General features: G+C 73.5%; 51 protein-coding genes, 1 tRNA gene and 1 pseudogene (1 of these 53 running past the window's edge). 25 read left to right on the top strand and 28 right to left on the bottom strand.

Annotation, left to right across the window (positions count from 1 at the left end):
* The 7 genes from ACFYP3_RS25765 to ACFYP3_RS25735 form a co-directional block, all read right to left on the bottom strand.
* On the bottom strand, positions 1-205 hold the beginning of the coding sequence (locus ACFYP3_RS25765; RefSeq protein ID WP_388836901.1) for an HpcH/HpaI aldolase/citrate lyase family protein. The gene continues 611 nt to the left of window position 1, outside the view; the window shows 205 of its 816 coding nt (coding positions 1-205); it begins with the start codon at positions 203-205; its stop codon lies off the left edge, out of view.
* Complete coding sequence (locus tag ACFYP3_RS25760; RefSeq protein WP_388837003.1) at positions 202-1,377, bottom strand: CaiB/BaiF CoA transferase family protein; 1,176 nt, start codon at positions 1,375-1,377, stop codon at positions 202-204. Before ACFYP3_RS25760 ends, ACFYP3_RS25765 begins: the two co-directional genes overlap by 4 nt.
* Before the next feature lie 248 nt (positions 1,378-1,625).
* Positions 1,626-2,588, bottom strand: a complete 963-nt coding sequence (rbsK, locus tag ACFYP3_RS25755; RefSeq protein ID WP_388836898.1) for a ribokinase — start codon at positions 2,586-2,588, stop codon at positions 1,626-1,628.
* Positions 2,585-4,075, bottom strand: a complete 1,491-nt coding sequence (locus tag ACFYP3_RS25750; protein ID WP_388836895.1) for an ADP-ribosylglycohydrolase family protein — start codon at positions 4,073-4,075, stop codon at positions 2,585-2,587. Before ACFYP3_RS25750 ends, rbsK begins: the two co-directional genes overlap by 4 nt.
* Positions 4,072-5,217 carry an ADP-ribosylglycohydrolase family protein gene (locus ACFYP3_RS25745; protein ID WP_388836892.1) on the bottom strand — a complete coding sequence of 382 codons (1,146 nt, stop codon included), beginning with the start codon at positions 5,215-5,217 and terminating at the stop codon, positions 4,072-4,074. The genes ACFYP3_RS25750 and ACFYP3_RS25745 overlap by 4 nt, the downstream gene beginning before the upstream one ends.
* Positions 5,214-6,728: an ADP-ribosylglycohydrolase family protein gene (locus ACFYP3_RS25740; protein ID WP_388837000.1), complete on the bottom strand. Its 1,515-nt coding sequence runs from the start codon at positions 6,726-6,728 to the stop codon at positions 5,214-5,216. Before ACFYP3_RS25740 ends, ACFYP3_RS25745 begins: the two co-directional genes overlap by 4 nt.
* A 614-nt stretch (positions 6,729-7,342) precedes the next feature.
* Complete coding sequence (locus ACFYP3_RS25735; protein ID WP_388836889.1) at positions 7,343-8,329, bottom strand: ADP-ribosylglycohydrolase family protein; 987 nt, start codon at positions 8,327-8,329, stop codon at positions 7,343-7,345.
* Positions 8,330-8,589: 260 nt separating this feature from the next.
* On the opposite strand from ACFYP3_RS25735, the gene ACFYP3_RS25730 reads away from it, so the two are divergent.
* The 6 genes and pseudogenes from ACFYP3_RS25730 (at position 8,590) to ACFYP3_RS25705 (ending at position 18,456) form a co-directional block, all read left to right on the top strand.
* Positions 8,590-9,321, top strand: a complete 732-nt coding sequence (locus ACFYP3_RS25730; protein ID WP_388836886.1) for a VIT1/CCC1 transporter family protein — start codon at positions 8,590-8,592, stop codon at positions 9,319-9,321.
* 384 nt (positions 9,322-9,705) lie between these two features.
* Positions 9,706-14,244, top strand: coding sequence for a glutamate synthase large subunit (gene gltB / locus ACFYP3_RS25725; RefSeq protein ID WP_388836997.1), 4,539 nt, complete (start codon positions 9,706-9,708; stop codon positions 14,242-14,244).
* A complete protein-coding gene (locus ACFYP3_RS25720) occupies positions 14,237-15,697 on the top strand; it encodes a glutamate synthase subunit beta (protein ID WP_388836883.1) in 1,461 nt (486 codons plus the stop codon). The genes gltB and ACFYP3_RS25720 overlap by 8 nt, the downstream gene beginning before the upstream one ends.
* A gap of 232 nt (positions 15,698-15,929) precedes the next feature.
* Positions 15,930-16,846 (top strand): annotated as a pseudogene (locus tag ACFYP3_RS25715) (Scr1 family TA system antitoxin-like transcriptional regulator).
* Positions 16,833-17,000 carry a DUF397 domain-containing protein gene (locus ACFYP3_RS25710; RefSeq protein ID WP_388836880.1) on the top strand — a complete coding sequence of 56 codons (168 nt, stop codon included), beginning with the start codon at positions 16,833-16,835 and terminating at the stop codon, positions 16,998-17,000. Before ACFYP3_RS25715 ends, ACFYP3_RS25710 begins: the two are co-directional and overlap by 14 nt.
* Positions 17,001-17,166: 166 nt before the next feature.
* A complete protein-coding gene (locus ACFYP3_RS25705) occupies positions 17,167-18,456 on the top strand; it encodes a DUF1906 domain-containing protein (protein WP_388836878.1) in 1,290 nt (429 codons plus the stop codon).
* Between the two features lie 25 nt (positions 18,457-18,481).
* Here ACFYP3_RS25705 and ACFYP3_RS25700 read toward each other — a convergent pair whose 3' ends face one another.
* The 3 genes from ACFYP3_RS25700 to ACFYP3_RS25690 all read right to left on the bottom strand — a co-directional run bounded on the left by ACFYP3_RS25700 (position 18,482) and on the right by ACFYP3_RS25690 (position 20,531).
* Positions 18,482-19,036 carry a pyridoxamine 5'-phosphate oxidase family protein gene (locus tag ACFYP3_RS25700; protein WP_388836875.1) on the bottom strand — a complete coding sequence of 185 codons (555 nt, stop codon included), beginning with the start codon at positions 19,034-19,036 and terminating at the stop codon, positions 18,482-18,484.
* Between the two features lie 36 nt (positions 19,037-19,072).
* On the bottom strand, positions 19,073-19,801 hold the full coding sequence (locus ACFYP3_RS25695) for a VWA domain-containing protein (protein ID WP_388836872.1): 729 nt from the start codon (positions 19,799-19,801) through the stop codon (positions 19,073-19,075).
* Positions 19,802-19,937: 136 nt separating this feature from the next.
* A complete protein-coding gene (locus ACFYP3_RS25690; RefSeq protein WP_388836869.1) occupies positions 19,938-20,531 on the bottom strand; it encodes a helix-turn-helix transcriptional regulator in 594 nt (197 codons plus the stop codon).
* A gap of 107 nt (positions 20,532-20,638) precedes the next feature.
* On the opposite strand from ACFYP3_RS25690, the gene ACFYP3_RS25685 reads away from it, so the two are divergent.
* From ACFYP3_RS25685 to ACFYP3_RS25675, 3 genes are read left to right on the top strand one after another with little or no spacing between them, the layout of a single operon-like run.
* Positions 20,639-21,760: an LLM class flavin-dependent oxidoreductase gene (locus ACFYP3_RS25685; RefSeq protein WP_388836866.1), complete on the top strand. Its 1,122-nt coding sequence runs from the start codon at positions 20,639-20,641 to the stop codon at positions 21,758-21,760.
* A gap of 3 nt (positions 21,761-21,763) precedes the next feature.
* Positions 21,764-22,495 (top strand): glucose 1-dehydrogenase, encoded by a 732-nt coding sequence (locus tag ACFYP3_RS25680; protein ID WP_388836864.1) that lies wholly within the window; start codon positions 21,764-21,766, stop codon positions 22,493-22,495.
* Positions 22,492-23,415 (top strand): alpha/beta hydrolase, encoded by a 924-nt coding sequence (locus tag ACFYP3_RS25675; RefSeq protein WP_388836861.1) that lies wholly within the window; start codon positions 22,492-22,494, stop codon positions 23,413-23,415. The genes ACFYP3_RS25680 and ACFYP3_RS25675 overlap by 4 nt, the downstream gene beginning before the upstream one ends.
* Positions 23,416-23,420: 5 nt before the next feature.
* On the opposite strand, the gene ACFYP3_RS25670 is transcribed toward ACFYP3_RS25675, so the two are convergent.
* A tRNA-Ala gene (locus ACFYP3_RS25670) sits at positions 23,421-23,491 on the bottom strand.
* Positions 23,492-23,562: 71 nt separating this feature from the next.
* Between ACFYP3_RS25670 and ACFYP3_RS25665 the strand changes: the two genes are divergently transcribed.
* A complete protein-coding gene (locus ACFYP3_RS25665; protein ID WP_388836858.1) occupies positions 23,563-24,114 on the top strand; it encodes a hypothetical protein in 552 nt (183 codons plus the stop codon).
* A gap of 29 nt (positions 24,115-24,143) precedes the next feature.
* A complete protein-coding gene (locus ACFYP3_RS25660) occupies positions 24,144-24,875 on the top strand; it encodes a class I SAM-dependent methyltransferase (RefSeq protein ID WP_388836855.1) in 732 nt (243 codons plus the stop codon).
* Positions 24,876-25,415: 540 nt separating this feature from the next.
* Here ACFYP3_RS25660 and ACFYP3_RS25655 read toward each other — a convergent pair.
* The 3 genes from ACFYP3_RS25655 to ACFYP3_RS25645 all read right to left on the bottom strand — a co-directional run bounded on the left by ACFYP3_RS25655 (position 25,416) and on the right by ACFYP3_RS25645 (position 28,197).
* Positions 25,416-26,762: a carboxyl transferase domain-containing protein gene (locus ACFYP3_RS25655; RefSeq protein ID WP_388836852.1), complete on the bottom strand. Its 1,347-nt coding sequence runs from the start codon at positions 26,760-26,762 to the stop codon at positions 25,416-25,418.
* A 9-nt stretch (positions 26,763-26,771) separates the two neighbouring features.
* Positions 26,772-27,413: a hypothetical protein gene (locus ACFYP3_RS25650; protein ID WP_388836849.1), complete on the bottom strand. Its 642-nt coding sequence runs from the start codon at positions 27,411-27,413 to the stop codon at positions 26,772-26,774.
* 88 nt (positions 27,414-27,501) lie between these two features.
* Positions 27,502-28,197 carry a LysE family transporter gene (locus ACFYP3_RS25645; RefSeq protein ID WP_388836846.1) on the bottom strand — a complete coding sequence of 232 codons (696 nt, stop codon included), beginning with the start codon at positions 28,195-28,197 and terminating at the stop codon, positions 27,502-27,504.
* Between the two features lie 69 nt (positions 28,198-28,266).
* On the opposite strand from ACFYP3_RS25645, the gene ACFYP3_RS25640 reads away from it, so the two are divergent.
* The gene (locus tag ACFYP3_RS25640; RefSeq protein WP_388836843.1) at positions 28,267-28,701 is read left to right on the top strand and encodes an Lrp/AsnC family transcriptional regulator; all 435 of its coding nucleotides are present in this window, start codon (positions 28,267-28,269) and stop codon (positions 28,699-28,701) included.
* 82 nt (positions 28,702-28,783) lie between these two features.
* Here the strand turns inward: ACFYP3_RS25640 and ACFYP3_RS25635 are convergent, their stop codons facing one another.
* Positions 28,784-30,358, bottom strand: coding sequence for a GAF domain-containing protein (locus ACFYP3_RS25635; RefSeq protein WP_388836841.1), 1,575 nt, complete (start codon positions 30,356-30,358; stop codon positions 28,784-28,786).
* A complete protein-coding gene (locus tag ACFYP3_RS25630; RefSeq protein ID WP_214935983.1) occupies positions 30,355-31,392 on the bottom strand; it encodes a rod shape-determining protein in 1,038 nt (345 codons plus the stop codon). The genes ACFYP3_RS25635 and ACFYP3_RS25630 overlap by 4 nt, the downstream gene beginning before the upstream one ends.
* 211 nt (positions 31,393-31,603) lie before the next feature.
* Between ACFYP3_RS25630 and ACFYP3_RS25625 the strand changes: the two genes are divergently transcribed.
* Positions 31,604-32,314 carry an esterase/lipase family protein gene (locus ACFYP3_RS25625; RefSeq protein ID WP_388836837.1) on the top strand — a complete coding sequence of 237 codons (711 nt, stop codon included), beginning with the start codon at positions 31,604-31,606 and terminating at the stop codon, positions 32,312-32,314.
* Between the two features lie 4 nt (positions 32,315-32,318).
* Here ACFYP3_RS25625 and ACFYP3_RS25620 read toward each other — a convergent pair whose 3' ends face one another.
* Positions 32,319-32,912: a hypothetical protein gene (locus ACFYP3_RS25620; RefSeq protein ID WP_388836834.1), complete on the bottom strand. Its 594-nt coding sequence runs from the start codon at positions 32,910-32,912 to the stop codon at positions 32,319-32,321.
* Positions 32,913-32,990: 78 nt separating this feature from the next.
* Here ACFYP3_RS25620 and ACFYP3_RS25615 point away from each other — a divergent pair, with 78 nt between their 5' ends.
* The gene (locus tag ACFYP3_RS25615) at positions 32,991-33,710 is read left to right on the top strand and encodes a hypothetical protein (RefSeq protein WP_388836831.1); all 720 of its coding nucleotides are present in this window, start codon (positions 32,991-32,993) and stop codon (positions 33,708-33,710) included.
* Between the two features lie 90 nt (positions 33,711-33,800).
* Here the strand turns inward: ACFYP3_RS25615 and ACFYP3_RS25610 are convergent, their stop codons facing one another.
* A complete protein-coding gene (locus tag ACFYP3_RS25610) occupies positions 33,801-34,226 on the bottom strand; it encodes a MarR family winged helix-turn-helix transcriptional regulator (RefSeq protein WP_388836828.1) in 426 nt (141 codons plus the stop codon).
* A gap of 94 nt (positions 34,227-34,320) precedes the next feature.
* On the opposite strand from ACFYP3_RS25610, the gene ACFYP3_RS25605 reads away from it, so the two are divergent.
* From ACFYP3_RS25605 to ACFYP3_RS25595, 3 genes are all read left to right on the top strand, one after another.
* Entirely contained in the window at positions 34,321-35,343 is a 1,023-nt protein-coding gene (locus tag ACFYP3_RS25605) for an NADP-dependent oxidoreductase (protein ID WP_388836825.1), read from the top strand.
* Positions 35,344-35,407: 64 nt separating this feature from the next.
* Positions 35,408-35,830 carry an organic hydroperoxide resistance protein gene (locus ACFYP3_RS25600; protein ID WP_388836822.1) on the top strand — a complete coding sequence of 141 codons (423 nt, stop codon included), beginning with the start codon at positions 35,408-35,410 and terminating at the stop codon, positions 35,828-35,830.
* 110 nt (positions 35,831-35,940) lie between these two features.
* On the top strand, positions 35,941-36,744 hold the full coding sequence (locus ACFYP3_RS25595) for an EI24 domain-containing protein (RefSeq protein WP_388836994.1): 804 nt from the start codon (positions 35,941-35,943) through the stop codon (positions 36,742-36,744).
* 37 nt (positions 36,745-36,781) lie between these two features.
* Here ACFYP3_RS25595 and ACFYP3_RS25590 read toward each other — a convergent pair whose 3' ends face one another.
* Complete coding sequence (locus ACFYP3_RS25590) at positions 36,782-37,669, bottom strand: NAD(P)-dependent oxidoreductase (protein ID WP_388836819.1); 888 nt, start codon at positions 37,667-37,669, stop codon at positions 36,782-36,784.
* Between the two features lie 97 nt (positions 37,670-37,766).
* Between ACFYP3_RS25590 and ACFYP3_RS25585 the strand changes: the two genes are divergently transcribed.
* The 3 genes from ACFYP3_RS25585 to ACFYP3_RS25575 all read left to right on the top strand — a co-directional run bounded on the left by ACFYP3_RS25585 (position 37,767) and on the right by ACFYP3_RS25575 (position 41,572).
* Positions 37,767-38,105: a winged helix-turn-helix transcriptional regulator gene (locus ACFYP3_RS25585; protein ID WP_388836816.1), complete on the top strand. Its 339-nt coding sequence runs from the start codon at positions 37,767-37,769 to the stop codon at positions 38,103-38,105.
* A gap of 202 nt (positions 38,106-38,307) precedes the next feature.
* A complete protein-coding gene (locus ACFYP3_RS25580; RefSeq protein WP_388836813.1) occupies positions 38,308-39,972 on the top strand; it encodes a hypothetical protein in 1,665 nt (554 codons plus the stop codon).
* Positions 39,973-39,985: 13 nt separating this feature from the next.
* Positions 39,986-41,572 (top strand): DUF2142 domain-containing protein, encoded by a 1,587-nt coding sequence (locus tag ACFYP3_RS25575; RefSeq protein ID WP_388836811.1) that lies wholly within the window; start codon positions 39,986-39,988, stop codon positions 41,570-41,572.
* Positions 41,573-41,595: 23 nt separating this feature from the next.
* On the opposite strand, the gene ACFYP3_RS25570 is transcribed toward ACFYP3_RS25575, so the two are convergent.
* Both ACFYP3_RS25570 and ACFYP3_RS25565 read right to left on the bottom strand, forming a co-directional pair.
* On the bottom strand, positions 41,596-42,312 hold the full coding sequence (locus ACFYP3_RS25570) for a carbon-nitrogen hydrolase family protein (protein ID WP_388836809.1): 717 nt from the start codon (positions 42,310-42,312) through the stop codon (positions 41,596-41,598).
* Positions 42,313-42,441: 129 nt separating this feature from the next.
* Complete coding sequence (locus ACFYP3_RS25565; RefSeq protein WP_388836806.1) at positions 42,442-43,020, bottom strand: TetR/AcrR family transcriptional regulator; 579 nt, start codon at positions 43,018-43,020, stop codon at positions 42,442-42,444.
* Between the two features lie 150 nt (positions 43,021-43,170).
* On the opposite strand from ACFYP3_RS25565, the gene ACFYP3_RS25560 reads away from it, so the two are divergent.
* On the top strand, positions 43,171-45,630 hold the full coding sequence (locus ACFYP3_RS25560; protein ID WP_388836803.1) for a glycoside hydrolase family 3 protein: 2,460 nt from the start codon (positions 43,171-43,173) through the stop codon (positions 45,628-45,630).
* Between the two features lie 109 nt (positions 45,631-45,739).
* On the opposite strand, the gene ACFYP3_RS25555 is transcribed toward ACFYP3_RS25560, so the two are convergent.
* Complete coding sequence (locus ACFYP3_RS25555; protein ID WP_388836800.1) at positions 45,740-46,636, bottom strand: SGNH/GDSL hydrolase family protein; 897 nt, start codon at positions 46,634-46,636, stop codon at positions 45,740-45,742.
* A 248-nt stretch (positions 46,637-46,884) separates the two neighbouring features.
* Here ACFYP3_RS25555 and ACFYP3_RS25550 point away from each other — a divergent pair, with 248 nt between their 5' ends.
* Positions 46,885-47,379: a DUF3145 domain-containing protein gene (locus ACFYP3_RS25550; RefSeq protein WP_030711304.1), complete on the top strand. Its 495-nt coding sequence runs from the start codon at positions 46,885-46,887 to the stop codon at positions 47,377-47,379.
* Between the two features lie 69 nt (positions 47,380-47,448).
* On the opposite strand, the gene fabF is transcribed toward ACFYP3_RS25550, so the two are convergent.
* The 5 genes from fabF to ACFYP3_RS25525 all read right to left on the bottom strand — a co-directional run bounded on the left by fabF (position 47,449) and on the right by ACFYP3_RS25525 (position 52,347).
* The gene (gene fabF, locus ACFYP3_RS25545; RefSeq protein WP_388836797.1) at positions 47,449-48,714 is read right to left on the bottom strand and encodes a beta-ketoacyl-ACP synthase II; all 1,266 of its coding nucleotides are present in this window, start codon (positions 48,712-48,714) and stop codon (positions 47,449-47,451) included.
* Positions 48,715-48,793: 79 nt separating this feature from the next.
* Entirely contained in the window at positions 48,794-49,042 is a 249-nt protein-coding gene (locus tag ACFYP3_RS25540) for an acyl carrier protein (RefSeq protein ID WP_388836794.1), read from the bottom strand.
* Positions 49,043-49,098: 56 nt separating this feature from the next.
* Entirely contained in the window at positions 49,099-50,103 is a 1,005-nt protein-coding gene (locus ACFYP3_RS25535) for a ketoacyl-ACP synthase III (protein WP_388836792.1), read from the bottom strand.
* Between the two features lie 19 nt (positions 50,104-50,122).
* Positions 50,123-51,040: an ACP S-malonyltransferase gene (locus tag ACFYP3_RS25530; protein WP_388836789.1), complete on the bottom strand. Its 918-nt coding sequence runs from the start codon at positions 51,038-51,040 to the stop codon at positions 50,123-50,125.
* Between the two features lie 89 nt (positions 51,041-51,129).
* Positions 51,130-52,347 carry a helix-turn-helix domain-containing protein gene (locus ACFYP3_RS25525; protein ID WP_319721479.1) on the bottom strand — a complete coding sequence of 406 codons (1,218 nt, stop codon included), beginning with the start codon at positions 52,345-52,347 and terminating at the stop codon, positions 51,130-51,132.
* A 92-nt stretch (positions 52,348-52,439) separates the two neighbouring features.
* Between ACFYP3_RS25525 and ACFYP3_RS25520 the strand changes: the two genes are divergently transcribed.
* Complete coding sequence (locus ACFYP3_RS25520) at positions 52,440-53,093, top strand: pirin family protein (protein ID WP_388836786.1); 654 nt, start codon at positions 52,440-52,442, stop codon at positions 53,091-53,093.
* Here the strand turns inward: ACFYP3_RS25520 and ACFYP3_RS25515 are convergent.
* A complete protein-coding gene (locus ACFYP3_RS25515; protein WP_388836991.1) occupies positions 53,090-53,908 on the bottom strand; it encodes a serine hydrolase domain-containing protein in 819 nt (272 codons plus the stop codon). The two genes, ACFYP3_RS25520 and ACFYP3_RS25515, sit on opposite strands and share 4 nt — an antisense overlap.
* A 78-nt stretch (positions 53,909-53,986) precedes the next feature.
* On the opposite strand from ACFYP3_RS25515, the gene ACFYP3_RS25510 reads away from it, so the two are divergent.
* Both ACFYP3_RS25510 and ACFYP3_RS25505 read left to right on the top strand, forming a co-directional pair.
* Positions 53,987-54,370: a MerR family transcriptional regulator gene (locus tag ACFYP3_RS25510; RefSeq protein WP_388836783.1), complete on the top strand. Its 384-nt coding sequence runs from the start codon at positions 53,987-53,989 to the stop codon at positions 54,368-54,370.
* On the top strand, positions 54,367-55,386 hold the full coding sequence (locus ACFYP3_RS25505) for an aldo/keto reductase (protein WP_388836781.1): 1,020 nt from the start codon (positions 54,367-54,369) through the stop codon (positions 55,384-55,386). Before ACFYP3_RS25510 ends, ACFYP3_RS25505 begins: the two co-directional genes overlap by 4 nt.
* The last annotated feature ends 305 nt before the right edge of the window (positions 55,387-55,691 follow it).

Genomic DNA, 55,691 nt, shown 5'->3' with positions numbered 1-55,691 from the left:
GGGAGTCCAGGGCGTTGACCCGGACGTGGACCGGGACCGCGGGCTGCTCGCCGAGCAGTTCGGCGGTGGCGGCGCGGGCGTACTCCTTGCGGGAGGCCGGTACCGCGTCCTCCAGGTCGACGATCACGGCGTCCGCCCCGCAGCGCAGGGCCTTGGCGACCACCTCGGGGCGGTCGCCGGGTGCGTACAGCCAGGTCAGGATCACAGGGCCCCCTCGGTCCGCAGCGCGGAGATCTCCGCCCGGGTCAGCCCGAGCTCGGTCAGGACCTCGTCGGTGTCCGCGCCGTGCGGGCGGCCGGCCCAGCGGATCCCGCCGGGGGTCTCGGACAACCGGAAGAGGATGTTCTGCATCCGTAGCGGGCCCAGCTCCGGGTCCTCGATCTCGGTGACCGTGTCGAGCGCCGCGAACTGCGGGTCGGCCATCACGTCCCGGATGTCGTAGACGAGCGCCACGGCCGCCTCCGCGTCCTCGAAGGCGGCGACGACCTCCTCGGCCTTGTGCCGGGCGATCCAGCCGCCGACGGCGTCGTCCAGGACGTCCGCGTGCCGGGCCCGCCCCGCGCCCGTCGCGAACCAGGGCTCCGTGATCAGCTCCGGCCGGCCGACCAGCCGTACGACCCGCTCGGCGATGGACTGGGCGGAGGTGGACACCGCCAGCCAGCGGCCGTCGGCGCTGCGGTAGGTGTTGCGGGGGGCGTTGTTCGCGGAGCGGTTGCCGGTGCGGGGCTGGACGTAGCCGAGCTGGTCGTACCAGAGCGGGTGCGGGCCGAGCACGGTGAGGATCGGCTCGATGATGGCCAGGTCCACGACCTGGCCGTGCCCGGTGCGGTCGCGCCCGGCCAGGGCCGTCATGACCGCGTACGCGGTGGTCAGCGCCGCGATCGAGTCGGCGAGCCCGAAGGGGGGCAGGGTCGGCGGCCCGTCCTGTTCCCCGGTGATCGCGGCGAAACCGCTCATGGCCTCGGCCAGGGTGCCGAAGCCGGGGCGGTTGGCGTACGGGCCCTGCTGGCCGAAGGCCGTCACGCGGGCCAGGACGAGGCGCGGGTTGGCGGCGGACAGCTCGGGCCAGCCCAGACCCCACTTCTCCAGCGTGCCGGGGCGGAAGTTCTCGATGACCACGTCGGCGGTGGCGGCCAGGCGCAGCAGGGTGTCCCGGCCGCCCGGGGCGGACAGGTCCAGGGTCATCGTCCGCTTGTTCCGGCCGAGGAGCTTCCACCACAGGCCGATGCCGTCCTTGGCGGGGCCGTGGCCGCGGGAGGGGTCGGGGATGGCGGGGTGCTCGACCTTGACCACCTCGGCGCCGAAGTCGCCGAGCAGGGTGGCGGCGAGCGGCCCGGCGAAGAGGGTGGCCAGGTCGAGCACGCGCAGCCCCGCCAGGGGCCCGTGCCCGGGCCGGGCATCGGCGGGGCCCGCTCCGGTGGGGCCCGGCCCGGTGGGGCCGGGCGCGCGCCGGGGCGTCTGCTCGGGCGCCGCACGGGGCTCGGGGCCGCAGGGTGCGGCGGCGGTGCGTTCGGCGCCCCGAGGGGATCGCCCCGAGCCGCCCCCGCCCCCGGCGGCGTACGCCCGCGGGCCGCCGGGGTCCGACGGAGCGGCCCCGTCCGCCGGGGGCCGCGGTCCGTCGGGGGTCACGAGGCGGCTCCGTTCCCGGCGTCGCCGCAGCCGCCGGCGGCGAAGCCGGCGGGTCGCTGCTCCGCCTCCCGCCCGGCCAGGGCATCGGTCTCGGGGCGGGTCGGCATCGAGTCCTGCGCGCCGGGTCGCTGCACGGACAGCGCGGCCGCCGCCGAGGCCCAGCGCAGCGCCTCCGGCATCGGCCGGCCCTCGCCGAGGGCCACGGCGAGCGCGCCGACGAAGGTGTCCCCGGCGGCGGTGGTGTCCACGGCCCGGACCCGGGGCGCGGGCACGGAGAGGGGCTCCCGGCCGCGGGCGGCGTACAGGACTCCGGCCGCGCCGAGGGTGATCACCACCTCGGGCACGTCGTGGAGCAGGGCCTCCGCGGCCCGGCCGGGGTCGGTGAGGCCGGTGAGGGCGGACGCCTCGTGCTCGTTGGGCACGAGGAGGTCGGTGGCGGCGAGGAGTTCGGCGGGCAGCGGCTGGGCCGGGGCCGGGGTGAGGACCGTACGGACACCGTGCGCGCGGGCGGCGAGGGCGCCGGCGAGGACGGCCGTGAGGGGGAGTTCGAGCTGGAGGAGGAGGGCGCCGGCGGCGGCGATGCGGGCCTCGTCCCCGGCCTCCAGGCCGGTGACGCGGGCGTTGGCCCCGGGGATCACGATGATGCTGTTGCCGCCCTCGTCGTCGACGGTGATGTGGGCGGTGCCGCTCGCGCCCTCGACGGTCCGCAGGCCCGCGGTGTCGATCCCGTCGGCGGTGAGCGCGGAGCGCAGCCGTACCCCGAACTCGTCCGTCCCGACCGCGCCGATCATCACCACCTCCCCGCCGGAACGGGCGGCGGCGACGGCCTGGTTGGCGCCCTTGCCGCCGGGGACCGTGCGGAAGGCCCGGCCGGTGAGGGTCTCCCCGAGACGGGGGGTCTTCGGGACGTAGGCGACGAGGTCCATGTTCGTACTGCCGAGCACGGCGATTGCCGTCATGAGCGTGCTGCCTCCTGTGCGGTGAGGTGGGCGAGGAAGTCGAAGCCGATGCCGTCGAAGCCGGGGACGGTCGTGGCGAGACGGTTCTTGAGCGGGGCGGTCCAGCGGTCCGGGAGGGCCCTCGGGGAACCGGCGAGCAGTGCGGCGAGGGCGCCGGCGGTGGCCCCGTTGGAGTCGGTGTCCCAGCCGCCGGACACGGCGCGGCAGACGGAACGGGTGAAGTCCCCGTCCGCGTGGGTGAGGGCGGCGGCGATCAGGGCGGTGTTGGGGACGGCGTGCACCCAGTGGTAGTGCCCGTAGCGCGCGTGCAGCCGGTCCACGACGAGGTCGAAGTCCGGTTCGTCGGCGGCCGCCCGGATCCCGAGGCGGACGGCCTCGGCGAGGCGGGAGCGGGGCGGTACGACGGCCAGCCCGGCCCGCAGCGCGGTGTGGACGTCGGCCCGGCCGGTGGCGGCCTCGGCGGTGGCGGCCGCGATGAAGAGGGCGGCGTAGACGCCGTTGCCGGTGTGCGTCAGGGCGGCGTCCCGGTAGGCCTGGGCCGCGGCGGCGGCCGGGTCGCCCGGGTTGGTCCAGCCGTGGACGTCGGCGCGGATGAGGGCGCCGATCCATTCGCGGAAGGGGTTGTGGTGGGTGGCGGTGGCGGGCGGTTCCAGCCCGAGCAGGAGGTTGCGGTACGCGACGCGCTCGGCGGTGAAGGTCCGCCCGGCGGGCAGTTCGTCGAGCCAGAGGCGGGCGACGTCGGCGGTGGTGAAGCCCTTGCCGTGGCGCTGGAGGAGGACCAGGCCGAGCAGGGGGTAGTTGAGGTCGTCGTCCTCGGGCATGCCGTCGATGTTCTCGGCGAGCGAGGTGGGGGCGGAGCGGCGGTTCCAGGGGTGCGCGGCCAGTACCTCCGCCGGTACGCCGCGTTCGCTGAACCAGTCGTTCAGCGGCCAGTTGCCGGTGGCGCGGGCCAGCGCCCGGATCCCCTCCAGGGGGAGCTTCTCGACGGGCTTGCCGAGCAGGCAGCCGACGGCCCGCCCCAACCAGGCGGCTTCCAGCCGGGTCCGCAGCTCCACGTCCGGGTCCTGCCCGGCCGGGTCGGGGTCCCGGTCCCGGTCCGGAGCCGGGGAGGCGGCGGGGCCGGGGTCCGGGGTGGGGGCGCCGGCGGGTCCGCGGGCGCGTCTGCGGGCGGGGCGGGGCCAGTCCGGGCAGGCGGCGACGATCGCCCGCCAGGGCTGCGGTTCGGCGGCGGACAGCGGGGACTTCTGCGCGGCGAGTTCGTCCAACAGGCCGACCGCGAGGGCGCGGAGCTCCGGCGGGGCCGGGGTCGGGGAGGCGCCGGCGCGGTCCGGGGCCGGGCTGCCGCCCGCCGCCAGCCAGGCGCGCCGGGCCGGCTCCGGGTTCCGGCCGTCCTCGGCCGCCTGGCGCAGCTCGTGCCCGATCAGGTCCTCGGGCTGGGCCCACGTGAGCCGGACGGAGTCCGGGGCGCAGGCCGCGGGCGCCGTCACCGCGGGGCCGAGATCGCGGTGAAGGCCGACTCGTGGGCCCGGCGGCGGTCCCGGTCGAGGGCGAAGACCTCCCGGGCCACGGCGGCCATGGCCAGCGCCGGGGCGTGCAGGTCGAGGCGGCTGGCCTCGGCGACCTGCTTGGCCCAGACGGCCGGCACGACGGCCTCGCCGCCCAGGGCCCCGGCGATCGCCCCCGCCATGGTGGCGATGGAGTCGCAGTCGCGGCCGTAGTTGACCGCGCCGAGCACCGAGGCCTCGTACGCGCCGTCCGCGACCAGCAGCATGCCCAGCGCGATCGGGAGTTCCTCGATGGAGTGCAGCCGGGAGGGGCGGCGGGCGTCGAGCGAGGGGGCGCGGTAGTCCGGGCCGACCGAGTCGTACGGGGCCACCGCCGCCCGCAGCGGGGCCAGCGCCGACTCGAAGTCCCGGTGGCCGGCGGCCACGTCGCGGACGGCGGCGATCGCGGCGCGCGTGCCGTCCTTGGCCAGGGACAGGGCCGTGTCCACCACCGAGGCGGCCGTCGCGCCGGGCACGCACGCGGCCGCCACCGCCGCCGCGAACACGCCCGCCGCCTCCCGCCCGTACGAGGACTGGTGCGCGCCGGCGATGTCGAGCGCCTCCGTGTACGCGCCCGCCGGGTTGCCCGCGTTGGCGAGGCCCACCGGCGCCATGTACATCGCCGCCCCGCAGTTGACGATGTTCCCGCTGCCGGCCTCGCGCGGGTCGACGTGGGCGTAGTGCAGGCGGGTGACGATCCACTTCTCGGCGAGGAAGATCCGCTGCAACGGCAGCGCCTCGGCCTCCAGTTCGGGGATCCACCGCGGGTTGTTCATGAGGTCGGGGACCAGGTGCTCGGCGATCGCGTGCGCGTCGAGGTGGTCGCGTACGGCCTCGTACACGCGGACCAGCGCGTGCGTCATCAACGTGTCGTCCGTGACGTGCCCGTCGCCCTTGTGGTACGGGGCGATGGGGCGGGCCGTGCGCCAGTTCTCGTGCCACGGGCCGACGATGCCGTGCACGCGGCCGCCGTGCCGTTCCACGATCTGGTCCGGGGTCCAGCCCTCCACCGGGCCGCCGAGCGCGTCACCGACGGCGGCTCCGACGAGGGCGCCGCAGGCCCGGTCCTCCAACGTGAGCGTCATGTCCGAATCATCCCCTGAGGTTTGGGTGAGGTGAGTTCCGTACGCGCGAGGAGCGCGGCGAGTTCCACGAGGTCGGTGCCGGCGAGGCGGGGGAGGGCGCAACCGGACAGGGTGCGGCAGGCCTCGCGCCAGGCGGCGGGGATCGAATCGCCGCCGCCGAGCACGCCGGTGAGGGCGCCGGCGAGGGCGGGGGCGGAGTCCGCGACGCGGGACAGGCACGCGGCCGCCGGGACGGCCTCGGTCACCCTGCCGCGGGCGGCGGTCGCGAGGGCGAGGGCCACGGGGACGGTCTCGGCGGCGGCGATCCCGTAGCTGTAGACGTGGTCCACGATCTCGTGTTCGAGGAGGGGGACGATGGCGAAGGCGCCGCCGTCGCGGGTGCGCGTACGGGTGCGGGCGAGGGCCACGGCGTGGCGGGCGTTGCGGCCGATCTCGGTGGCCTCGGGCAGCTGGGCGAGGGCGGCCTCCACGGCGGCGTCGACGTCCGCGGTGGTGAGGGCGGTGGCGATGGCGGCGGCCATGGCGCGGGCGCCGTGGACGCCGTCGCCGTCCTGGGTGTAGCGGGCGTCGAACTCGGCGAGGTCGGCGGCGGCCGCGGCGTCGCCCGGGTGGACGACGGCGAGCACGCAGGCGCGGATGCAGGCTGCGTCGTCGAAGTAGTGCGGGTTGTCGTGGCCGGTGGCGGGCGGGCGCAGGCCGGTGGCGAGGTTGCCGAGGCCGGCGCGTACGGAGATCCGGGCGCGCAGGGGGAGGACGGCGGACTCGACCTCGGGCGCGCGTTCCGCGGCTGCGGCGACCTCGGAGGCCAGGGCGTTCCAGGCGAGGTCGATCGCGGCGCGCATGCGGCGGGACCGGGAGAGGTCGCTGAGCAGTACGCCGGCGGCGGTGAGCACGGACTCGGCGACGAAGGCGGCCCACTCGGCGTCGTCGGACGGGCCGAGGCGCAGGGGTTCGGGGGGCTGGTTGAGGGCGATGGGGACGGGGAGGGTGGTGGTGGCGTTCTGCTCGGCGAAGGTGTCGAGCTCGCGGGTGAGACGGCGGGTCCACTCGGGCATCCGGCTGGCGCGGTGACGGGCGGCGGGCCACCCGGCCGCGTCGCCTGCGGCGAGGCCGAGGAGAAGCCCCTCGATCCGCCGGGCCCCTGCGGGGGGCTGGGCGGGTACGGGGTCGGGCCCTGCGGCGGGCGCGTGGGGTGCGGGTGCGGGGGCCGGCTCGACGGTCCGAGATGCCCATGCGGCGGGCCTGGCGGGTGCGGGGGGCGGTGCGACGGCCCGCGGTGCCCCTGCGGGGAGCTCGGCGGCGGGGGCAGGCGGTGCGGCGGGCGATGCGACGGTCCGCGATGCCCCTGCGGGGGGCCTGGTGGGTGCGGGGGGCGGTGCGAGGGCCCGCGGTGCCCCTGCGGGGGGCTCGAAGGCGGGGGCAGGCGGTGCGGCGGGCTTGGCGGGTGCGAGGGCGGGGGCGGGGGCGGGCTCGACGGTCCTCGGCGCGCTCGCCGGGGCCCGCTCGACGATGCGGTCGATGGCCCGGACCCCGGCGATCCGGAGGCCTGGCCCTCCGCCGAGCACCCCGAAACCCACACCCCCACCCCACGCGACCGTGACCGCAACGCCCACCAGTGGCCCGCCCTGGGCGAGGGCCGGACCTCCGGCTCCGCCCGAGGCCCGGGCCAGCGCTTCGGCCGCGCTCCCGCCCCCGGCCACGGTGGTGGGTACGGCCGCGGCCCCGGCGAGGGCTCCGCCTCCGGCCCCGCCCACGGTTGCGGGTACGGCTTCGGCCACGGCGAGGGCTCCGCCTCCGGCCCCGCCCACGGTTGCGGGTACGGCTTCGGCCACGGCGAGGGCTCGGCCTCCGGCTTCGCCGCCAGCCCCGCCGCCGGTGGTGGGTACGGCCCCGACCCCGGTGAGGGCTCCGCCCTCGGCCACGGCTTCGGCTCCGGCGAGGGCCCGGCCTCCGGCTCCCGCCCCGGCCGCCCCGGCTCCGGGGAGGGCTCGGCCCCCGGCCACGCCATGGGCTCCGGGTTCGGCTTTGTTGGGGGGCGGGGGTGGGGTTCCGGGGTCCTGGTTTGTGCTGGGGTCGGGGAGGGCTGGGCGGGGGTCCGGGGCCGGAGGGGAGGGGGGCGGGGGCGTCATCGGGAGGCCTCGTATTCGGGGGTGAGGAGGTCCGCGATGTCGAGGACGTGGTAGCCCCGCATCGAGGGGAGGCAGCTGCCGCGGACCGGCCCGATGGCCGAGGACCAGGCGTCGGGGATCGCGGCGGCGCCCGACATCGCGCCGGCGAGGGCCCCCGCCACCGCCGCCGTGGTGTCCGCGTCGCGGCCCATGTTCACCGCGGTCAGGACCGAGGAGGGGAAGTCGCCCCGGCAGGCGGCGAAGGCGCCGAAGGCGAGGCCGACGGCTTCGGGTGCCAGGTCCGTCCACGGGTAGCCGCCGATGACGACCGCCGAGCGCACGGCTCGCTCCCCGCGCGGGGCGGCGGTGGCCGCCCGGCGCAGGGAACGGGCCGTCCAGGAGTCGGACGGGATCACGGACAGGGCCGCGGAGACCACGGACGCCGGGCTGCCGCCGGCCATGGCCGCCGCCACGCCCGCCGCCACCGCCTGGCCGCCGTAGATGCCCTCGCCGTCGTGGCTGACCGAGCCGTCGATGGCGACGAGCCGGGCCGCTTCCGCGGGCCGGCCCGCCGCGAAGACGCCGAACGGCGCCGCCCGCATCGCGAGACCGTCCGACCACGCGTGCCGGTGCTGGGCGGAGATGGGGGCGGCGAGCCCCCGGCGCAGGTTCTCCAGCGTGCCGCGCTCCGAGAAGCCGGCGCCCCGGAACGGGCCTTCGTCGAGGTCCGCGATCCAGTGGTGCCAGGCCCGCTCGACGTGGGAGACCGTGAGCGCCGAGCCGTGGCGGGCCAGCAGCAGCCCGGAGAAGATCGCGTACTCGGTGTCGTCCGTGCCCGCCGGGTCGTCCGACACGAAGCCTTCGATGCGGCCCCACTTCGCCCGGATCTCGGACGGCTTCATGTTCTCCGCCGGGGCGCCCAGCGCGTCGCCCACCGCGAGCCCGAGAAGAGCGCCCCTGGCCCGTTCGAGGAGGACCTGCGGATTGCATGCAATCAGCTTCACCGGCTCCATGGCGCGCCTCTCCCACATTGGATGGGGCTCATCATGAGCCCTTGGGGGATTTGTGCCATGGCATGTGGTTTGTCGCTCGTCGCAAAACACCCCGCGAACCCTGTCGTCACCCGGTCGCCGACCCGCAAAAGCGCAGGTAAGTACGGCCTTCCTTGCTGGCGGGCGACCGAAATCGTGCGTAGTTTCGAGGTGTTCAGGGGGAGCGGGGTGTCTCGCGGCACCCGTTGGCGCAAATGGGGAGATATCTCATCATGTCCATCATCGACATCGAAGCACCGCTGCACAGCGCGCACCGGGACAACCACACCCACCGCGACGTCAACGGCGGATGGCTGCGGCCGGCCGTCTTCGGTGCCATGGACGGGCTCGTCTCCAACCTCGCCCTCATGACCGGCGTGGCCGGCGGCGCCGTCGCCCCGCAGACCGTGGTCATCACCGGACTGGCGGGGCTCGCGGCCGGCGCCTTCTCGATGGCGGCCGGCGAGTACACCTCCGTCGCCTCGCAGCGCGAACTGGTCCTTGCCGAACTGGACGTGGAGCGGCAGCAGTTGCGCAAGCACCCGGTGAGCGAGATGGAGGAGCTGGCCGAGCTCTACGTCTCCCGGGGCGTCGAGCCCGCGCTGGCCCGCGAGGTCGCCGTGCAGCTGTCCCGCGACCCCGAGCAGGCGCTGGAGATCCACGCCCGCGAGGAGCTCGGCATCGACCCCGACGACCTGCCCTCGCCGCTCGTCGCCGCGGTCTCGTCCTTCGGCTCCTTCGCGCTGGGCGCGCTGCTCCCCGTACTGCCGTACCTGCTCGGCGCCACGACCCTGTGGCCGGCGGTGCTGCTCGCGCTGGCCGGGCTCTTCGCCTGCGGCGCCGTCGTCTCCCGGGTCACGGCCCGGTCCTGGTGGTACAGCGGCGTGCGCCAGCTCGCCCTCGGCGGCGCGGCCGCCGGTGTGACGTACGTCCTGGGAACCTGGATCGGCGGAGCCGTAGGCTGACCGGCCTCGGAGTGAGACACTATGCAGCGGACCACATAAGTAGTCCATTACCCGGCGGTTTCGATCCCGTGTCCGCAGGGAATCAGACCAGGGCTCCGGGCAACGATGCCCGCCCTGCACCCGGGACCTTCGCCTCGTGTCGCGTCGGTCTGCGTTCGTGGAACGCCGCGGAAGTCCCCTCTTTCTGCTTCGCGCAGTGTCCGCATGCTGGAATGACGTATCCGCTTCTCGGGATTGTCGTCATCATGTAATCTGCACGAAATTTCGCAGAGGGCCAACGTCGTCCCTCGGCTATGCACATATGCCACGACGACGACGGGAGAGCCGATGCGTTCCGCATCCACGCACTCCGCGACCGGCCTCAGCACCACCGCCTGGTCGCCCATGGACGGTCGCCCCGCCCAGCAGGGCATGTACGACCCGCGCAACGAGAAGGACGCCTGTGGCGTCGGATTCGTGGCGAACCTCACCGGCGAGGCCACCCACACCCTCGTTGAGCAGGCCCTGACCGTATTGCGGAACCTCGAGCACCGCGGCGCCACCGGCTCCGAGCCGGACTCCGGCGACGGCGCCGGAATCCTCTCCCAGGTGCCGGACGCGTTCCTGCGCGAGGTGGCCGGCTTCGAGCTCCCCGAGGCCGGCGCGTACGCCGTCGGCATCGCCTTCCTCCCCGCCGACGGCCCCGCACAGGCCGTCGCCGTGGAGCAGATCGAGGCCATCGCCGCTCAGGAGAACCTCACGGTCCTCGGCTGGCGCGAGGTCCCGGTCACCCCGGACCTGCTCGGCAACGGCGCCCGCGCCACCATGCCCGCCTTCAGCCAGCTGTTCGTCTCCAACGGTTCGACGGGCATCGAGCTGGACCGCAAGGCGTTCGTCCTGCGCAAGCGCGCCGAGCGCGAGGCCGGGGTCTACTTCCCGTCGCTCTCCGCCCGCACCATCGTCTACAAGGGCATGCTGACCACCGGCCAGCTGGAGCCCTTCTTCCCCGACCTCTCCGACCGTCGCTTCGCCTCGACGCTCGCCCTGGTCCACTCGCGGTTCTCCACGAACACCTTCCCGTCCTGGCCGCTCGCCCACCCGTACCGCTTCGTCGCCCACAACGGTGAGATCAACACGGTCAAGGGCAACCGGAACTGGATGAAGGCCCGCGAGTCCCAGCTGGCCTCCGAGGCCTTCGGCGACGGCGTGCTGGACCGGATCTTCCCGATCTGCACCCCGGACGCCTCCGACTCGGCCTCCTTCGACGAGGTCCTGGAGCTGCTCCACCTCGGCGGCCGCTCCCTCCCGCACAGCGTGCTGATGATGATCCCGGAGGCGTGGGAGAACCACACCTCCATGGACCCGGCCCGCCGCGCGTTCTACAAGTACCACTCCACGCAGATGGAGCCCTGGGACGGCCCGGCCTGCGTCACCTTCACCGACGGCACCCAGGTCGGCGCGGTCCTCGACCGCAACGGTCTGCGCCCCGGCCGCTACTGGGTCACCGACGACGGCCTCGTCGTCCTCGGCTCCGAGGTCGGCGTCCTCGACATCGACCCGGCCAAGGTCGTCCGCAAGGGCCGCCTGCAGCCCGGCAAGATGTTCCTCGTCGACACCGCCCAGAAGCGGATCATCGAGGACGACGAGATCAAGAACGAGCTGGCCGCCGCCGCCCCCTACGCGGAGTGGCTGGAGACCGGCGAGATCGAGCTGTCGGACCTGCCCGAGCGCGAGCACATCGTGCACACCCACGCCTCGGTCACCCGCCGCCAGCAGACCTTCGGCTACACCGAGGAAGAGCTGCGCGTCATCCTCGCGCCGATGGCCCGTACCGCCGGCGAGCCGCTGGGCTCCATGGGCACGGACTCCCCGATCGCGGCCCTGTCCGAGCGCCCCCGGCTGCTCTTCGACTACTTCACGCAGCTCTTCGCGCAGGTCACCAACCCGCCGCTGGACGCCATCCGCGAGGAGCTCGTCACCTCGCTGCTGTCCTCGCTCGGCCCGCAGGGCAACCTGCTGGAGTCGACCGCCGCGTCCTGCCGCAGCGTCACCCTGCCCTTCCCGGTGATCGACAACGACGAGCTGGCCAAGCTCATCCACATCAACGCCGACGGCGACATGCCGGGCATGAAGGCCGCCACGCTCTCCGGCCTCTACCGGGTCTCCGGCGGCGGCGAGGCGCTGGCCGCGCGGATCGAGGAGATCCGGGGCGAGGTCGACGCGGCCATCGCGAACGGCGCGCACCTCATCGTCCTCTCGGACCGCCACTCGGACGCCGAGCACGCGCCGATCCCGTCGCTGCTGCTCACCTCCGCCGTGCACCACCACCTCATCGCCACCAAGCAGCGCACCCAGGTGGGCCTGCTGGTCGAGGCCGGTGACGTCCGCGAGGTCCACCACGTCGCGCTGCTGATCGGCTACGGCGCCGCCGCGGTCAACCCGTACCTGGCCATGGAGTCCGTCGAGGACCTCCTGCGCGCCGGTACCTTCCTGTCCGGCCTGGAGCCGGAGCAGGCCATCAAGAACCTGATCTACGCGCTCGGCAAGGGCGTCCTGAAGGTCATGTCCAAGATGGGCATCTCCACCGTCGCCTCCTACCGCGGCGCCCAGGTCTTCGAGGCCGTCGGCCTCAACGAGGACTTCGTCGGCACCTACTTCGCGGGCACCGCCACGAAGATCGGCGGCGCCGGCCTGGACGTCATCGCCAAGGAGGTGGCCGCCCGCCACGCCAAGGCGTACCCCGTCTCCGGCATCGCGGCCACGCACCGCGCGCTGGAGATCGGCGGCGAGTACCAGTGGCGCCGCGAGGGCGAGCCGCACCTGTTCGACCCGGAGACGGTCTTCCGCCTCCAGCACGCCACCCGCAACCGCCGGTACGACATCTTCCGGCAGTACACGGACCGCGTGAACGAGCAGTCCGAGCGCCTCATGACGCTCCGCGGCCTCTTCGGCTTCAAGAGCGACCGCCCGTCGATCTCCATCGACGAGGTCGAGCCGGTCTCCGAGATCGTCAAGCGCTTCTCCACCGGCGCCATGTCGTACGGCTCCATCTCCAAGGAGGCGCACGAGACCCTCGCCATCGCCATGAACCAGCTGGGCGCCAAGTCCAACACCGGTGAGGGCGGCGAGGACCCGGACCGCCTGTACGACCCGGCGCGGCGTTCGTCGATCAAGCAGGTCGCCTCCGGCCGCTTCGGCGTCACCTCCGAGTACCTGGTCAACGCGGACGACATCCAGATCAAGATGGCGCAGGGTGCCAAGCCCGGCGAGGGCGGCCAGCTGCCCGGCCACAAGGTCTACCCGTGGGTCGCCAAGACGCGTCACTCGACGCCCGGCGTCGGCCTGATCTCCCCGCCGCCGCACCACGACATCTACTCCATCGAGGACCTGGCCCAGCTGATCCACGACCTCAAGAACGCCAACCCGGTCGCCCGCATCCACGTGAAGCTGGTCTCCGAGGTCGGCGTGGGCACGGTCGCCGCGGGTGTCTCCAAGGCGCACGCGGACGTCGTCCTCATCTCCGGCCACGACGGCGGTACGGGCGCCTCCCCGCTCACCTCGCTCAAGCACGCGGGCGGCCCCTGGGAGCTCGGCCTCGCCGAGACCCAGCAGACCCTGCTGCTCAACGGGCTGCGCGACCGCATCGTCGTCCAGACGGACGGTCAGCTCAAGACCGGCCGCGACGTGGTCATCGCCGCGCTGCTCGGCGCCGAGGAGTTCGGTTTCGCGACCGCGCCGCTCGTCGTCTCCGGCTGCGTCATGATGCGCGTCTGCCACCTGGACACCTGCCCCGTCGGCATCGCCACGCAGAACCCGGTCCTGCGCGAGCGCTTCTCCGGCAAGCCCGAGTTCGTCGTCAACTTCTTCGAGTTCATCGCGGAGGAGGTGCGCGAGCTCCTCGCCGAGCTGGGCTTCCGCACCATCGAGGAGGCCGTCGGCCACGCCGAGCTGCTCGACACGACGAAGGCCGTCACGCACTGGAAGGCGCAGGGTCTCGACCTGGAGCCCCTCTTCTACGTGCCGGAGCTGCCCGAGGGCGCGGTCCGCCACGCCCTGATCGAGCAGGACCACGGTCTGGAGAAGGCCCTCGACAACGAGCTCGTCGAGCTCGCCGCCGACGCGCTGAACGCCGACTCCGCCGAGAGCGCCCAGCCGGTCCGCGCCCAGGTCGCGATCCGCAACATCAACCGGACCGTCGGCACCATGCTCGGCCACCACGTCACCAAGAAGTTCGGTGGCGCGGGTCTGCCCGACAACACGATCGACCTGACCTTCACCGGTTCCGCCGGCCAGTCCTTCGGCGCCTTCGTGCCGAAGGGCATCACCCTCCGCCTGGAGGGCGACGCCAACGACTACGTCGGCAAGGGCCTCTCCGGCGGCCGGATCGTGGTCCGCCCGGACCGCGGCGCCGACCACCTCGCCGAGTACTCCACCATCGCCGGCAACACCATCGGCTACGGAGCCACCGGCGGCGAGATGTTCCTGCGCGGCCGTACCGGCGAGCGCTTCTGCGTCCGCAACTCCGGCGCCCTGGTCGTCTCGGAGGGCGTGGGCGACCACGGCTGCGAGTACATGACCGGCGGCACCGCGGTCGTCCTCGGCGAGACCGGCCGCAACTTCGCGGCCGGCATGTCGGGCGGCGTCGCGTACGTCGTCGACCTCGACCCGAACAACGTCAACGTCGGCAACGCGGACGCGGTGGAGGCCCTGTCCGACACCGACAAGCAGTGGCTGCACGATGTGGTGCGCCGCCACGAGGAGGAGACCGGCTCTACCGTGGCCGCGAAGCTCCTGGCCGACTGGTCCGTCTCGGCGGACCGCTTCAGCAAGATCATCCCCACCACGTACAAGGCAGTGCTCGCCGCCAAGGACGCCGCTGAGCTCGCCGGACTCTCGGAATCCGAGACCACGGAGAAGATGATGGAGGCGGCGACCCATGGCTGACCCGAAGGGCTTCCTCACCACCCAGCGCGAGACCGCCTGCACCCGTCCTGTCGCCGACCGGCTGAAGGACTGGAACGAGGTCTACGTTCCGGGCTCGCTGCTCCCGATCATCAGCAAGCAGGCCGGCCGCTGCATGGACTGCGGCATCCCGTTCTGTCACAACGGCTGCCCGCTCGGGAACCTGATCCCCGAGTGGAACGACTTCGCGTACCGCGACGACTGGGCGGCGGCGAGCGAGCGCCTGCACGCCACGAACAACTTCCCGGAGTTCACGGGCCGCCTGTGCCCCGCTCCGTGCGAGTCGGCGTGCGTGCTGGGCATCAACCAGCCCGCCGTCACGATCAAGAACGTCGAAGTCTCGATCATCGACAAGGCCTGGGACAACGGCGACGTCACCCCGCAGCCGCCGGAGCGCCTCTCCGGCAAGACGGCCGCCGTCATCGGCTCCGGCCCGGCGGGTCTCGCCGCGGCCCAGCAGCTGACCCGGGCCGGTCACACCGTGGTGGTGTACGAGCGCGCCGACCGCGTCGGCGGCCTGCTGCGCTACGGCATCCCCGAGTTCAAGATGGAGAAGGTGCACATCAACCGCCGCATCGAGCAGATGCGCGCGGAGGGCACCAAGTTCCGTACCGGCATCGAGGTCGGCCGCGACATCACCGCCACCGACCTGCGCAAGCGGTTCGACGCGGTGGTCATCGCCGCGGGCGCCACGGTCTCCCGCGACCTCCCGGTCCCCGGCCGCGAGCTGAACGGCATCCACTTCGCGATGGAGTACCTGCCGCTCGCGAACAAGGTGCAGGAGGGCGACTTCATGGCGCCCCCCATCACCGCCGAGGGCAAGCACGTGGTCGTCATCGGCGGCGGCGACACCGGCGCGGACTGCGTGGGCACCGCCCACCGCCAGGGCGCGGCCTCGGTCACGCAGCTGGAGATCATGCCGAAGCCGTCCGAGGACCGCCCCACCGGGCAGCCCTGGCCGACGTTCCCCATGCTGTACAAGGTCACCTCGGCGCACGAGGAGGGCGGCGAGCGGGTCTACTCCGTCTCGACCACCCACTTCGAGGGCGACGAGGACGGCAACGTCCAGGCGCTGCACCTGGTCGAGGTCGAGTTCAAGGACGGCAAGCTGGAGCAGAAGCCGGGCACCGAGCGGGTCCTCCCGGCCCAGCTGGTCACCCTGGCGATGGGCTTCACGGGCACGGACCAGGCCAACGGCCTCGTCGACCAGTTCGGCCTGGAGCTCGACGCCCGCGGCAACATCGAGCGCGACGCCTCCTACGCGACCAACGTCGACGGCGTCTTCGTCGCCGGCGACGCGGGCCGCGGCCAGTCGCTCATCGTCTGGGCCATCGCGGAGGGCCGCTCGGCCGCCCGCGGCGTGGACCGCTTCCTGACCGGCACCAGCGCCCTCCCGTACCCGGTCAAGCCGACGGACCGCTCGCTGACCGTGTAGCCCCTTCCCGACGCCGTGCTCGCACCGCTCGGCCGCAGGCGGCCTCCCGGGCTTCGCCCGGCTGCGCCGACCTCCGACCGTCGGTGCGGGGCCCGGGGCACCGCAGTACCCCCGCCCTCCGTGGCGGGACCCCTCATACGGTCCGTACAACGGCGTACGGAACTCCCGACACAGCGCCCGCCATGTCCCCGACCAGGGATGGCGGGCGCTGTGGCGTTGTGCAGCCCTATCGATGCGTTCTGCTGAACCGGCGAGGCGGCGAGGCCTACCCTCTTCCGCGGAGCGAGTGCACTGCGGATGCGGGGAGTTGGCCATGGCCAAGGCGAAAGGCGAGGGCGCGGCGCAGACGCCGGAGGAGTTCGCCCGCGAGGAACTCCGGCGCAGCCGTGAGGCCGCCGGGCTGACTCAGGAGCGGCTGGGCGACCGGATCTTCGCCACCGGTTCGCACGTCGGACAGATGGAGAACGGGCAGCGCCGGCTGCGTCCGGAGATCGCCGCGCACATCGACAAGGCGCTGGACACCGGGGATTACTTCACGCGCCTCTCCAGGGCGTTCAAGTCCAAGCAGGTTGAGGACTTCGCCGTCGTGGCCGAGCTGGAAAGTCGGGCGACAGCCCTGTACGAGTACGGCTCCACCCTGGTTCCCGGGTTGCTCCAGACGGAGGACTACGCCCGGGCCGTGATCCGGGGTGCCAACCCCACCGCGCTCGCCGAGTACGTCGAGGCCCTGGTCGCCTCCCGTTCGGAGCGCGCACGACTCCTTGGTGCTCCGTCGACCCCCGAACTGTCGGCATCCTGCACGAGGCGGTGTTGCGGACGGTGGTCGGTGGACCCGGCGTGATGGCCGCCCAGTTGCGGCACATTTCCTCGTACGTCCGCGCCCATCGGATCACCGTGCAGGTGGTTCCGTTCTCGGCCGGAGCGCAGGGCGCCCTGGGTTCGTTGGTCCGCATCATGCAGTTCGCCGACGCGGCCGACGTGGTGTACACGGAAGGGCCCAGCGTGGGGCAGTTGTTCGACGATGCGGCTCTGGTCCGCCGCCACTGGCGGCACTTCGACCTGGCCAGGGTGGCCGCTTCGTCGTGGGAAGCGTCCCTGGCGATGATCGAGTCGGTGGCGGCGGAATACGCCGCCCGTGCGCAGACCTGAACGGCTCGCGGCCCGGCGGCTTCGCAGAGGTGCCGACGGCCTTCCCGGTGTCGTCCCCGTCCGCGACAGCAAGCTCGCGGGCGCCGGTCCCGTCCTCGCGTTCCGGGCTTCGGCTTGGGCCCCGTTCATCCAGGCCGTGAAGTACCGAGCCTGAGCTCGCACGACGGGGCCGAGCCCGGTTCGCTCGTGCGGGTGATGCGGGCGGTGCCCCGGCCGCGCGAGCCCCGCAAGATCCGCAGGAGACGGTCTAGGCCGGACGGTCCATCTGCACGCCACGGAGGTGCAGTTGAGGGGCTTCTCGTCTGGTAACCATCTCCAGCATGGCCCCCACCCGAACCCTGCTGAGCGGGCTGCTCGGCGCCGCCGCCCTGCTGCTGTCCGTGCAGTCCTCCGTAGCCGCCGACCGGCAGACCGTCGACTACCACGGGCTGCGGATCATCGTCCCCGCCGACTGGCGGGTCGTCGACCTCGACCGCGAACCCGCCGCCTGCCTCCGGCTCGACCTGCCCAGCCTGTACCTCGGCCACGCCGGCACCCAGAGCGAATGCGCCGGCCGGGCCGTCGTCAGCCGCGCCGACACCCTGCACCTCGAACCCCTCGACGGGGCACCCGAACGCGCCGACGTCCCCACCGTCACCGTCGAGACCGCCTCCGCCCTGCCCGCGGTCCCCCACCCCTCCGCCAGCAACGAACTGCGCTACGCCCTGCTCCGGCCCGGGGTCATGGCCACCGTGTCCTACGGGGACGCGCCCGACGCCGTACGCAGGGTCCTCACCCGGGCGCGCGCCCTGAGCGCCGGCCCGGGCGCGGCCACCCCCGACCCCCGGCCCGCGACGCCCGCCGTCGCCCCCGTGCGCCACGGCGTACAGGAGGCCCTCAAGGGCGAGGGCTTCGACGCCTGCACCGCCCCGACGCAGCGGGCGATGGACACCTGGCGGGCCGATTCCCCCTTCCGCGCGATCGGCATCTACATCGGGGGCCGCGCCCGGGCCTGCGCCCAGCCCCGGCTCACGGCCCGCTGGGTCGGGCGGCAGGCCGCCGCGGGCTGGCACCTGATGCCGATCTGGGTGGGGCCGCAGCCCTGGAACAGCTCCAGCACCGGCCTGTCCACCGACCCCTCCGAGGCCGACGGGCAGGGCCGGGAGGCCGCCGAGGGCGCGGTGGACGCCGCACGGTCCCTCGGCATGCCCGAGGGCACCGTGCTCTACAACGACCTGGAGAACTACACGGACCGCGCCACCTGGGACGCCCCGGTCGTCGCCTACCTCACCGCCTGGACGGAGCGGCTGCACGAGCTGGGCTTCCGCTCCGCCGCCTACGTCTCGGTGAGCTCCGGGGTGAAGGCGCTGAGCGCCCACTACCGCCAGGCCCCGCAGGCCATGCCGGACGTGCTGTGGGCCGCCCGCTGGAACCTCTCGGCCTCCGTCGGCGACGCCGACATGGGCCTGCCGGCGGGCACGGCCCGGTGGGCCGGCCCGCGCCGGGCCCACCAGTTCCGCGGTGACCACAGCGCCACCTACGGCGGGGTCACCCTCACCATCGACCGCAGTTGGGTGGACGTGGACCCGGCCGCCCTCGGCCCGGTCGGCGGCCTGCCCCCGCTCAGCTAGGCGGAGGCGGCCCGGGCCCGGCCGCTCAGCCGGCCGCGCCGCCCGGTGCCGGCTCGTCCGGTGTCGGCGCGCCCGGCTCCGGGTCCTCGCGCGGCGGCTCGTCGTCGTTGCCCCGGCGTACCGTGTGCACGCCGCGCGCCGGGGTCCACGACCGCAGCACCAGCTCATCGCCCTCCACGCCGATGTGGACGACCTCCGCCAGGTCGGCGTAGAAGAGGTGGAACGGGTGCGGGGTCTCCGTCTCCTCCGCGTACCGGTGCAGCTCGGGCGGGTCCACCAGCTCCACCGCCCGCCCCGAGACCCGTACGTCCCCGTCGGGCATCTCCTCGCCCGCGCCCGGATTGGTGTGCAGGGCGAAGCGCGGGTCGTGCTGGAGGTCCCTGGCCTTCATCGACCCCGCCATCATGCCGAGCCACAGCTCACCGCCGCGGATGTCGACGTTCAGCCCGGACACCCGGGGGGAGCCGTCCTTGCGGAGGGTGGCCAGGACATGGTGCGGGTACTGCGCGAAGCGCGCCTGGACGGCCGCCGCGAACTCCGGCTCCGCCTTCTCGAAGACTGCCCAGCTGGTGTGCGTCATACGTCCATGAAAGCGCGTGGCCGGGGCGGTCCCGGGTCAGGCGCGCACGATGCCCGCGCCGCGCGCCGCCGCCAGCCAGACCGGGAACTCCCCGACCAGGCGGTCGTACAGTTCCGCGTCCGGGACGGTCCGCGGATCGAGGCCCGCGTGGAAGTAACCGGCGTTGTCCACCACGCGCCGCGACGGGACGGGCAGGTCGTCCAGCCGGCGGAGGAAGTCGAACTGGCTGCTGCGCGTGTTGCCGAAGCCGACGAACTGCCAGAACAGCGGCAGCGGGGCCGCCTTGCACAGGTACTTCTCCGCCGCGAGCTTGTTGATCGGCCCGCCGTCGGTCTGGAAGACGACGAGGGCCGGCCGCGTGGACCCGGAGTCCAGGTAGTGGTCGATCACCGCGTCCATCGCGGCGTGGTAGGCGGTCTTGCCCATGTGGCCCAGACGGGAGGCGATCTCGGTGACCTTCCCCTCGTGCCCGGTCAGGGAGATCTCCTCCACCGCGTCGACCTCCGTGGAGAAGAAGACCACCGGTACGCGGCCGTCGTCGTCCAGGTGCGCGGAGAGTCCCAGTACCCGGTCGGCGAGGGCCTGCACGCTGCCGTCCTCGTAGTACGGGCGCATCGACCCGGAGTAGTCCAGCACCAGGTAGACCGCGGCGCGCCCGCCCTCCAGGCCGTACTTGCGCAGGGAGACCCCGGCGCTCTTGTAGAGGCTCACGAGGGCCGGAGCCGTCTCCTCGACCTTGCGGAGGTTGATCGCACTGCCCGTCATGGGGTGAGGGTACGGCAGAGCGCCCCGCCCTCACCCGGGTCTGTGAGTGATCCGGCGCCGGCCCGCACCGTCCGGGCGGCCGGATCGGAGGCTTCCCCGACGTCCGTGGACCTGAAGTCCGCGTCCGCCGGCGCTCCTACGGCAGCTTGCCGGGCTTCCCCGGCCCGTCGAGCTCGTCGATGTCCTCCAGCATCCTCGCCGCCAGGTCGCGCTCGGAGGCGTAGTACCGCTCCGCCCACTTGAGGGTGAGCGCCGGGTACGCCCACGCCGCCTCGTCCTGCGCGCCCTCCACGTCGGCCACCGCGCGCCGGCGCATCTGCTCCGCGAACTCCTGCTGCCGTAGCAGGAGTTCGCGCATCTGCTCCGGCTCCAGCAGGTGGCCCAGCCACAGCCGCAGCATCGGCCCGTGCTTGAGGACGGGCGGATCGACGGGGGCCTCGCGGGCCCACTCCCGGACGGCCGTCATGCCCTCGTCGGTGATCCGGTACACCCGCTTGTCACGGGTCCCGGTGTCCTGGGCGACCATCCGCGAGGAGGCGTAGCCGGCCTTCTCCAGGCGCTTGAGCTCGCTGTAGATCTGACTGAACGACGGGCTCCAGTAGAAGAACCGCAGCGACCGGTCCGACCACTTCTTCAGGTCGTAGCCGGAGAGCTCCTCCCCGAAGGAGAGCAGCCCGAGCACCGCCCAGCTGGTCGCGGGGAGCGCGCGCCTGTTCGTCTCGTCTGCCACGCAGCGCAGTCTACGACCGGTCCTCACGGCACCCTTCCGCCTGCGAGATATGACTGCTAGAAGTATTTCTATTAGCCATACACCGCACTCGAATCCGCGGAGGCCCCGTGAAGTTCTCGATGATCTTCGAGGCGCAGCTCGTCGACCCGACCCCGGAACGCGAACGCCAGGTCATCCACGACTGCGTCGAACAGGCCGTCTTCGCCGAGGAGATGGGATTCGACCGCGTCTGGGCGGTCGAGCACCACTCCCTCACCGGGTACGCGCACATGAGCGCCTCCGAGGTGTTCCTGACCTGGGTGGCCGCCCGCACCCGGCGGATCCGCATCGGCCACGGCGTCGTCACCCTGCCCTTCGGCTACCAGCACCCGGTGCGCGTCGCCGAGCGCGCCGCCATGCTCGACGTGCTCTCCGGCGGCCGCGTCGACATCGGTGCGGGCCGCGGGGCCACCCGCCAGGAGATGTCCATGTACGGGGTACGGTCCGAGGACACCTACCCGCAGATGGAGGAGGCGCTGCGGATCTTCTCCGCCGCCTGGCGGAAGCCGGAGTTCGAATGGCACGGCTCCCTCGACATCGGGCCGGGCGCGATCCTGCCCCGCCCCGTCCAGGACCCGCACCCGCCGCTCTTCATGGCCTGCTCCCGGCACGACACGCTCAAGCTGGCCGCCGAACTCGGCATCGGCGCCCTCGTGATGGGCTTCGCCGGCGCCGACGACGTACGCGCCATGCGCAAGGTCTACGACGAGGCCATCGCCACGCGCACCGGCGAGCGCCTGGTGTCGTCCGAGGTCAACGACCACCTGTCCGCCCTCTGCCCGACCATCGTCCTCGACGACGCCGAGCGGGCCCTGCGGCTCGGCACCCGCGGGCAGCGCTTCTTCGCGGAGTCCATCGCGCACTGGTACGGCAACGGCCCCGTGCCCACCGGCTACGCGGAGGAGGACGACCACGTCGGCGCGCTGGCCAAGCGCCGCGAGGAACTCGTCGCCCGCCTGCACGAGGCGAACATCCCGGCCCGCCCGGTGGACACGGGCCCCTACAACGCCGACCACGCGTACGGCAGCGCCGAGACCGCCATCGCCTACGTCGAGCAGCTGCGCGAGATCGGCGTCGACGAGGTGATGTGCCTGATCCAGATGGGCACGGTGCCGCAGGAGGCGTGCATGGAGACCATCCGCCAGTGGGGCGAGAAGGTCATCCCGCACTTCCGCGCGCTGGAGGGCTGAGCCGTGGGTGTCTCCCTGGAAGGGAAGGTCGTCGTGGTCACCGGCGCCGGGCGCGGCCAGGGCGCCGCCGGGGCCCGGCTGTTCGCGGAGGCGGGCGCGCGGGTGGTCGTCACGGACGTGCGCGAGGACGAGGGCCGGACGGTGGCCGCGGAACTCGGCGACCAGGGTCTGTACGTCCGCCACGACGTGGCCGACGCGGCGAGCTGGGCGACGGTGGTCAGGGAGGCGGTGCGTGCCTTCGGCACCGTATCGGCCCTGGTCAACAACGCGGCCCTGTGGCGCACGGCCCACGTGGAGCGGCAGCGGCTCGACGACTTCGAGGCGCTGCTGCGGGTCAACCTGCTGGGGCCGTTCCTCGGCATCCAGGCCGTGGCCCCGGTGCTGCGGGCGGGCGGGGGCGGCTCCGTCGTCAACATCTCCTCCACCGCCGGACTGGTCGGGATACCGGGCCACGCGGCCTACGGGTCGACCAAGTTCGGGCTGCGCGGACTGACCCGGTCGGCGGCCCTCGACCTGGCCGGGGACCGGATCAGGGTCAACTCGGTGCACCCGGGGGCCATCGACACCCCGATGGTGGCCGAGGCGGTGGCGGGCCGGGACTGGTCGCACCTGCCGTTGGGGCGGATGGGCCGGCCGGAGGAGGTCGGGGAGCTCGTCCTCTTCCTCTGCTCGGACGCGTCCTCGTACGTGACGGGCGCGGAGTTCACCGTGGACGGCGGGATGACGACGGCATGAGCGAGGAGTTCGAGCGGGGCGACGGCGTCGGCGACCCCCTGTCGCCGGCGGCCCGGCTGCTGTGCGACGCGATGACGGCGGGCTTCCCCGGGCCGGGCGACACGGCGGCCCTGCGTGCGGCGGCGGCGGTGTCCGACCGCCGGGGCCCGGCCGTGGCCTCGGTGTCCGACGCGGTCGCGGGCGGGGTCCCGGTCCGCATCTACGATCCCGCGCCGGGCGCCCGCGAGCGCCCGCTGGTCGTCTTCCTCCACGGCGGCGGCTGGGTGATGTGCGGCCTGGACAGCCACGACGCGACGTGCCGCACGCTCGCGGTGGCCTCGGGCGCGGTGGTCGTCTCCGTGGACTACCGGCTCGCCCCGGAGCACCCCTGGCCGGCAGCCGTGGACGACGCGCTCACCGTCCTGCTGTGGGCCCGCCAGGAGGCGACCGCACTCGGCTGCGACCCGGGCCGGGTGGTGGTCGCGGGGGACTCCAGCGGCGGCAACCTCGCCGCGGTGACCGCGCTGCGCGCGCCCGAACTCCTCGCGGGACAGCTGCTGTGCTATCCGCCGCTGGACGCCTCCATGAGCCGCGCCTCGGTGGAGACGTACGCGGAGGGCTACTTCCACACCGCCGCCCACATGGCCTGGTACTGGGACGAGTACGGCGCAGACCCGCGGCATCCGCACGCGTCACCGCTGTGCGCCCCCGACCTCGCGGGCCTTCCGCCCGCGCGGCTCGTCCTCGCGGCCTGCGACGTGCTGCGCGACGAGGGCCTCGCCTACGCCCGCCGGCTCGCGGCGGCCGGCGTCGACTGCACGGTCCAGCTCCACCCCGGCGTCTTCCACGGGTTCCTGGGACTGCCGCTGCCGGCCGCGCGGGACGCCCTCGCGGAGGCGGCGGCCTGGCTGGCGGCCACCCCCCGGCGAGGGGGCGCATAGGGGGGCGGGGCGGCCGGATTCGAACCGGCGTCCTCCTCCATGCTGTGTAGGCGCACTACCTCTGTGCTACGACCCCACCCTTGCCCCGGATCCTACGGGCGGGTGGGGGCGCAACGCACCGGAGTTTCCCCGGGGCATGATGTGTCCATGGCTGAACTGATACGGAGGCTGGTCGGGGCGATCCTGCGCAACGGCCTCCTCCTGGCAGCGGAGTTCGGTGCCGTCCTGCTGCTGCGGGGGCCCGAGTGGGCCTGGGTCCCGGTCCTGCTGGCCGTCTTCGTCCTCGGCGCGGCCGTCCCCCACGGCACCGGCGCGGAGTTCGTCGCCCGCACCGCGGTCGCGCTGTTCGCGGTGGGGATCGTCGTCCTCGCCGGGATCACCTGGGACCGGCACACCCTCCACGAACGCGGCCGGGAGGAGACGGCGGTCGTCACCTCGCGCACGATGGTGGAGGACGGCTCCGGCTACGCCCCGTCCCTGCGCCTGCGGACGGAGTCGGGCCGCGAGCTGCCCGGACCGGTCACCCTGGACCTGCCGGTCGGAGCCCGGCTGACCGTGACGACGGACCCGGACGGCCCGTCCTGGTCCCTGGGCGAACGCCCCGGCCGCCCCCTCTGGCAGGCGGCCGGCACCGCGGCGCTGCTCCTGCTCCAGAGCGCCACCCTCGGCGTCCTGTGCCTGCGCCGCCCCCGCACCTGAGTTCGTCTCCGGTACCCAAGAATGGACGCATGACGACACGCGCCCGTTCCTTCGATTCCGCAGCGGCCCTGTACGCCGCGAACCGGCCGGGTTACCCGCCGGCCCTGTTCGACGCCTTGGAGGAGCTCGCCGGCCGGCCGCTCGCCGGGGCGCGCGTGGCCGACGTCGGGGCCGGGACCGGGATCGCCACCGCGGTGCTGCACGAGCGCGGGGCGGAGGTCGTCGCCGTGGAGCCGGGGGACGGGATGGCCGCGGAGTTCCGGCGGGCGAACCCCTCGATCCCGCTCGTGCGCGGGGACGGGGACCGGCTGCCGCTGGCGAGCGGCGCGTTCGACCTCCTCGCCTACGCCCAGGCCTGGCACTGGACCGACCCGGCCCGCTCCGTCCCCGAGGCCCGCCGGGTGCTGCGGCCGGGCGGGGCGCTCGCCGTCTGGTGGAACGACACGGACGCGGGCGTGCCGTGGATCGCCGCGCAGGAGGAGCGGCTGCGCGTCTTCTTCCGGGCCGCCGCGGGCGTGAACGGCTTCCGCACCCTGCCGCAGGGGCTGGGCGCGTTCACCACCCGTACCGTGCGGTGGTCCCGGCGCGTCACGCTCGACGCCCACCTCGCCAATCTCGCCAGCCACTCGGCGTTCCTGATCCTCGGCGAAGCCGGCACCCGCGAGTACGTCGCGGCGGAGCGGGAGCAGTTGACGCGGCTCTTCCCGGACGGCGCGGTCGAGGAGCGGTACGTAGTGACCCTCGCCGTCGCCCGCCCCTGACCCCGCGCGGCCGACTCCCTCCCCGCGCCTCAATCGCCGGCGAGGCCGAATCGGCGCGGCGCCGCTGGCCGGTGCGGCTCACTGATCGGGGCTCCGCCCCGCACCCCGCGCCTCAAACGCCGGCGGGGCTGAGTTTGTGCGGCGGAGGCCAGAGCCGTGCGGCTCAAAGATCGGGGCTCCGCCCCGGACCCCGCTCCTCAAACGCCGGAGGGGCTGAATTGGCGCGGCGAAGCTGGAGGGTGCGGCTTACAGATCGGGGCTCCGCCCCGGACCCCGCGCCTCAAACGCCGGCGGGGCTGAACTGGTGCGGCCCGGGGGCTGCCGGGTCGGTTGGGGTGGGGGTGGGTGTGTGTCGGGGTGATCCCCGCAGGGTGCCGAACGCACTGCCGCCGAGGTGTCCGACCTGTCGTCACGTTCGGCGCCCGAGGAGACGCCCCGGCGCGCGCCCGCCCCCACCCCAACCGGCCCAAGCGGCGCAGCCAAAGGGCGCCCGCCCCCACCCCGTCCCCGCCCAAGCGGCGCAGCCACCCGGCAGGTTGGCTAGGCCCGCTTCTTGGTGACCATGCCGCGGGCGACGCCCAGGGATACCAGGTCCTGGGGGCGGATGTGGAGCTGGTCCGCGGTGGTGGGGGCGGCCGACGGGGGGCGCTTGAGGATGGCCGCCGCCAGTTCCGGGGCGATGACCGAGAAGTAGCTGTCCGGGGTGACCCAGGTGTTGCCCGGCGCGGCCAGCGCGAGGGCGCCGCCCGAGCCGCCCTCGCCGATCAGCAGGGTGGTGACCGGGACGGAGGCGCCCGCCAGCGCGGCGAAGGTGTCGGCGATGGCCGCGCCCGCGCCCGCGTGTTCGGCGGCGGCGTCGTTGGCCGCGCCCGGGGTGTCCACCAGGGTCAGCACGGGGATGCCGAGCCGGTCCGCGAGGCGGATGACGCGGGCCGCCGTACGGTAGCCCGCCGGGCGGGTGGCGGTGCCGCACTGGGCGGCGTAGGCCACGGCCCGGCCCTCCCGCAGCCCGAATCCGCACAGCATGCCGGGGTCGGTGCCGCCGGCCCGGTCCCCGGAGAGGGGCAGGCGGAGCTCGAAGTACGCGTCCAGGTACGCCCGTGCGTGCGGGCGGTTCGGGTGCCGGGCCTGGCGGACCGCGTCCCAGCCGGTGTCCGGCGGCGCCGTGTCGGCCAGCGCGGCCGGCGGCTCGACGGGTCCGGCCGGGCGGGGCGCGGCCAGCACGCGCAGCCAGTCGGCGAGCGCGCCGGGCAGCTCGGCGGCGGACACCACGGCGTCCACGTGCCCGTGGGCGTACTGCGCCTCGGCGCAGTACGCCGCCGGATCCGCGTCCGCCGGGCGCACCCGGGAGCCGGCGAAGCCGACCTGCGCCCCGGGGAGCGCGAGGACCACGTCGGCCCCGGCCCCGAGCGTGGCCCAGCCGCCGCCGGTGGTGGGATCGCGCAGGACGGCCAGCTGGGGGAGGCCCGCCGCGCGGGTCAGGACGCTCTGCCGGGCCACGCGCTGGAGCTGGGTCAGCGCGAGCATGCCCTCCTGCATGCGGGAGCCGCCGGTGGCGATGAGCGAGACGAGGGGGAGGCGGTGCTCGCGGGCGTGGGCGTACGCGGCTTCGAGCCGGTCTCCGGTGCGTTCGCCGAGGGACCCGCCGAGGAAGCCGAACTCGAAGGAGATGACGGTGGCTTCGCGGCCGCCGACGCGGGCGGTGCCGACGACGACGGACTCGTCCTCGCCCGTACGGGCGGCGGCGCGGGCGCGGGAGTCGTCGTAACCGGTCCAGGCCAGGGGCCCGTCGGCGGGGGACTCCCGCCGGGGGACGGGGAGTTCGGCGAAGCTGCCGGGGTCGGTCACGGAGGCGAGGGCCGCGCGGGCCGAGAGGCGGGTCGTCACGGGGTCACCCTAGGGGGTGTCCCCGTGCGGGGTCCGGGCGGTGCGCGGGGGCAGGGGGGCGTCCAGGGGGCGGGCCGGGGGGACGAGCGCCGCGGCGAAGAGGAGGGCGGCGAGCGGCAGCAGGTCGAGGCTGACGGCCGCGGTGACGGTGCCCAGCACCACCATGACGGGACGCCAGGGGCTGACGCGACGCCGGACGGCGGCCTGGACCAGGAGCCAGACGAGGCCGACGTAGAAGAGCAGCGGGCCGACGGTGTAGACGGCCGGCAGCACCCCCGGGTGGCTCTGGACCTGCTCGAAGAGCCGTTCCATGCCCGGCCGGTCGGCGGCGCGGAAACCGACGGCGAGGTCGATGGCGGCCTGGACGACGACCGCCAGCGTGCCGGCGAGGCCGAGCAGGGTGGCGGCGGACGCGCTCAGCCGGCCCGCCCCGGTGGTGGGTCCGGCCGTCCGGCGCAGGGCCGGGAAGACCAGGGCGAACAGCGCCACGCCGACGAGGAGTGCGATGTGGCCCGTGGTCCAGGCGGGGCCGGGGCCGTGGTCGGGGTCGCCGAGCCTGATGAGCCCGTAGGCCAGCATGCACAGGGGTGCGGCGACGAAGGCGGCTCGGGTGACGGTCGTACGGCGGTGTCCCTGCGCTGGATTGGTCATGCACCGATCATGTTCGGCGGGGCGCCGGGCCGTATCCGGCATCACCCCGACGGCACCCCGAGGCGTCCCCCGGTGTTCCCCGACCGCCTCACCCGAGGGACGGGAGGGGGAAGGCGATCTTCAGGGCGTAGGCGGCGACCAGGCCGTAGCCGAGGCGGAAGGTCCAGACGCGGGCGGTGGCGGAGATCCGGTTGCCGGCGAGCGCGCCGAGCACGACGAGGGCCTGCTGCCACAGGAGCGAGGCGGCGCCGACGCCTAGGAGGAAGGCGGCTCCGGACGGGCCGGTGCGGAGGGCGGCGCCCTGGGCGGTGGTGAGGGCGGCGAAGTAGAGGGCGGTGGTGGGGTTGAGGGCGGTCAGGCCGATGTAGCGCGCGAAGGCCGTTGCCGCGGGGCGCGTACCGGTGCGGGTTTCCGGGCCGGGTGCGGGGCCGTCGACGCGGGTCCGCACCGGGCCCCGCACCTCCGGCGCCGGCGGGGCCGGGGCGGGCAGCGGGCGGGCCGACCGGGTGAGGCCGTGGGCCGCGAGGGTCAGGAGGACGGCGGCGGAGACCAGGCGGACCCAGGCTTCGACGGGGGAGACGTGGGAGGCAACCCAGGGGCCGACGGCCGTGGCCAGGGCCGCGTAGCCGAGGTCGACCACCGCGATGCCCGCGGCCGCGGCCACCGCCGTCCGGCGGCGGCGCATGGCCTCCTGGAGCAGCAGGACGCTCATCGCCCCCATCGGCATCGCCACGCCCAGGCCCGCGGCCGCTCCCGCCAGGGCCGGTGTCATCAGTTCGTTCATACGGCGAGGGTCGGGCCCGGCACCCGGCGGATGTGCGCGCATACCGGCCTCGACTGCGAGAATCGCGGTATGGACCGCCTGGACAGGGAAATCCTCGGCATCCTCCAGGAGGATGCGCGGATCTCGTACCGGGACCTCGGTGTCCGCGTCGGCCTCAGCGCCAACGCCACCGCGGACCGGGTGCGCAGGATGCGCCGCGAGGGGGTGATCCGCGGGTTCACCGTCGTGGTGGATCCGGCCGCCGACACCTCCGGCGGGCTCGTCGTCTTCATCGACGTCACCCTGCGCCAGGACACCACCAACGAGGAGTTCGAGCGGAAGGTCGCCACGCTCCCCGGGATCACCGAGGCCGTGCACGTGACCGGTGAGCACGACTACCTCCTGCGGGCCCGGGCCGCCGACCCCGCCGCCCTCGACGGGCTGCTGCGCCGGCTGAAACGGGAGGCGGGCGTGGCCCAGTCCAACACCCGGCTCGCCCTCCGCGCCGCCAACCGCCCGGCCTGAGGCGGATGCGCGGACCGTGCCGTGACCGGAGCGGTCGGCGCGGTGCGCTGTTCGGCGGCCGCGGCCGCCGGGTCCCGGCCTCCTACAGCGCCGACTCCCACGTCGCCGACGTACCCCGCGCGCCCGACTCCGTGCGGCCGTCGTCCGCCACCGTCAGGCGGACGCGGGACGGGGTCGCGTCGACCGTCACCTGGATCGAGGTGACCCCGCTGCGCCGGTGCGCCGCGGCGAGGGCGGTACGCAGGGCGGCCAGCAGATCGCCCGCGACCGGCTCCGGCAGCAGGGTGTCCACCGCCCCCGTGAAGTGCACCGACGGCTGGAAGCCGAGCAGGACGGCCGCCCCGCCCGTCTCGCGCAGGACCCGCCCCCGGAAGGTCGTCGGGGCGTCGGTCGGCGGCTGCTGGAGGGCGAAGATGGCCGTGCGGACCTCCTGGATGGTGGAGTCCAGTTCGTCGACGGCGCGGCTGAGCTCGTCGCCGACCGTGTCTCCGGAGGGGGCGTTCGCGGCGCGCCGCCGGGTGCTCTCCAGCATCATCTCGGTCGCGAACAGCCGCTGGACCACCAGGTCGTGCAGGTCCCGCGCGATCCGGTCGCGGTCCTCGTACACGGCGAGCTGCTCCCGGTCGTGCTGGGCGTCCGCGAGGACGAGGGCCAGCGCGGCCTGGGAGGCGAACTGCGAGGCGAGCAGCCGGTCCACCGCGTCGTACGGGGGGCCGCCCCGGGCGCGCGGCAGGGCCAGGGTGCCGATGAGCTGGCCGCCGCTCTGGAGGGGCAGCATCATGCTCGGGCCGAAACGTTCCCGCACGTGCGTGGTCATCCGCGGGTCCGTCGCCGAGTCCTCTATGAAGACCGGCTCGCCGCCGAGGAGTTGCGTGAGGACCGGGCTGCCGGGGGCGATCGCGGTGCCGACCAGGTCGCCGGGGTCCCCGTGGGTGGAGGCGGCGACGATCTCCATGCCGCCCTCGGCGGTCGGCTGGAGCACTACGCCGGCCGCGGCGTCCGCGAGCAGCCGGGCCCGTTCGGCCACGCACCTCAGGGCGTCGGCCGCCGGGCGGCCGGCGAGCAGGGTCGTGGTCACGGCGGCGGCGCCGTCGATCCAGCGCTCCCGGCGGCGCGCGGTCTCGTACAGCCGGGCGTTGCCGATCGCTATGCCGGCCTGTGAGGCCAGGACGCGTACCAGGGCGAGGTCGTCGTCGGTGAACGGCCCGCCGCCGCGCTTCTCGGTGAGGTAGAGGTTGCCGAAGACCTCCGTGTGCACCCGGATCGGGACACCGAGGAAGGTGCGCATGGGCGGGTGGCCCGGTGGGAATCCGGCGGCCCGCGGGTCCTGGGTGAGGTCGTCCAGCACGAGGGGGCGCGGGTCGTCGACGAGGACGCCGAGCAGACCGGAGCGCCCGTCCGGGAGGTGGGGGATCGCGGCCCGCTCCGCCTCGGTCAGCCCGGCCGTGAACAGCCCGGTCAGCCGGGCGCGCTCGGGGTCGACGACCCCGAGCGCGCCGTACCGCGCAGAGCAGAGCTCGGCGGCCGAGTCCACGATGTGCTGGAGGGTGGCGTGCAGTTCCGGTTCGGATCCGACGCTGAGGACGGCCTCCAGGAGCACCGGGAGGCTCGCCCCCTCGTCGGCGGGCTCCCCGTCGGGCTGCCCGGAGCGGGTCATTCGGCCAGCGGGTTGAGGACCATGGGGGCGATCTTCCCTTCGAGCATCGCGCCGAGACCGAGTACGGCGCACACGTCCGGCCGTTCCGCGATGGCGACGGGCATTCCGGTGGCGTCCCGCAGCATCTGGTCCAGGCCCGGCAGCAGGGCGCTGCCGCCCACCATCATGATCCCCCGGTCCGTCAGGTCGGCGACCAGGTCCGGCGGGCAGTCCCGCAGCACCTTGCCGATGCCGTCGAGGACGGCGGTCAGCGGGGTGTGGATGGCGTCCCGCACCGCCGCGGTGTCCACGTGGACGGAGCGGGCCAGTCCGGTGGCCACGTCGCGGCCGTGGATGAGGGTGGAGGCCGGCCCCTCGGAGGTGATGCCGTTCCCGTGCAGGGCCAGTTGGAGCGGCCGGACAGCCTGGCTGGGCAGCATCAGCTCGTGTGCGTGCCGAAGGTGCTGGACGACCGCGTGGTCGATGGCCTCGCCACCGACCGGGATCCGTTCGGCGGTCACGATCGAGCCGAGGGAGAGGACGGCGACCTGGGTGGCCGCGGCCCCGCACACCATGATCATCGTCGCGGTCGGCTGCTCCACGGGCAGTCCGCAGCCGACGGCCGCGGCGATCAGGGTGTCGACCAGTTCGACGCGGCGGGCGCCGAGCCCGACGAGGGTCTCCACGGTGGCCCGCTGGGCCAGCGGGTCCGCGTCGTGCGGGGTGCAGGCGGCGGCCCGCAGCCGGGGCTTGCGGCGCAGGGCGCGCCGCAGCTTCTCGCCGAGGAGGTGACGCAGCATCCGCTGGGCCATCTCGATGTCGACGACGGTGCCGCCGGAGACGGGGCGCACGACCCGGATGTAGTCGGGAGTGCGGCCGGTCATCCGCTCGGCGAAGGTTCCGACGGCGATGAGTGCGCCGGTGCGCGTGTTGACCGCGGCGACACTGGGTTCGTCGACCACGAGGCCGGCGCCCTTGACGTACACGCGGGTCCTTGCCGCACCCAGGTCGACGGCGACGTGGCAACGGCGCAACTGCTCAAGACTGACGGTCACGGCAGATCCTCCCGAGAGCGCTGACGCAAGAGGACCGGCGGAAATGCCGGTCACATTTCATATCATCTCGGACATTTGGGTCTAACCGCCCGTTGGGCTGCTCCGGCCGGGGGTGCGCCGCGCCTGCATGGGGGTGGATTTCTGTACCGACAGGCAGCACCATGCCCGCACCGCACGCGCTACTCGCGCGTAACAAGGTAAGGGGGACTCGATGCTGACGGCCCGACAGAGACCGCTCGCGCTCCTGACGCTGTGCCTGGCGCTGTCGGCGCCCTTTCCGGCCCGTGCCGCCGACCGGGTCCCGGCCCCCGCCCCTGACCGGGCGTCATCGCGCCATCCGGTGATCTTCGTGCACGGCTACAACGCCGACCCGGGCGTCTGGGGAGCCCTGCGCGGGGACCTGCGCGCCGCCGGGTACGCCGACTCCGAGCTCTTCTCCTGGGGCTACGACACCCACCAGTCCGTCAACGAGGTCCTCGCCGGGCGGCTCGGCGCGTACGTCGACCAGGTCCGCCGGGACACCGGGGCCGCCCGCGTCGACGTCGTCGCGCACTCCTTCGGCTCGCTCGTGAGCCGCTGGTACGTGAAGTTCGGCGGCGGCACCACCACCGTGGACCACTGGGTCTCGCTGGCCGGCCCCAACCGCGGCACCTCCACCGCGTGGGCCTGCGCCCTGTGGGACCAGGCCTGCCGGGACATGACCCCCGGGTCGTACGTGGTGCGGAACCTGAACGGCGGGGACGAGACCCCGGGCGCGGTGAAGTACGCGACCTTCTGGTCCGACTGTGACGAAGTGGTCAACCCGGACGACAGCGTCCCGCTCACCGGGGCCGCCAACACACCCGTCGGCTGCCTCAAGCACAACGACCTGCTCGGCGACGACGGCACCTCCGCGGGCGTCCGCGCGTTCCTCGCCTCCTAGATCATCATCCGGAAGAGACGGCCCCGGCCCCGTCCGGCCCCCGGGGGCCGTCCACCGCGACCCGCTGGAGCAGGCCGTACGTGAACTCGGCCACGCACGGCCTGCCCCGCGCGGCGAAGGCGAGGCGCCAGCGGGTCGGGGCGGTGCCCTCCATCGGCCGGACCGGGGCGAAGGCCTGCGCCACCTCGTCCACCGTCGCCGACCAGGGCAGCAGGTCGTCCGGCGACTCCAGGACGGGCCCCGGCGCGCCGGGGGCGCGCACGAGCCACTCGTTCCACACCGCCCCGTCCGGCGCGGCCAGCACCTCGAAGCGCAGGTCGGGCCAGAGCGGCAGCGGCCACAGCAGGGCCTCGCACTCCAGGTCGCCGATCGTGCGGCGCTCGACGGACTCCGGCGGGCCGAGCACCGAGCGGTACCGGGCCAGGGCGCCCCGGGAGCGGGGCGATCTGACCATCGCCTGCCAGTGCTTGTTCGCCTCCCGCTGGTCCGCGAGGGAGGCGCCGAGCCGGCGGCGGGCCTCGTCGGCGAGTTCCGGCTGGAAATCCGACATCCGCCGCAACAGCACCAACTGGAAGGCGGCGGGACCGAAGGAAGTCATGGAAGGAACGATTCCACACAGGATCCTTACGTTCTCGGAATACGGATGTTGCCGCGGACCGCGTAGCCTGCGGGCGCCATGAACTACTGCCACGCATGCCGGAGGCACCTCAACGGCGCACTGGCGTGCGCCGGATGCGGAACCCCCGCCGAGTACCTGGTACCCGCCGCGCCCGTAGCCGTGCCCGCCCCCGAGGCGCCGGCCCCGGAGCCGCCGCCGGTCCTGGCCGACGTGTTCGCGGACTCGCTGGTCGTGCTGTCCGCCCCGAGCGAGCGCCGGCAGGGCGCGCGCCGCCGGGCCACGCACCGCAGGCGCCGCCGGACCGTGCTGACCATCGGGCTCGGCCTGGCCATCGCGCTCGGCGGCTCGCTGGCGGTGGCCCGCATGGCCACCGACGGAGAGCGCACCGACCGGGCCGCCAACGTGGTGCTGACCGACGACGGCCCGCAGCAGCCCGCGCCGCTGCCGGACGGGCCGACGGCCGGGGCGCCCACGGGGCCCGGGAAGGCCACTGCCAAAGCCCCCGCGGGCCCGAAGAAGTCCGGGTCCGCAGCGCCCTCCGAGGGCGCCGCCCAGCCCGGGCCGAGCCCGTCGGCCGCCGAGCCCGCGCCCGTGACGTCGGGGCCGGCGACCAGCACTCCCGGCCCGGTGGGATCCGTGCGGCCCAGTTCCTCGGGCAAGCCCTCCCAGAGCGTCACCGGCTCCGCGCAGACGCCGCCCCCGCCCCCGCCCCCTCCGACGCCCAGCCCCACGCCCAAGAACTGCGGCTTCCTGGGCATGCTCTGCTGGGGCGACTGACCGGGGCGCTGGGCGACGGACCGGAGCGCGGGCGACTGGCCGCAGCGATGTCCCGGCCGGGCCCGCCGGTCCGACCGGCGGGAGGCCCCGCTATCCGCCGATCATCCGCTTGAGCAGGTCCCGCAGCACCGCCCGCTCCGCCGGGGACAGCCCGGCCAGCGGTTCGCGGGCGAAGTCCAGCGACTCGCGCAGCCGCTCCGCGGTCTGCAGCCCCTCCTCGGTGGGCGCGGCCAGCTTGACCCGGCGGTCGGCCGGGTCCGGACGCCGCTCGACCAGGCCGCGGGTCTCCAGCCGGTCGACTATCCCGGTCACGTTCGAGGGCTCGCACCTCAGCTTCTGCGCGATGCGGCGCATCGGCGTCGGCTCCAGGGAGAGCATGGTGAGCACCCGGGCCTGCGCACCGGTCAGCTGGTGGCTGGCGGCCGCGTGCTCGTACTCCATGTGATAGCGGGCCACGACGTCGCCGATGAGTTCGACGACCTCGACGGTCACTGGGTCTGCGCGACGACTGGGCATGGATCCAGCCTACCCGTTTACTTGACAACATGAAATATCCAGGCGCATGGTTGTTTCACCTAGTGAACCAATTCGTTCTTACCAGGAGCGCACCATGTCTGAGATCCCCGCCGTGAGCCGCGAGTGGCACCTCGTCCGTCGCCCGCAGGGCTGGCCCGTAGCCGAGGACTTCGCCCTGCGCGAGGCCCCCGTGTCCGCCGAGCCCGCCGCCGGCCGGATCCTCGTGCGCAACCTCCACATGTCCGTGGACCCCTACATGCGCGGCCGGATGAACGACGTGAAGTCCTACGTCCCGCCGTTCCAGCTGGACGAGCCGATGCAGGGCGGCGCGGTGGGCGAGGTCGTCGCCTCCGCCGCCGAGGGCTTCGCCGTCGGTGACCACGTGCTGCACCACCTGGGCTGGCGCGAGTACGCCGAGCTCGACGCGAAGTTCGCCACCAAGGTGGACGCCTCGCTCGCCCCGCTCTCCGCCTACCTCGGCGTCCTCGGCATGCCGGGCCTGACCGCCTACGCCGGCCTCTTCGAGGTCGCCTCCTTCAAGGAGGGCGACGCCGTCTTCGTCTCCGGCGCCGCCGGTGCCGTCGGCAGCCTCGTGGGCCAGTTCGCCAAGATCAAGGGCGCCTCCCGGGTCGTCGGCTCCGCCGGCTCGGACGACAAGGTGAAGCTGCTCACGGAGAAGTACGCCTTCGACGCCGCCTTCAACTACAAGAACGGCCCCGTCGCCGAGCAGCTGCCGGCCGCGGCCCCCGAGGGCATCGACGTCTACTTCGACAACGTCGGCGGCGACCACCTGGAGGCCGCCATCTCCTCGATGAAGGTGCACGGCCGCGCCACCCTGTGCGGCGCGATCGCCGGCTACAACGACACCGAGGCCGCCCCCGGCCCGCGCAACCTCATGCAGGTCATCGGCAAGCGCCTGCGCCTGCAGGGCATCCTCGTCGGCGACCACGCCGGACTGCAGCAGCAGTTCGTCCAGGACGTCGCCGGATGGCTGCGTTCCGGTGAGCTCCGGTACGACGAGACGGTCGTCGAGGGCGTCGAGAACGCCGCCTCCGCCTTCCTCGGCATGCTGCGCGGCGAGAACACCGGAAAGATGATCGTTTCCTTCACCGGTTAGGCTCACTGCACACCGTCGTGACCGTGGGCGCGAGTCGCGGCGATTACCAGGAGGATTTCCTTACATGTCCATCCAGCAGTCCGACGTCGCGTACACCGCCATAGCCACCGCCGAGAACGGCCGTGACGGGCGCGTCGCCACCAACGACGGCCAGCTCGACGTCGTCGTGAACCCGCCGAAGGAGCTCGGCGGCAGCGGCGCCGGCACCAACCCGGAGCAGCTGTTCGCCGCCGGCTACAGCGCCTGCTTCCAGGGCGCCCTGGGTGTCGTCGCCAAGAAGGTGAACGCCGACATCTCCGGCTCCACGGTCACCGCCGAGGTCGGCATCGGCAAGAACGACGAGGGCTTCGGTCTGATCGTCAAGATCTCCGCCGTGATCCCGAACGTGGACGCCGCCACCGCCAAGGACCTCATCGAGAAGGCCCACGAGGTCTGCCCGTACTCCAAGGCGACCCGCGGCAACATCACCGTCGAGCTCGCCGTCTGATCCGGCACCGCTCAGCGAAGGCCGCCCCCCGGTCCGGGGGGCGGCCTTCGCCGTGGACGGCCGCCTTAAACTGGCCGCATGCGTGATCTTGCGGGGGTTTCCGGTATCTGCTGGCCGGCCAGCGGTGGGTGTTCCGGCACGGCCGGTGGCTGGGCTTCGGACTGCTGCCCGGGCTCGTCTCGCTCGTCCTCTACGCCGGCGCGCTGATCGGCCTCGGCTACGGGGCCGACGACCTGAGCGCCTGGGCCACCCCGTTCGCCGACGACTGGTCCGCACCGTGGACCGGGCTCCTGCGCGGCTTCCTGACCGCGCTGGTCTTCGGCCTCGGGCTGTTCCTCGCGGTGATCACCTTCACCGCCGTGACCCTGCTGATCGGCCAGCCCTTCTACGAGTCCCTCTCGGAGCAGGTCGACCGCAGCGAGGGCGGCGAGGTCCCGCAGTCCGGGCTGCCGCTCTGGCGGGAGCTGTGGATCTCGGCCCGCGACAGCGTGAGGGTGCTCGGCCGGGTACTGCTGTACGGGATCCTGCTCTTCGCCCTCGGCTTCGTCCCGGTGCTCGGGCAGACCGTGGTCCCCGCGCTCGGGTTCTGCGTCTCCGGGTACTTCCTGACCCAGGAGCTCACCGCCGTGGCCCTGCAGCGGCGCAAGGTGGACCTCACCGACCGGCTCGCGCTGCTGCGCTCGCGGCGGATGCTGGTGCTCGGCTTCGGGGTGCCGCTCGTGCTGGCGTTCGTGGTCCCGCTGGTCGCGGTGTTCCTGATGCCGGGCGCGGTGGCCGGGGCCACCCTGATGGCGCGCGACCTCATGGCCGTCGACGGGGCCCCGTCCGCCGAGGCGGCGCCGGGTGGCCCGGCCGCGCCGCAGGACCCGTCCGCCCCGGCCGGCTTCGGCCCGCCGCCGCCCGCGTACTCGTAACCGCCGCCGCCTGCTCCTCACCGCGCCGCCGGGCCGGCTACCGCTTCAGCAGCAGGAGGGCCCCGACCGTGTCCTCCCCGCCGTGGGCCACCGGGTCCGCGGCCAGCCGGCGCCGGAGCAGGTCCACGTACGGGGCGATCAGCTCGGTGCTGACGCCCTGCTCCTCGGCGGTCCGCAGCATGGTGCCGCTGCCCGCGACCTGCATGGCCAGGTTGGACACCACCCCCGAGGTGAAGTCCCGCGAGGTCAGCCGCTCGGCGGCGTTGCCGACGAAGAAGCCCATCGCGCCGAGCCACTCGGACAGCAGCGGGGCCAGGTCCTTCGGGGCGATGTCCTCGCCCTCGATCAGGGCGTAGGCCTGCGAGATCCCGGCGAACATCCCCCACATCGCGCTGAGCAGGGCCACGTCGTGCAGGGCGGCGTGACTGGCGTCCTCGCCGACGAAGCGGGCCCCGGCCGGGACCTCCAGGACCTCCCGGTGGGTGTCGAAGAGTGCGCGCGAGCCGCTGTAGAAGACGTACCCGCCGGCCTCGGGGACGCCGATCATCGTCGGCGTGGCCATGATCCCGCCGTCCACGAACCGGGCCCCGCGCTCCTTCGCCCAGGCGGCCCGCGCCCGGCCCTCCGCCGGGGTGCCGGTGGTCAGGTTGACCACGTCCTTGCCGGTCAGGTCGATGCCGTCCAGGGCGGAGCCGACGGAGGCGTCGTCCAGCAGGCAGAGAACGACGAGCCCGTTCGCGGCGACGGCCTCGGCGGGGCCGGCCGCGACGAGGGCCCCTTCGGCGGCCAGTGCCGCGGCCTTGGCTGCGGTGCGGTTCCAGACGGTGAGGCGGTGCCCGGCGGCGAGCCAGGTCCGGGCGAGGGCGGTGCCCATGTCACCGAGTCCGAGCAGGGTGAGCGAGTACCGAGGTGTGGTGTCAGTCATGGCGACTAGCCTGCTGGCAGGGTGTGAGGGGCTCAAGTACGCACTTCGGAGTGGGTGGTTACCCCGAGGTGAGCGAACAGGTGGGGAGGGGTGCGCGATGGCGGTGGCACGAAGGCCCGGTGCCGATCACTGCGGGATCGCCGCGGCGATGTCGGTGATCGACGGCAAATGGAAGGTTTCGCTCCTGTGGGAGCTGGAGCGGAGCCCGCGGCGCCGTTTCGGGGAACTGCGCAGGCTCGTCCCCGGAGTCTCCGAGAAGGTGCTCGCCGCGCAGCTGCGCGAGCTGGAGCAGGACGGCATCGTCCACCGCGAGGTCCACGATGAGGTCCCGCCGCGCGTCGAGTACTTCCTGACCCCACTGGGACAGGAAGTGAACGAAGCCCTGGAGGCCCTGGGGGAGTGGGGTGCAAAACACCTGCTTCCGGACTCCGCGTAGCCGACTCGTGATCGACTGACGGCCTCCGGCACCCCCCGGTGGGCCCGTAGTATGCAGGGCGGCAGCAAGTGCCGAGGCCGTCTCTCACTGCCTTCGAGTCCGCCCTGGCCGGGCCTCCGGGAGAACCCCGGAACCGGGCAGCGGCATGCCGCGCCACGACCGGCCGCCGGGCCGAGGACCGACCAGCAGTAGGGACACAGCAGTGACAGTCAGTACCGAGGGCACGGTCGCCGTGCTGCCCCCGGGCGGACCGGCCGCGCCCGCCCGCCCGATACCCGCCGCCCGGCGCGGTCTCGGTTCGCGCGGCACGCTCCTGCTCCTCGAAGCCGTCGTCGCCTTCGGCGCCGCGCTCGTGCTCCCGCTGCTCGCCGTCCGCTTCAAGCTCGACCCCCTGGACCGGATCGCGCAGGTCAGCGGCCTCGCCGCGATCCAGCTGCGGTTCGCGCTCGTCGGTCTGCTCTTCATCGGCGCGGTGGCGCTGGCGATGCGGCTGCGGGGAGGCCGGCACTTCGACCTGGCCGCCCGGATCGCCGCCGCCGCCCTCGCGGGCCTGGCCGGCGGCTTCGTCGCCGCCGGCGCGGTCGTCGCCCTCCACGGCACGCCCTGGCCGATGTTCGGCCTCAACGGCGACAGCGGCCGCATCGTCGAGTGGGCCCACGCCGTGGCCAACGGCCGCCCCTCGGGCTCGCCGGTCTACCCGCCGGCCCCCCTCTACACCCTCGGCTACTACGCCGAGTGGTTCCGCGGCGGCAACACCGCGTACGCGTTCAAGGACCTCCAGATCCTCGGCGCCGCCGCCTTCGGACCGCTGGTCTACCTCTGCTGGCGCATGCTGCTCGGCCCGGTCCGGGCCCTCGCCTTCGGCGTGGCCCCGGCCTTCGCGCTGATCGACGCGTACAAGCCGTACAGCCAGACCGTGCTCGTGGTGCTCGTCCCGGTCCTGGTGGCGATGGTGGTGTCGCTCAGCCGCACCGGCACCCAGGGCTGGCGGCCGCTCCTGCTCAAGGGCGCCGGGTTCGGCGCGCTCCTCGGCGTGCTGTTCCTCACCTACTCGGGCTGGTTCCTGTGGAGCGCGGCGGGGGTGCTGTTCGCCGCGCTGCTGTACTTCCCGTGGCGGACCGGCCGGCTCGGCCGGCTCAAGGGCGCGGCCTTCCTCGGCGCGTCCCTGGCGGCGTTCCTCGTGGTCGCCGGGCGCTACCTCGCGGTCATGCTGACCGAGGGGCAGACCACCAAGGACTACAACTTCCGGTTCGACAACTTCACCGACCCGGCGTACTACCTCATGTGGCGCACGGACATGCCCGGCAAGGTCGGCGAATGGCCGCCGCCCGGCGAGTACGGCGGCGTCGGCCTGTTCGCCCTCGTCACCTTCGTCTGCCTCGGCGCCGCGATCTGGCTGGGCATCCGCAGGCCGATGGTGGTCACCGTCGCCGCGATGTTCATCAGCGCGTGGGTGATGCGCATGTACATCGCCTCGCACATGTACGAGACGCAGACCGTCCAGCTCTACACCCGCACCAACAACCAGCTCCTCTACTGCGGGCTGCTGCTGTGCGCGCTGGTCGTCCACCTGGTCTCGCAGCGGATGGCCGCGCGCCGGGCCGAGTCCGCGGGCACCACGGGAGGCGCCGGATTCCCCGGCCGCGAAGGCGCGGTGATCGGAACCCTGTGCGCCCTGCTGCTGCTCCTCGGCACCGTCTCCTCCTCGATGGCCGACCGCTACATGCCGGCCAAGGAGAACACCTACCGGATCCTGCCGTGGGTCTCGCACACCATCACGCAGCAGGACGGCAGCTGCCCGCAGTACGCGCCCGGCGGTACCTGCTCCAAAGACGGCGACCAGAGCTGGCTGAGCTTCATCCGATGACCCGGGGGAACCGATGATCTCCGCACTGACGCGGCTGGCCGACTGGTCCGCCGGCACACCCAGGCGGCTCTGGCTGATCTCGTTCGCGCTGTTCTTCGCGCTCACGGGCTCCTGGTCCGCCGCCAGCCCCATAGGCGGCTCGCCCGACGAACACGCGCACTTCGTCCGCGCCGCGGGCGCCGCCCGGGGCCAGATCAGCGGACCCCTGGTGATGGTCCCGCACCGGGTGGCGGGAATCGACGGACAGTTCGCCGAGGCCGGGATGCGACTCCCGGAGTGGTACGGGAACCTGGCCACCGTCCACGAGTGCTACGCGTGGCGCCAGTCCCAGCCCGCGTCCTGCGCGCCCTCGCTCGGCCACTCCGAGAAGATCGTCCAGGTCCCCACGGCGGCCGGCCGCTACCACCCGGCCTACTACCTGGCGGTCGGCTGGCCGAGCCTGCTGGTCGACGGCCCCAAGGGGCTGTACCTCATGCGCTTCGTGTCGGCGCTGCTCTGCTCGGCCCTGCTGGCGAGCGCGGTGGTCACGGCCGCCGAGTGGCGGCGGCGCTCGCTCGCGGTGCTCGGCGTGCTCGCCGCGGCCACGCCGATGACGCTCTACATGTCCGGCATGGTCAACCCCAGCGGCGGCGAGATCGCCGCCGGGATCCTGGTGTGGACGGCCCTGCTGTCGATCGTCCTGTCACCCGACCCGGTGCTGCTCAACCGCCGGCTGGCCCGACTGGGGATCGGCGGCCTGGTGCTGATCAACATCCGGCCGCTCGGACTGATCTGGTTCGGCGGCGCGGTGGTCTTCTGCCTGCTGCTGACGCAGCGGCGCGGAGTGCTGGGACCGGTGCTGCGCCGCAAGGCCCTGTGGCTGTGGGCGGCCCTGCTGGGCCTGGCGACGGCCGGCGCGCTGCTCTGGGCGGTGAGGCACCCGGACCGTTCGAAGATAGACATCCCCGACTCGCTCACCGCGGGCGTGGCCGCCAAGCGCACCCTCGGCAACACCGACTGGTACATCAAGCAGATGGTCGGCTTCTTCGGCTGGCTGGACACGCCGGGCCCGGCGTTGCTGTACCTGGTGTGGATGGGGGTGCTCGCGACGCTCGTCGTGCTGGCGCTGGTCTACGGCCACCGGCGCGACGTGGTGGCGGTGCTCGGCATGCTGGTGGCGGTCGTGATGGTGCCGGTGGCCGCGCAGGCCTCGGAGGCGGAGCGGATCGGCATGGTGTGGCAGGGCCGCTACCTGCTGCCCTTCGCCGTCGGCCTGCCGCTGATGGCCGTACTGATCTGCGCCACCCGGGTCCCCGAGCGCGGGTTCCCGCTGCGCCGGCTCGTCGGCCTCTGTGTCGGCGGCTTCGCGCTGGCCGACATCGCGGCCTTCTACTGGACGCTGCGCCGGTTCGCCGTCGGCAACAAGGCCTCGTGGGTGCCGACCTCGGCGCACTGGGCCCCGCCCGGCGGCTGGGTCCTGTGGACCGGCGTGTACGCGGTGGCGGCCCTCGCCCTCGTGGTGCCCGCCCTGGTCTCGGACCGCAAGGCCGCCGCGCCGCGGCTCCCGGACCTCGACACGCCGCAGCCGGACCGCGCCGTGCGCGTGCCCGAGCCCGCCTGACGCACCCCGCCCGACGCGATCCGTCAGACGGCCGGGCCGATCTCGGCGGTCACCACGGACGGCGTACGGTCGTCCGCCTCGGCGAGCAGGGCGCCGCCCGGGGCCCACACGGCCGCCCGGCCACAGCCGGTCCACGGGCCCGCCGGGCCGACGTGGTTGGCGAGGACGACGTACAGATCGTGGTCCCTCGCGATGCCCGGGTACACGGCGGCGCGCTCGCCGATGCCGTCGCCCGTCCCGTACAGCGAGCTCGCCAGGTGCACCCGGCAGCCGTCGGCGGCGCTCCGGCCGTGCAGTTCGGGGAAGTGGTTGTCGTAGCAGACGCCCAGGGAGAAGCGGATCCCGCCGAGTTCGAAGCGTCCGTCACCCGTGCCGGGCGCGAAGAGGTCCCGCTCGTGCCGGAAGAGGTGCTGCTTCGCGTACGTCGTCACGTGCGCGCCGTCCGCGTCGTGGACCAGCGTCGCGATGGCGGGGCGCGGGCCGGCGGTGGGCAGGGCGACGTTGACGGCGGTGGCGATCCCGGCGGAGCGCAGCGGGTCCAGGCGCGGGTCGTCGGCGGCGGTCCACAGGCCGGGATCGGCCGCCAGCGCGTCCGGTTCGTATCCGGTGAGCGTGAGCTCGGGGAACACCACCAGCTCGGCGCCCTGTGCGCGGGCCGCGGCGGCGAGCGCGGCGGCCCGCACGGCGTTGGCGGGGACGTCGGCGGGGATACAGGTCATCTGGGCTGCGGCGATCTTCACGTGGCCCAGGATGGCGGACCGGTGGAGTCCGGGGGCATCCGGGGGGCGACGTGACGGCGCGGGCGCCCGGGCCGTACCTTCCGGATCTTCCCCGACCCGCGCCGCCCGGCGCGATCCGGGAGAGGCGGCCTAGGAGTCGGCGGAACCGCGGAGCAGGGTCAGGAAGGAACGGAAGGCGGCCGGCATGTCCACCGACTCGGGGGCGAGCAGCCACTGGTACTGGAGGCCGTCCATGACGGCCGTCAGCAGGGGGGCGGCCTGTTCCGGGGTGAGGCCCGAGGGCAGGCGGTCGCCGAACTCGGCGCGGAGGACCGCGGCCATCTCCGCGCGGACCTGCGCGTAGCGCGCGGTGAAGAACTCCCGCGCGGGGTGCCCGTCGGTGACGCTCTCGCCCAGCAGCGCCGAGAAGGTCTGCACGATGCCCGGGCGCATCGCGTTGTACTCCACCAGCGAGGCCAGCAGGTCCAGGCGCCAGGTGTCGGCCGAGGCGCGCGAGCCGCCGCCCGTGTCCCAGCGGTCGCGCTCCTCCAGCACCGCGACCAGCAGCGCCTCCTTGGTCGGGAAGTAGTGCAGCAGCCCCTGCTGGGTCAGGCCCACGCGTTCGGCGACCGCGCCCAGGGACGCCCCCCGGTAGCCGCGCTCCGCGATCACCTCGACGGCCGCGCGGACGATCTCCCCGCGGCGCTCCTCACTCCTCGCCCTGACCATCGCCCCGGCACCCCTTCCCGTCCGACTCCTGCCAGCAGGACCGTACGGCATCACGAGATTACGAAAAGGTCACGAACCCTACCGTTCACCAGGCAACAGGTCCACGATGGGGGCACCGCACCGCACCGCACCCATTGAGGAGGCACGGCCGTGACCGATGCCGAGCAGGTCCGCACCAGCGTCGTCGAGGTGGCGCTCGGGAAGCTCGATCTCGACACCAAGGCCCGGCTGCTGGCCGGGCAGGACATGTGGTCGCTGCCCGCGATCCCCGAGATCGGGCTGCAGTCCCTGGTGATGTCCGACGGCCCCATCGGGGTCCGCGGCGTGCGCTGGACCGCCGACGACCCGTCCATCGCCCTGCCCTCCCCGACCTCTCTCGCCGCCGCCTGGGACCCCGAGCTCGCCCGCCGCGCCGGCCGGCTCCTCGCCCAGGAGGCCCGCCGCAAGGGCGTGCACGTCCTGCTCGCGCCCACCGTCAACCTGCACCGCTCCCCGCTCGGCGGCCGGCACTTCGAGTGCTACTCGGAGGACCCGTACCTCACCGGCGTCATCGGCAGCGGCTACGTGAACGGCGTCCAGGACGGCGGGGTCGGCACCACCGTCAAGCACTTCGTCGGCAACGACGCCGAGACCGACCGGTTCACCGTCGACTCCGTCATCGCCCCGCGCCCGCTGCGCGAGCTGTACCTGGCGCCCTTCGAGGCCATCGTCGAGGGGGCCCGCCCGTGGGGCATCATGACCGCCTACAACCGGGTCAACGGCACGACGATGACCGAGCACCGGTACCTGGTCAACGAGGTCCTGCGCGGCGAATGGGGCTTCGACGGCTGCAACGTCTCCGACTGGATGGCCGCCCGCTCCACCACCGGCGACATCGAGGGCGGCATGGACGTGGCCATGCCCGGCCCCACCACCGTCTACGGGCCCGCCCTCGCCGAGGCCGTCCGCGCCGGGGAGGTCCCCGAGGCCGCCGTCGACGACGCCGTGCGCAACGTCCTGCGCCTCGCCGCCCGCGTCGGCGCCCTGGAGGGCGCGCCCCCCGTCGTCGAGACCGCCCCGGCCCCCGTCGACGGCCAGGCGCTGGCCCGCGAGCTCGCCGCCCGCGGCTTCGTCCTCGTACGCAACGAGGCCGGGCCCGGGGGAGGGGCCGCCCTGCCCCTCGACGTGTCCGCCGGCCGCACCGTCGCCCTCTCCGGCGCCGCCGCCCGCGACGCCCGCGTCCTCGGCGGCGGCAGCGCCACCGTCTTCCCCGAGCGGATCGTCTCCCCGCTCGACGGCCTCACCGCCGCCCTCCCGGACGGGGCGCTGACCTTCACCGTCGGAGCCGACCCCTCCGACGAGCTGGTCCCCGCCGACCAGGGCTTCGAGCTCCGCGCCGTCTGCCGCGACGCCTCCGGCGCCGTCGTCGGCGAGGGCAGCCTGCCGACCGGCCAGGTCCAGTGGATCGGCGACGACCTGCCCGCCGGCGCCACGTACGAGACCATGGCGAGCATCGAGGTCCGCGGCAGGTTCCTCCCGCGCGAGAGCGGCGAGCACGCCTTCGGCACCCGGGGGCTGGGCGCCTTCCGCCTCGCGGTCGACGGGCGGACCCTCTGGGAGGGCGTCCAGGAGATGGGCGACGAGGCCGACCCCTTCGAGGCCTTCTTCGGCGCCCCCAGCGAGCGCGCCCGCGTCACCCTCACCGCGGGCGAGCCCGTCGAGGTGTCGCTGACCTACCAGGTCCCCGACGTGACCGCGCTGCCGCTCAAGGCGATCATGTTCTCGCTGCTCCACCTCGGCCCGCGGCGCGACGCCGACGAGCTGATCGCCGAGGCCGTGGCGGCCGCCCGCGCCGCCGACACCGCCGTCGTGGTCGTCGCCACCACCGAGCGCGTGGAGTCCGAGGGCTTCGACCGGCGGGACCTCGCGCTGCCGGGCCGCCAGGACGACCTGGTGCGCGCCGTCGCCGCCGTCAACCCGAACACCGTGGTCGTCGTCAACGCCGGCTCCCCGGTGGAGCTCCCGTGGCGCGAGGAGGTCGCCGCCGTGCTGCTGGCCTGGTTCCCCGGGCAGGAGGGCGGGGCCGCGCTGGCCGACGTGCTCCTCGGCGACGCGGAGCCCGGCGGGCGGCTGCCCACCACCTGGCCCGCGCGGTTCGCGGACGCGCCCGTCACCGAGGTCGTCCCCACCGAGGGGCGCCTGGAGTACGACGAGGGGCTCTTCATCGGCTACCGGGCCTACGAGAAGCACGGCGTGACCCCCGCCTTCCCCTTCGGGCACGGCCTCGGCTACACCGACTGGGCGTACGAGTCCCTGGAGGCCACCGCCGACACGGTCCGGGTCCGCCTCACCAACACCGGCGCCCGGCCCGGCCGCGAGGTCGTCCAGGTCTACCTCGCCCCCGTCGGCGACGACGCCGTGGAGCGCCCGGCGAGCTGGCTGGCGGCCTTCGCGGGCGTCTGGGCGGGCCCCGGCGAGACCGTCGAGGCGGTGATCGCCCTGCCCGCCCGGGCCTTCGAGATCTGGGACCAGGAGGCCTCCGGCTGGCAGCGGATCGGCGGCGCCTACGAGGTCCGCGCGAGCCACTCGCACGGTGACACGCGGCTGACGGCCACGCTCGACATCGGATAACACACCGTAACCATCGGAAATGGCCGGAAATCACCCCTGAAACACCCCTGAAAGCCGGTCCGGGGGCGAGACCTGACACTCGCCCCCGGACCCTCCGTGCACACCGGCGTCAACGCGGCGGTTCGGCGGCCGTCACCTGGCGGTGCGCCAGTTCCGCCAGCCGTGCCTGCCCGTCCTTGCCCGGATGGAACCAGTCCCAGCGGCTCAACTGGTCCGCCGCGAAGGGGTACTGGAACACCGCCCCGCCGTCGTAGCGGCACAGCTCGTCCTTCGCGCAGACCTCGCGCAGCACCTCGTTGTACTCGACCACCCGCGCCCGCACCTGCTCCCGCCGGGTGGTCGCCCCCGTCGCCGCCGACAGCGGGTCGGCGAGCATCGACTGACAGATCCCCAGCTTCCAGATCTGCCGCACCATCGGGAGGTCCTTGCCCTGCTCCCACAGCCGTTGGAGGTCCGGCACGCTGGAGACGTACACCTGGGAGGTGGGGGAAGCGGCCCGGAGCCCGGCGAGCGCCTTCTCGAATCCCTCGCGGAACTCCGCCACCGGCGTCATCGACGAAGCCGTGGGCCGGCAGGCGTCGTTCGAGCCCACCATGACCGTGACCAGGTCGGGCTTGTGCGCGGCGGCCCCCGCCAGCTGCCCCGGCAGGTCCGCCATCCGGGCGCCGGTCACCGCGTAGTTCCAGCTGCGGGCGGGCACCTCGGCGTCCCCGAGCAGCCGGGCGGCGAGAGAGCGGACCGTCGGGTCGTTCCCGGTGGCCCAGGAGACCTCCGGGCAGTCGGCCAGCACCGAACAGGCGTCGAAACCGCGCGTGATGGAGTCGCCCACGGCCGCGACCGAGGCGGGCGCCGTGTTCCAGCGCGGAGCGGCATGGCCCCCGCGCTCGCCCCCGCCGTCCGACCCGCCCGAGCTGCACCCCGTCGCCGTGCCCGCAAGCAGCACGGCAGCCGCGCCCGCTCCCGCGAGGATCCGGCGCGCGCGGGGGCGCGGAGCGGTGGTGCGCATGGGAAGGGCTCCTCCTTGTCGCCCCCGCACGTTCGGGGGGTCCTGCTGAGTGAAAGCTCTGTGTTTACGGGGTTCGGAGCGACCGTACGTCACACCATGACCCCTGGCGCACGGTAGCTTTTTCCCGTGGCGTTTCGGCCGCAGGTCCCGTTGCGCAATGTCAAATAATTTCCGTTACATTACATCACGTCACATACTGTCCGTTTTCTGGAGTTTATTCCCGACCTCGTCCACCACTGGAGGTCCCGGTGACGACACGTGGAGTTCTGTACGTGCATTCCGCACCGCGCGCGCTCTGCCCGCATGTGGAATGGGCTGTTGCGGGCGTGCTCGGGGTGCGGGTGAACCTCGACTGGATCAGGCAGCCCGCCTCCCCGGGCACCTGGAGAGCCGAGTTCTCCTGGCAGGCCGAAGCGGGCACCGCCTCGAAACTCGCCTCCGCGCTGCGCGGCTGGCACCTGCTGCGCTTCGAGGTGACCGCGGAGCCCTGTCCGAACGCCGAGGGCGAGCGCTACAGCTCCACCCCGGAGCTCGGCATCTTCCACGCCGTCACCGGCATCCACGGCGACATCCTGATCCCCGAGGACCGGCTGCGCGCCGCCCTCGCCCGCTCCGCGCGCGGCGAGACCGACCTGGAGGCGGAGATCTCCAAACTGCTCGGCAAGCCCTGGGACGACGAACTGGAACCCTTCCGCTACGCGGGCGAGGGCGCGCCCGTCCGCTGGCTCCACCAGGTGGTCTGAACACCCGTACGACGCGAAGGGCCCCGCACGGCAGTCGCCGTGCGGGGCCCTTCGTCGTGCCGTACGGGATCAGACGGTGCGGAACGCCAGGGTGACGTTGTGACCGCCGAAGCCGAAGGAGTTGTTGATCGCGGAGATCGGGCCGTCGGCCGGCAGCTTGCGGGGCTCGCCGCGCACGATGTCCGCGTCGATGTCCTCGTCGAGCTCGTCGACGTTGATCGTCGGCGGCGCCAGCCGGTGGTGGAGCGCCAGCACGGTCGCGACGGTCTCGATGCCGCCCGCGCCGCCCAGCAGATGACCGGTCATCGACTTGGTCGCGGAGATCGCGATGTGGTCGAGGTCGTCGCCCAGCACCTTGCGCAGGGCCTTCAGCTCGGCCGTGTCACCCTGCGGGGTCGACGTGGCGTGCGCGTTCAGGTGGACCAGCTCGGCCGGGTCGAGACCCGTGTTGTCGAGCAGGTTCTGCACCGCGGCCGCGACACCGCGGCCGGTCGGCTCCGGCTGCGCGATGTGGTGGCTGTCCGCGGACAGACCCTGGCCCAGCACCTCGCAGTAGACCCGGGCGCCGCGCGCGGCGGCGTGCTCGGCGGACTCCAGGATGACGACGCCCGCGCCCTCGCCCAGTACGAAGCCGTCACGGGCCTTGTCGTACGGACGGGAGGCCTGCTCGGGGTTCTCGTTGTTCTTGGACATCGCCATCATGTTGGCGAACGCGGCGATGGGCAGCGGGTGGATCGCCGCCTCGGTGCCGCCCGCGACGACCACGTCGGCACGGCCGGTACGGATCATCTCCACGGCGTAGCCGATGGCCTCGGCCCCGGAGGCGCACGCGCTGACCGGAGTGTGCACGCCCGCCTGGGCGTTGACCTCCAGGCCGACGTTGGCCGACGGGCCGTTCGGCATGAGCATGGGGACGGTGTGCGGGGAGACCCGGCGCACACCCTTTTCCTTCAGTACGTCGTACTGGTCGAGCAGCGTGGTGACACCGCCGATACCGGAGGCGATCACCGTGCCCAGGCGCTCGGGCGCGATCTGCGCGTCCTCGCCGGCCGGGGCGGTGTAGCCGGCGTCGGCCCACGCCTCGCGCGCCGCGATGACGGCGAACTGCGCCGAGCGGTCGAGCTTGCGGGCCAGCGGCCGGGGCAGGACCTCGCTCGGGTCCACGGCGGCACGGGCGGCGATGCGTACCGGGAGTTCGGCGAAGCGCTCGCCCTCCAGGGGCGTCACGCCGGAACGGCCGGCAAGCAGACCTTCCCAGGTCGAAGCGCTGTCGCCACCCAGCGGAGTGGTTGCGCCGATACCGGTGACGACCACGGTGCGATTGGTCGGGCTCACAGGAATTCTTTCTCCACGTCTCAGGGGGTGCTGAATTGTCACGGCGCCACCGCCAGGTGGCGACAAACGCTCGTCAGGCTCAGGCCTGGTGCTTCGCGATGTACTCCGCGGCGTCGCCGACCGTCTTGAGGTTCTTGACGTCCTCGTCCGGGATCTTCACGTCGAAGCGCTCTTCGGCGGCGACGACGACCTCGACCATGGACAGCGAGTCGACGTCCAGGTCGTCGGTGAAGGACTTCTCGATCTCGACGTCCTCGACCGGGATGCCCGCGATCTCGTTGACGATCTCCGCGAGACCCGCGACGATCTCTTCCTGCGTGGCGGCCATGTGGCGCTCCTTCTCTGGGTAACTGGGTGGAACGGACCGGGATGTGGATCCCGGTCCTAGGGGAGGGTAACGACCGTCGCGGCGTAGACGAGTCCCGCCCCGAAACCGATGACGAGCGCGGTGTCGCCGCTCTTCGCCGCCCCGGTCGCCAGGAGCCGCTCCATGGCGAGCGGGATCGAGGCGGCCGAAGTGTTGCCGGTGGTCTCCACGTCACGGGCGACCGTGACGTGTTCCGGCAGCTTCAGAGTCTTCACCATCGAGTCGATGATCCGCATGTTCGCCTGGTGCGGAATGAAGACGTCCAGGTCGTCCGCGGTGATCCCGGCGGCGTCGAGCGCCTGCTGGGCCACCTTGGCCATCTCGAAGACGGCCCAGCGGAAGACCGCCTGACCCTCCTGCGTGATGGCCGGGAACTTCTCGGCGGTGTCCTTGGCGCGGAACTCGTCCCACGGCACGGTCTGCTTGATCGTCTCGGACTTGTCGCCCTCCGAACCCCACACCGTGGGGCCGATGGCCGGCTCGGCCGAGGGGCCGACGACCACGGCGCCCGCGCCGTCGCCGAACAGGAAGGCCGTCGCACGGTCCTCAAGGTCCGTCAGGTCCGAGAGCCGCTCCACGCCGATGACGAGGACGTACTCCGCGGACCCCTCGACCACCATGCCCTTGGCCAGGGTCAGACCGTAGCCGAAACCGGCACAGCCCGCGGAGATGTCGAAGGCGGCGGGCTTGACCGCGCCGATCCGGTGCGCGATCTCGGTCGCGACGGCCGGAGTCTGCTTGAAGTGCGAGACCGTCGAGACGATCACCGCACCGATCTGCTCGGGGGCGACACCGGCATCGGCCAGCGCCTTCCCCGAGGCCTCCACCGACATCGCGGCGACCGTCTCCTCGGGCGAGGCCCAGTGCCGGGTCGCGATGCCCGAGCGGGAGCGGATCCACTCGTCGGACGAGTCGATGGTCTCGAGGATGACCTCGTTGGGCACCACGCGGATCGGGCGGTAGCCGCCGACACCGAGGATGCGGGCGTACGGGGAGCCCTTGGCCGGCTGGATCTTGGACATGCTGTGTGGGCTCCTTCTCTCAGGCCGTCAGTTCGGCGACGAGCGCCGCGGCCTTGTCGAGATCGTCCGGGGTCTTCAGCGCCACGCTCGGTACGCCCTTCAGCGCGCGCTTGGCCAGACCCGTCAGGGTGCCACCGGGGCAGAGCTCGATGATCCCCGTGACGCCCAGTGCGGCGAACGTCTCCATGCACAGGTCCCAGCGGACCGGGTTCGCGACCTGGCCGACCAGGCGGGCGACGACGTCGGCGCCCGTGGTGACGACAAGGCCGTCCTTGTTCGAGACGTACTTCAGCACCGGGTCCGCCGGGGAGAGGGCCTCGGCGGCCTTCTCCAGCGTGGCCACCGCGGGGGCCATGTGGTGCGTGTGGAAGGCGCCCGCGACCTTGAGGGCGACGACCTTCATGGAGCCTTCGGGCTTCTCGGCCTGCAGGGCTTCGATCTGCTCCATCGTGCCGGCGGCCACGATCTGGCCCGCACCGTTGATGTTGGCCGCGGTCAGACCCAGCTTCTCCAGGTGGGCGACGACCACGTCCTGGTCGCCGCCGAGCACCGCGGCCATGCCGGTCTCGGTGACGGCGGCGGCCTCGGCCATGCCGAGACCGCGGGTCCGGACGAACGACAGGGCGTCGGCCTCGGACAGGACGCCGGCGTAGGCGGCGGCGGTGATCTCACCGACGCTGTGGCCGGCGACGGCGCCGAAGGACAGGGAAGCGGGCAGGGCCGAGGCGGACAGCAGGCCCGCGGCGACCAGCAGGGGCTGGGCCACGGCCGTGTCGCGGATCTCTTCGGCGTCAGCGTTCGTGCCGTAGTGGGCAAGGTCCAGCCCGATGGCGTCCGACCAGGCGGCGACGCGGTCAGCGGCACCGGGGAGGTCGAGCCAGGGAGTCAGGAAGCCGGGCGTCTGAGCGCCTTGGCCGGGAGCGACGAGTACGAGCACCCTCACACTCTCTCTTGTGGATGGTCCCTGCCGCCCGTGGGGACAGGGACCAAGAACCGTCGGGGTAATTGTTGATGTCCGACAAAAGTCTAGGACTGGAGATCGCCGTCGGCCAGACGCCCCAGAATCAGGGCGATTCGCAGGGTGAACGCCGAGCGGACATCGGAAGGCGACCATCCGGTGACGTCGGTCACACGTCGCAGCCGGTAGCGCACCGTGTTGGGGTGCACGAACAACATCCGCGCCGCCCCTTCGAGGCTGCTCGCCTGCTCCAGGTAGACGCTCAGCGTCTCCAGCAGCGCCGACCCGGCCTCTTCCAGTGGTCTGTAGATCTCCTCCACCAGCTGTTCCCTGGCAGCGGGATCGGAGGCGATCGCGCGTTCCGGCAGGAGATCATCCGCCAACACCGGCCGCGGGGCGTCCTGCCACGCCGTACAGGCCTTCAGCCCGGCCGCCGCGGCCTGCGCCGACTTCGTCGCGTTCAGCAGGTCGGACACCACCGGGCCCGCCACCACCGGACCGGCCGCGAACGGCCCGATCAGCGACTTCGCCACCTGCATCGGGTTGTCGCTGCCGCCCGCGATGACGACCAGCCGGTCACCGAGCACTCCGGTGAGGACCTGCAGCTTGTGGTGGCGGGCCGCGCGGCGGATCGCCTCCACCGTGAGCTCGCTGTCCCCCTCCGGCGCGGTGCCGAGCACCACGCACACGTGTTCCGGGGAGTTCCAGCCCAGCGCCGCCGCCCGGGACAGCGCCCCCTCGTCGGCCTCGCCGGACAGCACCGCGTTGACGACCAGGGACTCCAGCCGGGCGTCCCACGCCCCGCGCGCCTCGGCGGCCTGCGCGTACACCTGGGCGGTCGCGAAGGCGATCTCCCGGGCGTACACGAGCAGCGCCTCGCGCAGGATCTGCTCGTCGCCCGGGGCCGCCACCTCCTCGATCGCGGTCTCCATGACCTCGATCGTGGTGCGGACCATCTCGACGGTCTGGCGCAGGGTGATCGCCCGGGTCAGCTCGCGCGGAGCCGTCCCGAACACGTCGGTCGAGATCGCCTGCGGGGTCTCCGGGTGCCGGAACCACTCGGTGAACGCGGCGATGCCGGCCTGCGCCACCAGGCCGATCCAGGACCGGTTCTCGGGGGGCATCGCCCGGTACCACGGCAGGGTCTCGTCCATGCGCGCGATCGCGTTGGCGGCGAGCCGGCCGGAGGACTTCTCCAGTCGGCGCAGCGTCGCGGTGTGCGGATGGGCGGGAGCGGGATGCGCGGAGTGTGTGGCGGGGGAATGCTCACGTTCGGGTTGAGGCACGTGACAAGACTGCCTTATCGGGACGGCCGCGCCGAGTCCGGTCCCGCCCCGTGACCGCGCCCCGGTCCCGTGTCGGGTCTACCGTGGCCCCCATGATTGATGTACGCCGCGGCTCCGACCGGTACGAGGGCGGGGACCCGGCCGCCGGGATCACCACCCGGCACGCCTTCTCCTTCGGGTCCTTCTACGACCCGGACAACCTGCGCTTCGGCCCCGTCCTGGCCTGCAACGAGGAGGTCCTCGCCGCGGGCGCCGGATTCGACGAGCACCCGCACAGTCACACCGAGATCGTGACCTGGGTCGTCGAGGGCGAGCTCACCCACCAGGACAGCACCGGCGAGAAGGGCCTGGTGCGGGCCGGGGACGTCCAGCGGCTGAGCGCCGGATCCGGCGCGCGGCACGTGGAGCGCAACGACGGCGTCGGGCGGCTGCGCTTCGTGCAGATGTGGCTCGCCCCCCTCGCCGCGGGCGGCGAACCCTCGTACGAGGTGGTCCGGGGCATCGCCGACGGAACGCCCTACGAGGTTCCCGAAGCCGGCGCCGTACTGCACGTGCGGCGGCCCGGCGCGGGCGAGCGGGTGGCCGTGCCGGCGGCGGAGCGGGTGTACCTGCACGTCGTGCGCGGTGACCTGCGCCTGGACGGCGAGGAGCTGGGCCCCGGGGACTCGGTGCGGATCACCGCGGAGCGGGATCTGGAGATCACCGCCGGGTCCCCGGGGGAACTGCTGATCTGGGAACTGGCCTAGGCCGAGCGCAGTTCGGCCAGGACCGCGTCCGTGAACGGGGTCCAGGCGGCCACGGCCCACGGGCCGAAGGCACGGTCCGTCAGCGCCACGCACGCGGCGCGCGCGTCCGGGTCCACCCACAGGAAGGTGCCGGCCTGGCCGAAGTGGCCGAACGTGCGGGGCGAGGAGGACAGCCCCGTCCAGTGCGGGGACTTGCCGTCGCGGATCTCCATGCCGAGGCCCCAGTCGTTGGGGGACTGGTGCCCGTACCCCGGCAGGACGCCCTTGAGCCCGGGATGCACGACGGAGGTGGCCGCGGCGACCGTACGGACGTCGAGCAGCCGGGGCGCCTGCAGTTCGGCGGCGAAGCGCACCAGGTCGGACACGGTGGAGACGCCGTCCTTGGCGGGCGATCCCTCCAGGGTGGTCCGCGCCATGCCCAGCGGCTCGAACACCGCCTGGTGCACGTACTCGGCGAAGGGGATGCCGGTGGCCTTGGCGATGTGGTCGCCGAGCACCTCGAAACCGGCGTTGGAGTACAGCCGGCGCTCCCCGGGCGGGGCCGACACCCGGTGCTCGTCGAAGGCCAGGCCGCTGGTGTGCGCGAGGAGGTGACGGACCGTCGACCCCTTGGGTCCGGCCGGCTCGTCCAGCTCGATCGCCCCTTCCTCGTACGCGACGAGCGCGGCGTACGCGGCGAGCGGCTTGGTCACGGAGGCCAGCGCGAAACGGTGGTCGACGGGCCCGTGGGCGCCGGCGACGCTCCCGTCGGCGCGCACGACGGCCGCCGCGGCCGTGTCCACCGGCCAGGTGTCGATGATCCGCAGGCTTTCCATGCCGTTGACGGCCTCCATGCTCTCCATGCGGCCGAGCCTACTTGCTTGGAGTGCACTCCAGGGTTTTAGCGTGGAGCCATGAGCCAGAGCCTGACGCAGACGCGGTACACGATCAGCGAGGTCGAGGCCCGGACCGGTCTGACCCAGCACACCCTGCGCTGGTACGAGCGGATCGGCCTGATGCCGCACGTGGACCGTTCCCACTCGGGGCAGCGGCGCTTCACCGACAAGGACCTCGACTGGCTGGCCTTCGTGGGCAAGCTGCGCGCGACGGGGATGTCGGTGGCGGACATGGTCCGGTACGCCGAACTGGTCCGCGAGGGCGGACACACCGTCGGCGAGCGCCGCGCGCTGCTGGAGCGGACGCGACACGAGGTGCGGGAACGCATCTCGGAGCTCACGGACGCGCTGGCCGTACTGGACTACAAGATCGGCATCTACTCGGGGAAGGCACAGCCATGACGGAAGCCACGAAGATCGACCAGGTCGAGCTCGGCAAGGGCGGCCCGCTGGTCGGCGTCCAGGGCCTCGGCTGCATGGGCATGAGCGAGTTCTACGGGGAGACCGACGAGGGGGCCGCCCGCGCGACCCTGGACGCGGCGCTGGCCGCCGGGGTCACCCTCTTCGACACCGCGGACGTCTACGGGCGGGGGAAGAACGAGGAGTTCCTCGCCCCGTTCGTGGCCGCGCACCGCGACGAGATCACCCTGGCCACGAAGTTCGCCATGGAACGCACCGACGACCCCGCCTACCGGGGCGTGCGCAACGACCGCCCCTACCTGCGCCGGGCCGTCGAGGACAGCCTGCGCCGCCTCGGCGTGGACGTCATCGACCTCTACTACATGCACCGGCGCGACCCCGCCGTGCCGTTGGCCGAGTCGGTCGGCGCCATGGCGGAGCTGGTGCAGGAGGGGAAGGTGCGTCACCTCGGGCTCAGCGAGGTCACCGGCCCCGAACTGCGCGAGGCGCACGCCGTGCACCCCATCACGGCGCTCCAGTCGGAGTGGTCGCTCTTCAGCCGGAACGTGGAGCGCAGCGCGGTGGGCGCGGCGGCGGAGCTGGGCGTGGCCCTGGTGCCGTACTCCCCGCTGGGCCGGGGCTTCCTGACCGGGTCCTTCGCGGACGCCACCGCGGAGCTGTCGCAGGACGACTTCCGCCGCCACCAGCCGCGGTTCAGCGGCGAGAACGCGAAGACGAACGCGGCGCTGCTGTCCCCGGTCCGGGAGATCGCCGAGGAGCTGGGGGCGACCCCGGCGCAGATCGCCCTGGCCTGGGTGCAGCAGCGCGCGGTGGTGCACGGGCTGACCGTGGTGCCCATCCCGGGCACCCGCAAGCCGGGCCGGCTGCGCGAGAACACGGCCGCGACCCGGATCACGCTCACGCCGGCGCAGCTGGCCCGTCTGGAGCCCATCGCCGCCCGGGTCGCGGGCGACCGCTACCCGGACATGAGCGCGACCTCGGAAGCCCGAGAGGGCTAGGTCGTCTCTTCCGGATCTTGCCTCGCCCGCGCCGCCCGGCACCGCACCTCGCCGTGTTGGCGGAGCCCCCCAGTACGTCCAGTACAAGGGCGCCCCGCCAACACGCCGATGCACGGCACCGGGCGACGCGGGCTTGACCGGCAAGATCCGAAAGAGACGACCTAGTGACCTGAGTCAGAGATTCACTGTTAGTCGGGCATGAGTCGTCCAGGCCCGAAGATTCCGCCGTTGTCGGTCACCGATGCCCAGCGGGCGGTGCTGGAGGGCTGGTTACGCCGCCGCACGACGGCTCAGGCTTTGGCCCA

The organism is Streptomyces sp. NPDC005533 (assembly GCF_042871845.1).
In the GTDB taxonomy this organism is placed as follows: domain Bacteria; phylum Actinomycetota; class Actinomycetes; order Streptomycetales; family Streptomycetaceae; genus Streptomyces.
The sequence above is the reverse complement of the archived record's forward strand: the minus strand, read 5'-3'. Positions and strand labels throughout refer to the sequence as shown.

Excerpts from the sequence above, each read along its gene's own strand:
- rbsK (WP_388836898.1), bottom strand. The coding sequence starts at position 2,588 with ATGACGGCAATCGCCGTGCTCGGCAGTACGAACATGGACCTCGTCGCC.
- ACFYP3_RS25745 (WP_388836892.1), bottom strand. The coding sequence starts at position 5,217 with ATGACGCTCACGTTGGAGGACCGGGCCTGCGGCGCCCTCGTCGGAGCC.
- ACFYP3_RS25730 (WP_388836886.1), top strand. The coding sequence starts at position 8,590 with ATGTCCATCATCGACATCGAAGCACCGCTGCACAGCGCGCACCGGGAC.
- gltB (WP_388836997.1), top strand. The coding sequence starts at position 9,706 with ATGGACGGTCGCCCCGCCCAGCAGGGCATGTACGACCCGCGCAACGAG.
- ACFYP3_RS25720 (WP_388836883.1), top strand. The coding sequence starts at position 14,237 with ATGGCTGACCCGAAGGGCTTCCTCACCACCCAGCGCGAGACCGCCTGC.
- ACFYP3_RS25705 (WP_388836878.1), top strand. The coding sequence starts at position 17,167 with ATGGCCCCCACCCGAACCCTGCTGAGCGGGCTGCTCGGCGCCGCCGCC.
- ACFYP3_RS25700 (WP_388836875.1), bottom strand. The coding sequence starts at position 19,036 with ATGACGCACACCAGCTGGGCAGTCTTCGAGAAGGCGGAGCCGGAGTTC.
- ACFYP3_RS25695 (WP_388836872.1), bottom strand. The coding sequence starts at position 19,801 with ATGACGGGCAGTGCGATCAACCTCCGCAAGGTCGAGGAGACGGCTCCG.
- ACFYP3_RS25675 (WP_388836861.1), top strand. The coding sequence starts at position 22,492 with ATGAGCGAGGAGTTCGAGCGGGGCGACGGCGTCGGCGACCCCCTGTCG.
- ACFYP3_RS25665 (WP_388836858.1), top strand. The coding sequence starts at position 23,563 with ATGGCTGAACTGATACGGAGGCTGGTCGGGGCGATCCTGCGCAACGGC.
- ACFYP3_RS25660 (WP_388836855.1), top strand. The coding sequence starts at position 24,144 with ATGACGACACGCGCCCGTTCCTTCGATTCCGCAGCGGCCCTGTACGCC.
- ACFYP3_RS25650 (WP_388836849.1), bottom strand. The coding sequence starts at position 27,413 with ATGACCAATCCAGCGCAGGGACACCGCCGTACGACCGTCACCCGAGCC.
- ACFYP3_RS25645 (WP_388836846.1), bottom strand. The coding sequence starts at position 28,197 with ATGAACGAACTGATGACACCGGCCCTGGCGGGAGCGGCCGCGGGCCTG.
- ACFYP3_RS25640 (WP_388836843.1), top strand. The coding sequence starts at position 28,267 with ATGGACCGCCTGGACAGGGAAATCCTCGGCATCCTCCAGGAGGATGCG.
- ACFYP3_RS25635 (WP_388836841.1), bottom strand. The coding sequence starts at position 30,358 with ATGACCCGCTCCGGGCAGCCCGACGGGGAGCCCGCCGACGAGGGGGCG.
- ACFYP3_RS25625 (WP_388836837.1), top strand. The coding sequence starts at position 31,604 with ATGCTGACGGCCCGACAGAGACCGCTCGCGCTCCTGACGCTGTGCCTG.
- ACFYP3_RS25620 (WP_388836834.1), bottom strand. The coding sequence starts at position 32,912 with ATGACTTCCTTCGGTCCCGCCGCCTTCCAGTTGGTGCTGTTGCGGCGG.
- ACFYP3_RS25615 (WP_388836831.1), top strand. The coding sequence starts at position 32,991 with ATGAACTACTGCCACGCATGCCGGAGGCACCTCAACGGCGCACTGGCG.
- ACFYP3_RS25610 (WP_388836828.1), bottom strand. The coding sequence starts at position 34,226 with ATGCCCAGTCGTCGCGCAGACCCAGTGACCGTCGAGGTCGTCGAACTC.
- ACFYP3_RS25605 (WP_388836825.1), top strand. The coding sequence starts at position 34,321 with ATGTCTGAGATCCCCGCCGTGAGCCGCGAGTGGCACCTCGTCCGTCGC.
- ACFYP3_RS25600 (WP_388836822.1), top strand. The coding sequence starts at position 35,408 with ATGTCCATCCAGCAGTCCGACGTCGCGTACACCGCCATAGCCACCGCC.
- ACFYP3_RS25590 (WP_388836819.1), bottom strand. The coding sequence starts at position 37,669 with ATGACTGACACCACACCTCGGTACTCGCTCACCCTGCTCGGACTCGGT.
- ACFYP3_RS25585 (WP_388836816.1), top strand. The coding sequence starts at position 37,767 with ATGGCGGTGGCACGAAGGCCCGGTGCCGATCACTGCGGGATCGCCGCG.
- ACFYP3_RS25575 (WP_388836811.1), top strand. The coding sequence starts at position 39,986 with ATGATCTCCGCACTGACGCGGCTGGCCGACTGGTCCGCCGGCACACCC.
- ACFYP3_RS25565 (WP_388836806.1), bottom strand. The coding sequence starts at position 43,020 with ATGGTCAGGGCGAGGAGTGAGGAGCGCCGCGGGGAGATCGTCCGCGCG.
- ACFYP3_RS25555 (WP_388836800.1), bottom strand. The coding sequence starts at position 46,636 with ATGCGCACCACCGCTCCGCGCCCCCGCGCGCGCCGGATCCTCGCGGGA.
- ACFYP3_RS25540 (WP_388836794.1), bottom strand. The coding sequence starts at position 49,042 with ATGGCCGCCACGCAGGAAGAGATCGTCGCGGGTCTCGCGGAGATCGTC.
- ACFYP3_RS25535 (WP_388836792.1), bottom strand. The coding sequence starts at position 50,103 with ATGTCCAAGATCCAGCCGGCCAAGGGCTCCCCGTACGCCCGCATCCTC.
- ACFYP3_RS25520 (WP_388836786.1), top strand. The coding sequence starts at position 52,440 with ATGATTGATGTACGCCGCGGCTCCGACCGGTACGAGGGCGGGGACCCG.
- ACFYP3_RS25515 (WP_388836991.1), bottom strand. The coding sequence starts at position 53,908 with ATGGAAAGCCTGCGGATCATCGACACCTGGCCGGTGGACACGGCCGCG.
- ACFYP3_RS25510 (WP_388836783.1), top strand. The coding sequence starts at position 53,987 with ATGAGCCAGAGCCTGACGCAGACGCGGTACACGATCAGCGAGGTCGAG.
- ACFYP3_RS25505 (WP_388836781.1), top strand. The coding sequence starts at position 54,367 with ATGACGGAAGCCACGAAGATCGACCAGGTCGAGCTCGGCAAGGGCGGC.